At 46.2% G+C, this 57,671-nt stretch carries 61 protein-coding genes; 52 read left to right on the top strand and 9 right to left on the bottom strand.

The features are described 5' to 3' along the window. Positions 1-407: 407 nt before the first annotated feature. Positions 408-2,426: a methionine--tRNA ligase gene (metG, locus tag MKX46_RS05120; RefSeq protein WP_029517239.1), complete on the top strand. Its 2,019-nt coding sequence runs from the start codon at positions 408-410 to the stop codon at positions 2,424-2,426. A 160-nt stretch (positions 2,427-2,586) separates the two neighbouring features. Next, entirely contained in the window at positions 2,587-3,303 is a 717-nt protein-coding gene (locus MKX46_RS05115) for a cytochrome c biogenesis CcdA family protein (protein WP_029517240.1), read from the top strand. On the opposite strand, the gene splB is transcribed toward MKX46_RS05115, so the two are convergent. Next, positions 3,296-4,360 carry a spore photoproduct lyase gene (gene splB / locus MKX46_RS05110; protein WP_023989268.1) on the bottom strand — a complete coding sequence of 355 codons (1,065 nt, stop codon included), beginning with the start codon at positions 4,358-4,360 and terminating at the stop codon, positions 3,296-3,298. The genes MKX46_RS05115 and splB overlap by 8 nt on opposite strands. Before the next feature lie 252 nt (positions 4,361-4,612). Here splB and mntR point away from each other — a divergent pair, with 252 nt between their 5' ends. The 3 genes from mntR to MKX46_RS05095 all read left to right on the top strand — a co-directional run bounded on the left by mntR (position 4,613) and on the right by MKX46_RS05095 (position 8,002). Beyond that, positions 4,613-5,038, top strand: a complete 426-nt coding sequence (gene mntR / locus MKX46_RS05105; RefSeq protein WP_029517241.1) for a transcriptional regulator MntR — start codon at positions 4,613-4,615, stop codon at positions 5,036-5,038. A gap of 136 nt (positions 5,039-5,174) precedes the next feature. Beyond that, entirely contained in the window at positions 5,175-6,917 is a 1,743-nt protein-coding gene (locus tag MKX46_RS05100) for a family 10 glycosylhydrolase (protein WP_165147075.1), read from the top strand. A 95-nt stretch (positions 6,918-7,012) separates the two neighbouring features. Next, positions 7,013-8,002, top strand: a complete 990-nt coding sequence (locus tag MKX46_RS05095) for a patatin-like phospholipase family protein (protein ID WP_165147072.1) — start codon at positions 7,013-7,015, stop codon at positions 8,000-8,002. Positions 8,003-8,122: 120 nt separating this feature from the next. Here the strand turns inward: MKX46_RS05095 and MKX46_RS05090 are convergent, their stop codons facing one another. The 3 genes from MKX46_RS05090 to MKX46_RS05080 all read right to left on the bottom strand — a co-directional run bounded on the left by MKX46_RS05090 (position 8,123) and on the right by MKX46_RS05080 (position 10,610). After that, complete coding sequence (locus tag MKX46_RS05090; protein ID WP_029517244.1) at positions 8,123-8,443, bottom strand: hypothetical protein; 321 nt, start codon at positions 8,441-8,443, stop codon at positions 8,123-8,125. A gap of 7 nt (positions 8,444-8,450) precedes the next feature. Next, positions 8,451-9,443 carry a DUF1385 domain-containing protein gene (locus MKX46_RS05085; RefSeq protein WP_029517245.1) on the bottom strand — a complete coding sequence of 331 codons (993 nt, stop codon included), beginning with the start codon at positions 9,441-9,443 and terminating at the stop codon, positions 8,451-8,453. Between the two features lie 165 nt (positions 9,444-9,608). Then, a complete protein-coding gene (locus MKX46_RS05080) occupies positions 9,609-10,610 on the bottom strand; it encodes an ABC transporter substrate-binding protein (protein WP_340932527.1) in 1,002 nt (333 codons plus the stop codon). Between the two features lie 285 nt (positions 10,611-10,895). Here MKX46_RS05080 and MKX46_RS05075 point away from each other — a divergent pair, with 285 nt between their 5' ends. The 33 genes from MKX46_RS05075 to MKX46_RS04915 all read left to right on the top strand — a co-directional run bounded on the left by MKX46_RS05075 (position 10,896) and on the right by MKX46_RS04915 (position 40,888). Then, positions 10,896-11,477 (top strand): YqhR family membrane protein, encoded by a 582-nt coding sequence (locus MKX46_RS05075; RefSeq protein WP_340885767.1) that lies wholly within the window; start codon positions 10,896-10,898, stop codon positions 11,475-11,477. 81 nt (positions 11,478-11,558) lie between these two features. Further along, on the top strand, positions 11,559-12,632 hold the full coding sequence (locus tag MKX46_RS05070) for a M24 family metallopeptidase (protein WP_341070961.1): 1,074 nt from the start codon (positions 11,559-11,561) through the stop codon (positions 12,630-12,632). Between the two features lie 33 nt (positions 12,633-12,665). Further along, complete coding sequence (gene efp, locus MKX46_RS05065; protein ID WP_029517249.1) at positions 12,666-13,223, top strand: elongation factor P; 558 nt, start codon at positions 12,666-12,668, stop codon at positions 13,221-13,223. A gap of 194 nt (positions 13,224-13,417) precedes the next feature. After that, positions 13,418-14,671 (top strand): aspartate kinase, encoded by a 1,254-nt coding sequence (locus MKX46_RS05060; protein ID WP_029517250.1) that lies wholly within the window; start codon positions 13,418-13,420, stop codon positions 14,669-14,671. 413 nt (positions 14,672-15,084) lie between these two features. Beyond that, positions 15,085-16,080, top strand: coding sequence for a stage III sporulation protein AA (gene spoIIIAA / locus MKX46_RS05055; RefSeq protein ID WP_029517251.1), 996 nt, complete (start codon positions 15,085-15,087; stop codon positions 16,078-16,080). Further along, positions 16,073-16,591 (top strand): stage III sporulation protein SpoIIIAB, encoded by a 519-nt coding sequence (spoIIIAB, locus tag MKX46_RS05050; protein ID WP_029517252.1) that lies wholly within the window; start codon positions 16,073-16,075, stop codon positions 16,589-16,591. The genes spoIIIAA and spoIIIAB overlap by 8 nt, the downstream gene beginning before the upstream one ends. Before the next feature lie 12 nt (positions 16,592-16,603). After that, positions 16,604-16,807: a stage III sporulation protein AC gene (gene spoIIIAC / locus MKX46_RS05045; protein ID WP_010345636.1), complete on the top strand. Its 204-nt coding sequence runs from the start codon at positions 16,604-16,606 to the stop codon at positions 16,805-16,807. 8 nt (positions 16,808-16,815) lie between these two features. Then, entirely contained in the window at positions 16,816-17,205 is a 390-nt protein-coding gene (gene spoIIIAD / locus MKX46_RS05040; RefSeq protein WP_013310826.1) for a stage III sporulation protein AD, read from the top strand. A gap of 12 nt (positions 17,206-17,217) precedes the next feature. Then, entirely contained in the window at positions 17,218-18,408 is a 1,191-nt protein-coding gene (gene spoIIIAE / locus MKX46_RS05035; RefSeq protein WP_341070960.1) for a stage III sporulation protein AE, read from the top strand. 39 nt (positions 18,409-18,447) lie between these two features. After that, entirely contained in the window at positions 18,448-19,218 is a 771-nt protein-coding gene (spoIIIAF, locus tag MKX46_RS05030) for a stage III sporulation protein AF (protein WP_029517254.1), read from the top strand. A gap of 16 nt (positions 19,219-19,234) precedes the next feature. Then, positions 19,235-19,876 carry a stage III sporulation protein AG gene (gene spoIIIAG, locus MKX46_RS05025; protein WP_029517255.1) on the top strand — a complete coding sequence of 214 codons (642 nt, stop codon included), beginning with the start codon at positions 19,235-19,237 and terminating at the stop codon, positions 19,874-19,876. A gap of 62 nt (positions 19,877-19,938) precedes the next feature. After that, positions 19,939-20,763, top strand: coding sequence for a SpoIIIAH-like family protein (locus MKX46_RS05020; protein WP_029517256.1), 825 nt, complete (start codon positions 19,939-19,941; stop codon positions 20,761-20,763). 138 nt (positions 20,764-20,901) lie between these two features. Then, the gene (gene accB, locus MKX46_RS05015; RefSeq protein WP_029517257.1) at positions 20,902-21,393 is read left to right on the top strand and encodes an acetyl-CoA carboxylase biotin carboxyl carrier protein; all 492 of its coding nucleotides are present in this window, start codon (positions 20,902-20,904) and stop codon (positions 21,391-21,393) included. A gap of 61 nt (positions 21,394-21,454) precedes the next feature. Further along, positions 21,455-22,798, top strand: coding sequence for an acetyl-CoA carboxylase biotin carboxylase subunit (gene accC / locus MKX46_RS05010; RefSeq protein ID WP_029517258.1), 1,344 nt, complete (start codon positions 21,455-21,457; stop codon positions 22,796-22,798). A gap of 125 nt (positions 22,799-22,923) precedes the next feature. Next, entirely contained in the window at positions 22,924-23,337 is a 414-nt protein-coding gene (locus tag MKX46_RS05005) for an Asp23/Gls24 family envelope stress response protein (protein WP_029517259.1), read from the top strand. 73 nt (positions 23,338-23,410) lie between these two features. Continuing rightward, the gene (gene amaP / locus MKX46_RS05000) at positions 23,411-23,950 is read left to right on the top strand and encodes an alkaline shock response membrane anchor protein AmaP (protein WP_029517260.1); all 540 of its coding nucleotides are present in this window, start codon (positions 23,411-23,413) and stop codon (positions 23,948-23,950) included. Between the two features lie 15 nt (positions 23,951-23,965). After that, the gene (locus MKX46_RS04995; RefSeq protein WP_023989248.1) at positions 23,966-24,199 is read left to right on the top strand and encodes a DUF2273 domain-containing protein; all 234 of its coding nucleotides are present in this window, start codon (positions 23,966-23,968) and stop codon (positions 24,197-24,199) included. A 136-nt stretch (positions 24,200-24,335) separates the two neighbouring features. Next, a complete protein-coding gene (gene nusB, locus MKX46_RS04990; RefSeq protein WP_013310817.1) occupies positions 24,336-24,785 on the top strand; it encodes a transcription antitermination factor NusB in 450 nt (149 codons plus the stop codon). Positions 24,786-24,822: 37 nt separating this feature from the next. Further along, entirely contained in the window at positions 24,823-25,680 is an 858-nt protein-coding gene (gene folD / locus MKX46_RS04985) for a bifunctional methylenetetrahydrofolate dehydrogenase/methenyltetrahydrofolate cyclohydrolase FolD (protein ID WP_029517261.1), read from the top strand. Between the two features lie 12 nt (positions 25,681-25,692). Further along, on the top strand, positions 25,693-27,057 hold the full coding sequence (xseA, locus tag MKX46_RS04980; protein WP_081317622.1) for an exodeoxyribonuclease VII large subunit: 1,365 nt from the start codon (positions 25,693-25,695) through the stop codon (positions 27,055-27,057). Continuing rightward, positions 27,047-27,307, top strand: coding sequence for an exodeoxyribonuclease VII small subunit (xseB, locus tag MKX46_RS04975; protein ID WP_013310814.1), 261 nt, complete (start codon positions 27,047-27,049; stop codon positions 27,305-27,307). Before xseA ends, xseB begins: the two co-directional genes overlap by 11 nt. Beyond that, positions 27,279-28,202: a polyprenyl synthetase family protein gene (locus MKX46_RS04970; RefSeq protein WP_069012726.1), complete on the top strand. Its 924-nt coding sequence runs from the start codon at positions 27,279-27,281 to the stop codon at positions 28,200-28,202. The genes xseB and MKX46_RS04970 overlap by 29 nt, the downstream gene beginning before the upstream one ends. A 107-nt stretch (positions 28,203-28,309) precedes the next feature. Next, complete coding sequence (gene dxs, locus MKX46_RS04965) at positions 28,310-30,208, top strand: 1-deoxy-D-xylulose-5-phosphate synthase (protein WP_341070959.1); 1,899 nt, start codon at positions 28,310-28,312, stop codon at positions 30,206-30,208. Between the two features lie 76 nt (positions 30,209-30,284). Continuing rightward, on the top strand, positions 30,285-31,136 hold the full coding sequence (locus MKX46_RS04960) for a TlyA family RNA methyltransferase (RefSeq protein ID WP_029517267.1): 852 nt from the start codon (positions 30,285-30,287) through the stop codon (positions 31,134-31,136). A 155-nt stretch (positions 31,137-31,291) separates the two neighbouring features. After that, positions 31,292-31,768 carry a hypothetical protein gene (locus MKX46_RS04955; RefSeq protein WP_029517268.1) on the top strand — a complete coding sequence of 159 codons (477 nt, stop codon included), beginning with the start codon at positions 31,292-31,294 and terminating at the stop codon, positions 31,766-31,768. A gap of 16 nt (positions 31,769-31,784) precedes the next feature. Continuing rightward, positions 31,785-32,234 carry a transcriptional regulator AhrC/ArgR gene (gene ahrC, locus MKX46_RS04950; RefSeq protein WP_013310809.1) on the top strand — a complete coding sequence of 150 codons (450 nt, stop codon included), beginning with the start codon at positions 31,785-31,787 and terminating at the stop codon, positions 32,232-32,234. A 58-nt stretch (positions 32,235-32,292) separates the two neighbouring features. Continuing rightward, entirely contained in the window at positions 32,293-34,011 is a 1,719-nt protein-coding gene (gene recN, locus MKX46_RS04945; RefSeq protein ID WP_029517269.1) for a DNA repair protein RecN, read from the top strand. 123 nt (positions 34,012-34,134) lie between these two features. Beyond that, on the top strand, positions 34,135-35,295 hold the full coding sequence (gene spoIVB, locus MKX46_RS04940) for a SpoIVB peptidase (protein WP_069012724.1): 1,161 nt from the start codon (positions 34,135-34,137) through the stop codon (positions 35,293-35,295). 216 nt (positions 35,296-35,511) lie between these two features. Continuing rightward, positions 35,512-36,315, top strand: coding sequence for a sporulation transcription factor Spo0A (gene spo0A / locus MKX46_RS04935; protein WP_029517271.1), 804 nt, complete (start codon positions 35,512-35,514; stop codon positions 36,313-36,315). A 380-nt stretch (positions 36,316-36,695) separates the two neighbouring features. Then, positions 36,696-37,445, top strand: coding sequence for a class I SAM-dependent methyltransferase (locus tag MKX46_RS04930; RefSeq protein WP_341070958.1), 750 nt, complete (start codon positions 36,696-36,698; stop codon positions 37,443-37,445). Positions 37,446-37,748: 303 nt separating this feature from the next. Continuing rightward, entirely contained in the window at positions 37,749-39,449 is a 1,701-nt protein-coding gene (locus MKX46_RS04925) for a methyl-accepting chemotaxis protein (protein ID WP_341070957.1), read from the top strand. 274 nt (positions 39,450-39,723) lie between these two features. After that, complete coding sequence (locus tag MKX46_RS04920; protein ID WP_341070956.1) at positions 39,724-40,116, top strand: hypothetical protein; 393 nt, start codon at positions 39,724-39,726, stop codon at positions 40,114-40,116. A gap of 367 nt (positions 40,117-40,483) precedes the next feature. Continuing rightward, the gene (locus tag MKX46_RS04915; protein ID WP_341070955.1) at positions 40,484-40,888 is read left to right on the top strand and encodes a hypothetical protein; all 405 of its coding nucleotides are present in this window, start codon (positions 40,484-40,486) and stop codon (positions 40,886-40,888) included. 106 nt (positions 40,889-40,994) lie between these two features. Here the strand turns inward: MKX46_RS04915 and MKX46_RS04910 are convergent, their stop codons facing one another. Together MKX46_RS04910 and MKX46_RS04905 are read right to left on the bottom strand one after the other, a co-directional pair. Then, positions 40,995-41,771 (bottom strand): sporulation protein, encoded by a 777-nt coding sequence (locus MKX46_RS04910; protein WP_341070954.1) that lies wholly within the window; start codon positions 41,769-41,771, stop codon positions 40,995-40,997. 165 nt (positions 41,772-41,936) lie between these two features. After that, positions 41,937-42,533, bottom strand: a complete 597-nt coding sequence (locus MKX46_RS04905) for a thymidine kinase (RefSeq protein ID WP_341070953.1) — start codon at positions 42,531-42,533, stop codon at positions 41,937-41,939. A gap of 207 nt (positions 42,534-42,740) precedes the next feature. Here MKX46_RS04905 and MKX46_RS04900 point away from each other — a divergent pair, with 207 nt between their 5' ends. From MKX46_RS04900 to lipB, 6 genes are all read left to right on the top strand, one after another. After that, complete coding sequence (locus tag MKX46_RS04900; protein ID WP_013310799.1) at positions 42,741-42,974, top strand: hypothetical protein; 234 nt, start codon at positions 42,741-42,743, stop codon at positions 42,972-42,974. 126 nt (positions 42,975-43,100) lie between these two features. Continuing rightward, positions 43,101-44,522 carry a dihydrolipoyl dehydrogenase gene (gene lpdA / locus MKX46_RS04895; RefSeq protein WP_069012719.1) on the top strand — a complete coding sequence of 474 codons (1,422 nt, stop codon included), beginning with the start codon at positions 43,101-43,103 and terminating at the stop codon, positions 44,520-44,522. A 140-nt stretch (positions 44,523-44,662) separates the two neighbouring features. Next, positions 44,663-45,691, top strand: a complete 1,029-nt coding sequence (locus tag MKX46_RS04890) for a thiamine pyrophosphate-dependent dehydrogenase E1 component subunit alpha (protein ID WP_029517281.1) — start codon at positions 44,663-44,665, stop codon at positions 45,689-45,691. Between the two features lie 2 nt (positions 45,692-45,693). Next, the gene (locus MKX46_RS04885) at positions 45,694-46,680 is read left to right on the top strand and encodes an alpha-ketoacid dehydrogenase subunit beta (RefSeq protein WP_029517282.1); all 987 of its coding nucleotides are present in this window, start codon (positions 45,694-45,696) and stop codon (positions 46,678-46,680) included. 88 nt (positions 46,681-46,768) lie between these two features. After that, positions 46,769-48,160 (top strand): dihydrolipoamide acetyltransferase family protein, encoded by a 1,392-nt coding sequence (locus MKX46_RS04880; protein WP_340955797.1) that lies wholly within the window; start codon positions 46,769-46,771, stop codon positions 48,158-48,160. 45 nt (positions 48,161-48,205) lie between these two features. Then, positions 48,206-48,904, top strand: coding sequence for a lipoyl(octanoyl) transferase LipB (lipB, locus tag MKX46_RS04875; RefSeq protein ID WP_341070952.1), 699 nt, complete (start codon positions 48,206-48,208; stop codon positions 48,902-48,904). Positions 48,905-49,024: 120 nt separating this feature from the next. On the opposite strand, the gene prli42 is transcribed toward lipB, so the two are convergent. Beyond that, complete coding sequence (gene prli42 / locus MKX46_RS04870) at positions 49,025-49,129, bottom strand: stressosome-associated protein Prli42 (RefSeq protein WP_023989226.1); 105 nt, start codon at positions 49,127-49,129, stop codon at positions 49,025-49,027. An 85-nt stretch (positions 49,130-49,214) separates the two neighbouring features. Here prli42 and MKX46_RS04865 point away from each other — a divergent pair, with 85 nt between their 5' ends. Further along, the gene (locus tag MKX46_RS04865) at positions 49,215-50,348 is read left to right on the top strand and encodes a tripeptidase T (RefSeq protein ID WP_029517285.1); all 1,134 of its coding nucleotides are present in this window, start codon (positions 49,215-49,217) and stop codon (positions 50,346-50,348) included. A gap of 71 nt (positions 50,349-50,419) precedes the next feature. Here MKX46_RS04865 and mciZ read toward each other — a convergent pair whose 3' ends face one another. After that, positions 50,420-50,563, bottom strand: coding sequence for a Z-ring formation inhibitor MciZ (gene mciZ, locus MKX46_RS04860; protein WP_341070951.1), 144 nt, complete (start codon positions 50,561-50,563; stop codon positions 50,420-50,422). 125 nt (positions 50,564-50,688) lie between these two features. Between mciZ and MKX46_RS04855 the strand changes: the two genes are divergently transcribed. From MKX46_RS04855 to MKX46_RS04825, 7 genes are all read left to right on the top strand, one after another. After that, positions 50,689-51,300 (top strand): NUDIX domain-containing protein, encoded by a 612-nt coding sequence (locus MKX46_RS04855; protein ID WP_029517286.1) that lies wholly within the window; start codon positions 50,689-50,691, stop codon positions 51,298-51,300. A gap of 4 nt (positions 51,301-51,304) precedes the next feature. Continuing rightward, positions 51,305-52,501: an endonuclease Q family protein gene (locus tag MKX46_RS04850; RefSeq protein WP_029517287.1), complete on the top strand. Its 1,197-nt coding sequence runs from the start codon at positions 51,305-51,307 to the stop codon at positions 52,499-52,501. Between the two features lie 188 nt (positions 52,502-52,689). Continuing rightward, positions 52,690-53,343: a stage II sporulation protein M gene (spoIIM, locus tag MKX46_RS04845; RefSeq protein ID WP_029517288.1), complete on the top strand. Its 654-nt coding sequence runs from the start codon at positions 52,690-52,692 to the stop codon at positions 53,341-53,343. 99 nt (positions 53,344-53,442) lie between these two features. Further along, positions 53,443-53,940 (top strand): ferric iron uptake transcriptional regulator, encoded by a 498-nt coding sequence (fur, locus tag MKX46_RS04840; RefSeq protein WP_013310789.1) that lies wholly within the window; start codon positions 53,443-53,445, stop codon positions 53,938-53,940. 166 nt (positions 53,941-54,106) lie between these two features. After that, on the top strand, positions 54,107-54,349 hold the full coding sequence (locus tag MKX46_RS04835) for a YqzK family protein (RefSeq protein ID WP_341039548.1): 243 nt from the start codon (positions 54,107-54,109) through the stop codon (positions 54,347-54,349). A gap of 108 nt (positions 54,350-54,457) precedes the next feature. Continuing rightward, the gene (gene xerD / locus MKX46_RS04830) at positions 54,458-55,402 is read left to right on the top strand and encodes a site-specific tyrosine recombinase XerD (RefSeq protein ID WP_029517290.1); all 945 of its coding nucleotides are present in this window, start codon (positions 54,458-54,460) and stop codon (positions 55,400-55,402) included. Between the two features lie 72 nt (positions 55,403-55,474). Further along, a complete protein-coding gene (locus MKX46_RS04825) occupies positions 55,475-56,299 on the top strand; it encodes a purine-nucleoside phosphorylase (protein WP_013310786.1) in 825 nt (274 codons plus the stop codon). Positions 56,300-56,423: 124 nt separating this feature from the next. Here MKX46_RS04825 and MKX46_RS04820 read toward each other — a convergent pair whose 3' ends face one another. Next, a complete protein-coding gene (locus MKX46_RS04820; RefSeq protein ID WP_341039546.1) occupies positions 56,424-57,635 on the bottom strand; it encodes an O-antigen ligase family protein in 1,212 nt (403 codons plus the stop codon). Positions 57,636-57,671: the final 36 nt, after the last annotated feature.

Here is a 57,671-nt window from a genome sequence, read left to right as displayed (position 1 = left end):
ATGCGGATTTGGTTATATTTTGGTTAATATTGTTTTCCTGCGAAGGGATGAGTAGGGTGAATTGTCCAGTACAGAGAGCCGGGGTTAGCTGCAAACCGGTCTGGAGCGAAGCCTGAATATGGTCCTGGAGGAACCTTTTTCGAGCGTATTTGCCACAGTTATTTGTGCACGGGAGGCAAACGTAAGGGGGAGGCGTGTTCCAGCGTTAATGGGCGGTCAGATGTGACCGGTGAAGCCTGTAGTCTGCGAGGATACAGGAAAATTGGGTGGTAACGCGTGAGGTGACTCTCGTCCCATAGGGGCGGGGGTCTTTTTTGTGCCCAATTTGTTCCAAATTCATAAATTGGAGTACCATCATGTCAGCAGGTCTTATCGAGCTGCCGTGAACAAAACAGGAGGCAACATACATGTCCAATGAGAACACATTTTACATTACGACACCGATCTATTATCCGAGCGACAAGCTACATATAGGTCATGCTTACACGACAGTTGCGGGAGATGCAATGGCCCGTTACAAGCGGCTACGCGGTTATGAAGTGCGTTATTTGACAGGAACGGATGAGCATGGTCAGAAGATTGAGCAAAAGGCAAGTGCAGCTGGAAAAACGCCACAACGTTTCGTAGATGACATTGTGGCAGGCATCCAAGACCTGTGGCGGAAGCTCGACATTTCCAATGACGATTTTATCCGTACTACGGAGGAACGTCATAAGGCTGTCGTACAGGAAATTTTTGATCGTTTATTAAAACAAGGCGATATTTACAAGGGAGAATACGAAGGCTGGTACAGCATCCCTGACGAGACGTACTACACAGAAACTCAGCTGGTTGACGTGGTGAAGGACGCTAAAGGCAATGTGACTGGAGGTAAGAGCCCGGATAGTGGACACCCTGTAGAATTGGTCAAGGAAGAGAGCTACTTTTTCCGCATGAGCAAGTATGCTGATCGGTTGCTGCAATTTTATGAAGAGAACCCGCAGTTTATCCAACCGGAATCCCGGAAAAAAGAAATGATTAACAACTTCATCAAGCCGGGGCTAGAGGATCTGGCTGTTTCCCGTACAACTTTTGACTGGGGTGTTAAGGTCAAGGGGGACCCGAAGCATGTCGTATACGTTTGGATTGACGCACTTTCCAACTACATCACAGCCTTGGGATATGGTTCTTCTAATACTGAGCTGTACGATAAATTTTGGCCAGCAAATGTGCATATCGTGGGTAAAGAGATTGTACGGTTCCACACGATATATTGGCCAATCATGCTGATGGCATTGGATCTTCCGTTACCTAAAAAAGTATTTGCACATGGTTGGTTACTTATGAAAGATGGTAAAATGTCGAAATCTAAAGGCAATGTGGTAGACCCGGTAACGTTGATTGACCGTTATGGTCTGGACCAACTTCGCTACTACTTGCTGCGCGAGGTGCCTTTTGGGGCAGATGGAACATTTACACCAGAAAGTTTTGTAGATCGAGTTAATTCGGATTTGGCAAATGATCTGGGCAACTTGTTGAATCGTACCGTGGCGATGGTAGATAAATATTTTGACGGCAAGGTTCCGGCTTATGAAGCAAATGTAACAGAATTCGACGGAGCTCTGGAAGACATGGCAACATCGACTTATAGCAAAGTAGAAGAAGCCATGGAAAACATGGAGTTTTCCGTGGCATTAACGGCGATTAGCCAATTTATTAGCCGTAGCAACAAATATATTGACGAGACGCAACCATGGAATTTGGCTAAGGATGAGGCAAAACGTCGTGAATTGGCATCGGTTATGTTGCATTTGGTAGAAAGCTTGCGCATCGCTTCCATCTTACTTCAGCCATTCTTAACCCGTGCTCCTCATAAAATTTGGGAACAGCTCGGTATTAGCCAAGGTGAGCTGACTACATGGGATAGCGGCAAGCAGTTTGGTCGTATTCCGGAAGGAACACAGTTGGTCAAAGGTAATCCGATCTTCCCACGTCTGGATTCAGAGCAAGAGGTTGCTTTTATCGTGGAAGCAATGACAGGAGGTAAGAAACCAGAGGAAGCTACGACACAAGTTCAACCACAGAATGCATCTGAGACGAGCCAGGAAGCGCCGGAGGCAAAGGAAGAGATTGGCATTGAGGATTTTGCCAAGGTAGAACTGCGCGTTGCTCAGGTCGTCGCTTGCGAGCCTGTGAAGAAGGCAGATAAACTGTTAAAGCTCCAACTTGATCTTGGTTATGAGCAGCGGCAAGTAGTATCAGGGATTGCGAAGTTTTATACACCTGAAGATATCATTGGGCGCAAGGTGATCTGTGTGACCAATCTTAAGCCGGTAAAACTTCGGGGAGAGCTGTCGCAAGGTATGATTTTGGCAGCTTCACATGGAGATCAGCTTACGCTCGCCACCGTACCGGAAGGTATGCCGAATGGTGCAGTTGTAAAGTAGTACGCTAGTTAATAAAAGAACGTAATGAGCGTATGCCCGAGAATCATTCTTCTTGGGCATGCGCTTTTTGGCGTGCATCATATTTTGCTCCCGCTACACGTATGTTTAGTAGGCAGGGCTTGTTTGCTCGTGTTCACTTAAGACAGGGGAGGAAATGAGGATGACAGATATTAACGCCGGATTGGCGATCGTAGCCGGACTGGTTTCTTTTTTTTCACCGTGTTGTTTACCGCTGTATCCATCTTATTTATCGTATATGACAGGGATGTCTGCGCGTGAACTGGCTGAAGGACGGCATAAGGCCGAGGTTCGTTATCGTACGATGGGGCATACACTTGCTTTTGTACTGGGCTTTTCGGTCGTTTTCTATTCACTGGGTGCAGGTGTCGGGTTGCTTGGAGAATGGTTTGCCAATTATGGGGATACGCTAAGAGTGGTAGCAGGGTTGCTTATTTTACTAATGGGACTGGTATCTCTCGGTGTGGTAAGTCCTTTGATTCTAATGAGGGAGCATAAGCTTCGCTGGACATGGAAGCCTGCCGGGTACGCCGGCTCCTTTGTAATCGGAATTGGTTTTGCGGCAGGCTGGTCGCCCTGTATCGGTCCCATGCTAACAGCTATTATCGCTTTGGCTGCAGTAGAGCATCACATTTGGTTCAAACTGATTACAGGCTATGCGCTCGGGTTTGCGATTCCATTTTTTGTATTAGCTTTGCTGGTAGGCTCTGTTCGGCTATCCTCTCGCTATACCTCCATCCTCATCAAAACAGGTGGCATACTACTTGTTATCACTGGCATTTTACTGGTAACGGATCATATGACCGATGTAACGCTATTTTTACAACGGATTACCCCGGGTTGGATGCTAGTTATGTGAAATACTCAATACGACTTAAAGGAAAATGTTCAAAAATACGCTCTGTGATAAACTCTCGCAGTGCATTTTGCTGTTCATCGGGATAAACGTATTTGTTTTGTCCCCAGCGTCCCCATTTTTTCTTGCGTTTCTCTATGTCCATCTCCAGCTTGGTTTTCGGATAACGTTTCTCGATGACAGCTTTGGATGTTTTGGTGAAGCGATGCTGTATTAATTCGAACGTCAAATCTTTTGTAGCATGCTGGGGCAAGGTTTCTCCCAATTTGCGCAGTAACTCGCCGTAACCTTCTTCCCAGCCGTCATACCAGATGATGGGTGCAATGATGAACCCAAGCGGATAACCGGCTCGTGCGATTTTGCCCGCGGCTTCAATACGTTCCTCGAAGCGGGAAGTTGCAGGTTCAAACTGTTTAATAACATAATCGGAATTAATGCTAAAGCGGATGCGAGTATGACCATTATGTTTAATATCCAGCAATGGATCAACATGATGATATTTAGTAACAAAACGCAGACGGCCAAATTCCTCATCTGCCATGAAACGAATCAAGTCTCCAAGCGTTCCGGTGATATGCTCCAAACCAACCGGATCGGAGGTACAAGCTGCTTCAAAACGGGTAATTTCAGGCGCACGCTCCTCGATATAAGCTTTAGCTGCTGATAAGATATCGTCAGTGTTGACATATACACGAATATACGGCTTTGCTCCCAAGGTTGTTTGTAAATAACAGTAGTGACAATGCCCCATGCAACCAGTCGAAATGGGGATGGCATATTCAGCAGAAGGCTTGGATTGATCAAAAGTTAACGTTTTACGGATACCAACTACCAAAGTTTTTTTTGCCATTCGGTACTTTTCAACTTCAGTTTCACCTGGTAAATTGGTAATTCGGTTGTGAGAGGTAGTCATCCGGTACGGAATATCCTTGGCTTTAACCCAATCCATAATACGCTGGCCCTTGGGATAATTTAGTGCGTCTGGCTCAAAAAACACCAGGTCAGGCAAAAATGGCTTGGTTCCTCTGGTTTGGACAGGAGTACGCTCAAGCGTAGACATGGCTAACGCTCCTTTCAAAATAAATCCACAGTGCTCTGGTGTCCAACTTTAACATATTGCCGCAGAAGTAAACGATACAGGGACGACGATATTAGTGTACCCGGCTTAAATTGAACAAATCGTGGCAATAGATGTGAGTGAAGGGATGAGACTTGCCAATGGGCAATGATAACATGTATCATTACATAGTAGGTTTAACGCAGGAAATGAAGGCGGTAAGCGCCCGTTCAATAACAGAAAAGAGGGAAACAAGTGCCAACGCCAAGCATGGAAGATTATTTGGAACGCATTTACCAACTGATTGATGAGAAGGGATATGCTCGTGTCTCGGACATCGCAGAGGGTTTAGAGGTGCATCCTTCGTCCGTCACCAAAATGATTCAGAAGTTGGATAAGGACGATTATCTTGTATATGAGAAGTATCGGGGACTGATTTTGACACCAAAAGGGAAAAAGGTCGGCAAACGGTTGGTTGATCGCCATCAGTTATTAGAGCAATTTCTGGATATGATTGGGGTTGAGAAGGACCTGATATATAAAGATGTGGAAGGTATTGAGCATCATTTGAGCTGGGATTCCATCACCCGTATCGAAACATTGGTTGAATATTTTCGTCGGGATGAAGATCGCTTGCGCCAGCTTCATGACATACACAAGGAATTGAGTGGAGATTCCTAAAAGCATCTGTCCTTATGGACGATGCTTTTTTATTTGTTCCGACCGCAACAAATATCCGGTGATTAGCGTCTATCCATTATATAGCAGGACAATATAGGGGTTAAAATTAACAGGGTTAGCGGAGGATTGTAATAATATGAATCGAAAGAAAATAGTGGCATTGGCTGCAGGCATACTCTTAGCAGTGCAGACTGCCATCGTTCCTGGAGTCCAAGCAGCTTCAACTGGTGATATTGAAATTATATTGGACGGACAGTCCCTGCAAAGTGACGCATCACCGTATATTGTACAGGGAGCCAATGTTACGATGGTTCCTTTGCGAGTGATTAGTGAGGGATTGGGCGCTCAGGTCAACTGGTCGGAATCGTCCGGTACGGTAACGATTACAGCACAGAACAAAAATATATCTATGGAGAATGGTGCACAAAGCGCTACGGTGAATGGTAAGTCAGTTCGACTGGATGCATCTGCCCGTATGACAAGCGGAAGAGTCATGGTGCCACTGCGTTTTGTTGGGGAAGAGTTGGGATTAAAAGTGGATTGGCAAGCTTCAGAGCGAGTCATTACGTTAAGCAGTGGTAAGGAAGGTGTCTCTACGGGTGGGAGTAGCTCGGCGGGAAACAGTGCTTCCACATCAGATACGTCTGCATCTGGCAATCAGGAGAGTGTAAGTACGGATCAGGGAGCCAGCGATAATGAGCAGACGGTTGTCACTTCACCGTCAACGTCTACTAGTGAGGACGGTTCAAGTTCTTCACAGGCAAATGTTGTTCAGGTAAAGGCTTCAACTTCCATGCGTGGGGCATGGATTTCTACCATCAATGGAGATTGGCCTTCTTCCGCTGCCCGAAGCAGCTCCGAGAAGCAAAAGCAGGAGTTTACTAAAATGCTCGATGATTTGCAGGGGATGGGCATCAATGCGGTATTTGTTCAGGTTCGTGCCAGCGGTGATGCGCTCTACCCGTCAAGTCTCGTACCCTGGAGCAAGTATTTGACCAACACCCAAGGTAAAAATCCAGGCTATGATCCCTTGAAATTTATGATTAGCGAATCGCATAAGCGAGGGATGGAATTCCATGCCTGGTTTAATCCGTTCCGTGCGAATTCTACAGGAACAACCAGCGGTTTGGCTGCAAACCATGTGGCTAATCAACACCCGGACTGGATTGTTAAGAATGGTAGCCAATTGTACATCAATCCAGGAATTCCGGCTGCACGTCAGCATGTCATTGCGGCGATTATGGAGGTCGTGAACGGATATGATATTGACGGCGTCCATTTGGACGATTATTTTTATCCTTACAGCGGGACTTTTGATGATGATGCGACCTTCAAAGCATATAATGCCAACAAAATCTCTAATAAGGGCGACTGGCGGAGAGATAATGTGAACAGTTTTGTTCGCGATTTGGGCAAAAGCATTCATGCCAGCAAGTCTAAGGTTCAATTCGGAATTAGCCCTTTTGGGGTATGGCGTAACAAATCTCAGGACTTAACGGGTTCAGACACGAAGGCAGGCGTTACAGCGTATGATACGACGTTTGCGGATGTGAGAACCTGGATTAACAAAGAGTGGATTGATTATGTAGCTCCACAAGTTTACTGGAGTATCGGTTTCCCTGCGGCGGGATATGACAAGCTTGTCGCATGGTGGTCCAATGAGGTCAAAAATTCAGATGTTAAGCTGTATATCGGTCATTCTCCGTATAAAATCGGCACCCCTGAAAAGGGCTGGCAAACGGCTCAAGAGCTAATTAAGCAGCTTGAACTGAACAAAGATTATAAACAGGTCAAAGGGGATATTTACTTTAGTGCACAGCATTTGCGTAAAAATCCATATGGACTCATTCAGCTTCTTCAAAATTATTATCAAATGTGATATAAATTGGATCATATAGGTTCTATTTGGGCCTCCGTTCTCATAGATAAGCAGTAGAACTGCTTACTCCCAAGAGAACGGAGGTTTTTTGATCTATGCTGATCAATGCTGTGTTCCAGGGTGGAGGGGTTAAGGGAATTTCGCTGGCGGGTGCAGTTAAGGCTGCGGAGGAGCATGGAATTGTATTCAATCGTTTAGCAGGTACATCATCAGGTGCTATTGTAGCTGCTTTATTGGCTGCGGGATACTCTGCGGATGAAATGAAAGCCGTAATTGAGAAAACCCCCTTGGTCAAGTTGTTACGACGTTCTCCAGTGTTCAATATTAAGTGGATTGGACCAGCAGCTCGTATCTTTCTTAAAAAAGGTCTCTACTCAGGGGAGGCACTGGAGCACTGGGTACGTGAGCTGTTACGAGCTAAGGGAGTGCGTACGTTTGCGGATTTACCTCCTGGCAAACTGCGCATTATTGCATCAGATATCACGAATGGACGCATTCTGGTGCTACCTGAGGATATCAAACGTTTTGGTATCAATCCCTCTTCACTGGAGGTAGCCAAGGCCATTCGGATGAGCACAAGTATCCCTTATTTTTTTGATCCCGTTATGTTAAGGCTTGATTCTGCACTTGCCAAGGGAAAGACCTTTTCTCAGCAATTTATATTTGTAGTTGATGGGGCTTTACTAAGCAATTTGCCTTTGTGGCTTTTTGATGAGCCTGTAAATGAACGTGAGGCCAAAACGATTCCAACGGTAGGGTTTCAAATGGTGGGCAAGACGGGTACGGAGACCAAAGTTTCTTATATACGGGGTCCTTTGACCATGCTGCAGGCTATTTTCGATACCATGCTATCAGCACACGATGAACGATATATTGAGCAGGAGAATCGGTATCGGACGATTAAAATTCCAACATTGGGGATCCGCACTGCACAATTTAACATTTCTACAGTGCAAAGTGATTTGCTGTATGCTTCCGGTGTGCAGGCAGGGGATGCTTTTTTCCACAAATGGAGCATCACTTCTTACCAGCAGCAGTATAGCAAATACCAATTGATGAAGGATACCATGTACGCTATGAAATGAACACTAATTGGCAGTTAAAGTAATTTAAAAGGGTGTGAAAAAAGGAGCCTCTTCCCGGTCATATTTTAATACGCGGGTGACGGCTCCTTTGTGTTGCATTTTAAAGGATGATTATTATCGTTAATGATATTTAGGTTGTTCTTCTTCATTTTTGCCCTTGGAACCTTCAATCACATGAAAAGGATACGCTTTGCGCTTGCCCGTAGTCTGCTGCTTACGTGCGTTGGCTGTTTTGGCCATGGTGCGCACAGAGGGTTTGATTTTGGGAGTACGATTGCTTTGTCCTGGCAGGTATTTGTATAGCAGAAATATAACTGCAAAAACAAGGACGGGAATGAGTAAACTCATGAGAAAGCCCCAACTTCCTCTCCACAGCATATCCACAATCCCATATGCACCCAAAGCAAGGGTAAGCCAGAAAATAACAGCATGTCTGTTCATTATTCACTCATCCTTTCACAGGATCAAGGGCAGGACTGTTGAAGGTCTCCTTTACAGGTACATTTTCCAACTCAGCATCCAATTCAAGCATACGCTTAAATGAGGCAATGGATACCTCCACTTGATCATCAGTCGGTTCTTTGGTGGTAAGTAGTTGCAGCCACAGACCGGGGTAACCTAAATAACGAAGTACCGGAATTTCACGAAGAGCATTGGTCAGCTTGAGAAATTCAAAAGAAAGCCCCAGTACGATCGGAAGCAGTAGAAGCCGTTGCCCCATACGCTCCCACAGATTATCGTAGGTGAATAGGGAATAGACTAGTACCCCGATGATCACGGTCAGCATAATAAAGCTGCTACCGCAGCGGTAATGCAAACGGCTGTATTTTTGCACATTGGCCGGGGTTAGTTCTTCTCCAGCTTCGAATGCCGTAATTACTTTATGCTCTGCACCGTGATATTGAAACAGTCGTTTGATCAATGGAGTTTGGGAAATGCCCCATAAATAAGCCAGCAGCAGAATCAGCTTAATGGCTCCTTCGGCGAGGTTATGCAAAATTTGGCTGTGAAACAAGCCGTCGAACAGGAAGTCTTCTACAACAACCGGAACGAGGGTTAACACAATTTTGCCGAACAAAAAGGAGATAATCCCGACTGCCGCTACACCGATCATCATACTCAGACTCCAGCGAGATTCTTCTTTTTTCTTTTGCTCAGCGCGTTCTTCCGGATCTACTTCATCATCAGCATACGCATCGGCTGAATAGTTCAAATGCTTGGTACCTTTGGCGCTGGAGTCGATGATGCTTACAATCCCCCGCAATAAAGGAATTCTGCGGAATTTGGATACCCAGGATTGCTCCTTGCGTGGTACTTCCAAATATGTGATTTCGCCAGTTTTGCGGCGAACTGCCGTGACATTGACACGCTTGCCGCCGAACATGACACCTTCAATGACTGCCTGACCACCGTAGCTCACAGGCTTGGATGCTTGTGACAACCGTCTCACCTCTCTTAATACATGCTTTTTTGTATATTGTATCGAATTTGTAAGGGAATATCTAGTTAGATGAAACTGGTGTAACCACAGGCTTATAAAAAAAGCATTTATGGAGCGTCAGACTGCTCACATAAATGCTACTCATTATAAAACTTCGGAAACAACCTATTGCGTAATTGCCCCAACAACCTGGTCAACCAGTCCTTTTGATGAGAGGGGGCCGCCAAATGTCCATGTCGTACCGTTCAGTGGATAGGTGCGTTTTTCTTTAACGAAATTCAGACCGTTCCAGACCGAATTATTTTTCATAGGTGCCCCGAAAACATCATCGTCCGGCTGCACAATATAGATAAAGTTGCTGTTCTGAACAGCAGACAGAGCTTCAATACCGACGGTTGTAAAGCCATACGGTTCAACTTTGCTTGGTTTCCAATCATTAATCATACCGATCTTCGCCAGTGTTGCCACGACGACTGAGTTATCCGAAAACATACGGAGGCTGGCCGCATTTTGCGAAGTGAAAGCTTGTGTCAGTACATAATGATAATCCGACTTGCCAGCAGCGGCGAGCTTTTCTTTGGCTTCAGCATAATGCTGATCCAGTTCGGCAAGCACCTGCTTAGCTTTTTCTTCTTTTCCCAGAGCAACTGCGATGCTATTAAAAATTTCTACCATTTTATCATGATCGTAGCCATTACCATTGTTCAGATTATATTCGATCGTAGGAGCGATGGCCTTAAGTTGCTCATAGATAGCTTCATTCCCATCAACATTGGAAATGATCAGATCCGGTTTCAATGCAGCAATTGCTTCCAGATTCGGCTCGTTACGCGTGCCGACATCGACCACGCTACTATCCAGAGCCGCCTCCGGTGTCACGTATACCTTGTAGTTGGCATTGTCAGCATTACCCACCGGCTGAACGCCCAACGCAACCAAATCCTCTGTAAATGTCCATTCCAGCACTACGACACGCTGTGCGGGCTTGTCGAGCGTGATCTCACCACGATTATGCTTTACCGTCACAGGACCGGTCGCTGTGTCAGTCGGTTTACTACCCGATGTGGCTACCTGATCTTTGTCCGATGCATTGTCGGCTGCTCCGCAACCTGCCAGAGTGAGCGTAAAAACCATTAACAATAAAATCCCGATGAATCCCTTTTTCATAGAAGCGTTCTCCCGTATATATGTTTTTATAAAATGATAATGATTATCATTTTCACCATTATATTATGATAGAGGATTGAAATTTTGTCAATGTAAAAAACGGGTCCGTGCACTCAAGTCGAAAGCTGCCATTATTCAGCATTCCTGTTCATTGTTAAACTCTCCCCCCTTGGAGCATACTACCAGCAAAATGGAATGCAGAATCCGATGGAAGTACATGCATATCCGATTGCGATAGTCTTTACGATGGGAAAAAGTTTTCATATTGAAAGGGGATTAAACAACATGAGCGAAACCTTCTCTATACCCAAGATAGGACATGAACAGGAGCAACCTCGTGGATCTCAGGATCAACGTAATCATAACGACAGTGGTAGAGGCAGGCAGCAGTCAGGCAAAATACATACGCCTCTCATTCCTTTTGCGCTTGAGTTGGGTTTTTTTTCGGGTTTGCTCTGGGGATTGCTGCGCTGGCTGTTTTATAAGTTGCACTTTACCGTAGTAGCGCCTGGCTTTCTCGCAGAGCCTTTTTTCAAGCATTCATTTATGAACACCATGGCGGGACATCTGGTAGGGCTACTGTTTTTTATTGGATTATCCGTCGTAGCTTCACTGGTGTACACTCTGTTGCTGCGCAGATTTAAGGGTCCTTTACCCGGCATTGTGTATGGCCTGATTTGGTGGGTTGTTTTATTTGTATTAACAGGTCCTAAGCTAGGGATGATGAATGCTCCTGATCGGTTAACATGGAATTCCTTATATACGGAAATTTGTGTGTTTTTACTGTGGGGACTATTTATCGGATATACCGTTGCTGTCGAGTATACGGATGAAAGAAAGCGCGAGCCTGAGAAAGCTGAGGGCTGAACGTAACAAAAACTTCTCAAGCGCCTATTCCCTGTGTTAAAATAGCATTTGGTTATTTGACAGAGGGGAGCGGAATGAAAGATGAAGAATGACCGGGTGTTAAAGCTGCGGCAGGCGCTGGGCGAGCATAATCTGCGGGCTATGCTGATTACTAGCCCTGTCAATCGTCGATATTTGACAGGCTTCACAGGTTCGGCAGGTTATGTGCTGATTACGGAATCCCATAGCTATTTGCTGACTGACTTTCGCTATATGACGCAAGCGACCGAACAAGCCGAAGGCTTCACGGTAGTGCAGCACGCTGCACAGGTCATGGAAACGGTGAAAGAATTGCTGTCTTCCCATCAGATCAGCGAAACAGGCTTTGAGCAAGACGCTGTAACTGTTGCGACGCATAAAGCTTATAGCGAAGATTTGTCACCTATTTCACTGGTTCCGGTGTCGGGCATTGTAGAGAAATTACGGGTGTACAAGGATGCGGAAGAGCTGGAAGTGATGCAGCGGGCAGCGGATTTGGCAGATGCTACTTTTGCACACATTTTACCTTACATCAAGCCAGGTGTCAGCGAGCGTGAGCTGGATCTGGAAATGGAATTCTTCATGCGCAAGCAGGGAGCTACATCCTCTTCATTTGACACAATTGTGGCTTCTGGAGTTCGTTCGGCATTGCCTCATGGCGTAGCCAGTGCTAAGTTAGTACAAGCAGGCGAGCTGATTACGTTTGATTTTGGTGCGTTGCTGGATGGCTATTGCTCCGATTTGACACGTACAGTGGCCACACAAGGGGATTTAGCGCCCCAGTTGCGTGAGATCTACGATATTGTACTTAAGGCGCAACTTCACGCACTTGAACATATTAAGCCGGGCATGACAGGCCGTGAAGCGGATGCTCTGACCCGGGATATTATTGCAAGCCATGGCTATGGAGACAATTTCGGGCACAGTACAGGTCATGGTCTGGGTCTTGAAGTACATGAATCTACACGCCTGTCGAAGGCGAGTGATGATATTCTGGAGCCGGGCATGGTGGTAACGATCGAGCCAGGTATCTATGTGCCTGGATTGGGCGGTGTACGGATCGAGGATGATATCGTTATTACAGATAGCGGCATCAAATTATTAACACATTCGAGCAAAGAATTTACAGTCGTTTAATAACGATAACAGTCCTGTAGGAGGGGTATTTTAGTGATTAACGTTAATGATTTTAAAACAGGTTTGACCGTCGAGGTAGACGGAGATATTTTTACGGTGCTGGATTTCCAACACGTAAAACCGGGTAAAGGTGCAGCATTCGTACGCTCCAAGTTGAAAAACTTGCGTAACGGTAACACCGTTGAACGTACATTCCGTGCGGGTGAAACGATCGGTCGGGCGCAAATCGAAAACCGCGGTGTATCTTATCTGTATGCTAGTGCAGACGATCATACATTCATGGATAATGAAACATATGATCAATTCACATTGTCCAGCGATCAACTGAAATGGGAACTTAACTTCCTGAAAGAAAACATGAATGTAAATATCGTTAGCTATAACGGCGAAATCCTGGGTATTAACCTGCCTACCAGCGTTGAACTCAAAGTAATCGAAACAGAACCAGGTATTAAAGGTAATACAGCTACAGGTGCTACCAAAAATGCCAAATTGGAAACGGGTTTGAATGTTCAAGTTCCTTTGTTCATTAACCAAGATGACGTATTGTTAATTGATACACGTGATGGCAAATACATGTCTCGCGCATAAAATTTGCTGCTTTTAGATTTCCTCTGTCCTTGTGAAGGGCAGGGGATATTTTTATAAGCACTAATATTAAAAAACAATGGCTCCGCACAGCACTTTCGTATTATACTGTACTAAAGTTATTCCGCAGGATGTCACGTTCAAGTCGTTGGGTGCCATCTCAAGGTTACATACTGAGTCTGAGGGAGTGAATATCGTTGTCTTTGTATGTCATGAAATTCGGAGGCAGTTCCGTCGGTGACACGGAGCGCATGAAACGCGTGGCAAAACGCGTTGTGGAGAAACAGAGTGAAGGGCATCAATGTGTAGTGGTCGTTTCCGCAATGGGAGACACGACAGACGAACTGATTGACCAGGCCAAATTGTTGAATGAGCAGTTGCCTGCACGTGAGTTGGATATGTTGATGACGACAGGTGAGCAAATTTCAATCGCCTTGTTGTCGATGGCTATTCAGCAGTTGGGTCATGAAGCGGTATCGTTTACGGGATGGCAGGCTGGTTTCCGTACTGAATCTGACTTTGGTCGAGCACGGATTACGGATATTCAACCTCAGCGTGTGCTGGATGCACTGAGCAGCAACAAGATCGTTGTTGTAGCTGGTTTCCAAGGGATGTCTGTAGAGGGAGACATTACGACGTTGGGACGTGGTGGATCTGATACGACGGCGGTTGCGCTGGCGGCGGCGATTCAAGCGGATGCCTGTGAAATTTACACGGATGTGGACGGCATTTATTCAACAGATCCACGGATCGTGAAGGTTGCTCGTAAGCTAAAAGAAATTTCTTATGATGAAATGCTGGAATTAGCTAATCTGGGTGCAGCTGTATTGCATCCTCGTGCGGTAGAATATGCCAAACATAACCGGGTACCGCTGATCGTGCGGTCCAGTTTTAACCATAATGAAGGAACGGTCGTAAAGGAGGATGCAGTAATGGAACAAGGCGTTGTAGTCAGTGGGATTGCATATGATAAAAATGTAGCGAGAATCAGTATTTTGGGCGTCGCCGATATTCCCGGCGTACTGGCGAAAGTATTTGGAACACTGGCGGCAGCCAAAATTGATGTAGACATTATTGTACAGAGCGGGGTTGAAGCTGGTAAAGCGGATTTCTCCTTTACAGTAGCTCTGACGGATCGTGAAGCGGCACTGAAGACGCTGGAAGGTATTCGTGGAGAGCTTCCGTACCGTGAAGTAACGTCTGAGGAAAACTTGGTGAAGGTTTCCATTGTAGGTGCAGGAATGGTTAGCCATCCGGGTGTTGCTGCGCAAATGTTTGCCGTACTGGCAGAGCAAGGCGTTAGCATTAAAATGGTAAGCACATCTGAAATCAAAGTATCGTGTGTAATTGAAGCGGGTAAGCTTCATGAGGTTATTCAGGCGTTGCATACAGCTTATAACCTGGACACCGAGGAGCAAGCGTTTGTGGGTGGACCGCAAGACCGTCGTTAATAACTGCAACGTGATCTAGACACTGAATATGGCTAATGTGAACGATGCTTATGACAGATAAAGGTTGATACATTATATGCCCTCTATTTATAGTTTGATAAATCATAGAATACAGCAGTAGGTTAAGAGGTTGTTCCATCAGTGAGAGTTAAACTGAGGGGAAGCCTCTTTTTTTCTGAATCTATCTTTTCTACCCAAGGGTTTCCCTTAGCCGACAAGGCTTTGAGAGGCCCTTTTTTATTTGTGCAAATTAGAGAATGGTGCTTAAACAAGCGGGAGAAAGGTCTGTTGAGTGTTGATAGGAGTTAGCAAAAGTTTGCCTAGGTTTTCAATATATTTTCGGCATAAAAAGCGAGAGTCAACCATAGACTTGTCTTAAAGAAAAAGGACAACTGTGAGGGGGCTGCATCGGTATGGAATGGCTGGAGTTATTTCCCGAACCGTTGCACGGTATACTCGGAAGGCTTCCAGAAACGGTATTTGAGCAACTGGAAGAAATCCGGGTCAGGGAAGGAAGGCCGTTGGAAATTAATGCAAACGGTGAACATCATTTTGTAACGTCTGCTGGTCAGCTGACTTTGAACCATGTGGAAGCCTATAAGCCTGACCGTGAGGATGCCCACCGACTGCTGGATTTTATCAGCAATCATTCCCTCTATACGATGGAAGAGGAGCTTCGTAAAGGGTTTATTACGATCCCTGGCGGTCATCGTATTGGCTTGGCAGGGAGAACCGTGCTCAACCGAGGACGAGTGGAGCATTTGAGGGATATAAGCAGCTTTAATGTAAGAATTGCGCGTGCAATTCCCGGCATAGCTGATCGGATATTGCCTTATGTAGCAGATCGAATGTCCGGGAAAATCCGGCATACCCTCATTTTGTCCCCTCCTCAGCATGGCAAAACGACACTGCTTAGGGACTTGGCTCGGCAACTCAGTTACGGAGGGATGGAAAGCCATGGGGGGCGACGGAATGGACTCAAGGTAGGCATTATAGACGAACGCTCTGAGATCGCTGGTAGTCACAAAGGTATCCCGGGTTTTGATGTCGGGCCTCGCACCGATGTATTGGACGGATGTCCGAAAGCAGAAGGCATGATGATGATGATCCGCTCGATGTCACCGGATGTCCTCATTGTTGATGAAATCGGACGACCGGAAGATGCGGAGGCGGTGCGCGAAGCGCTCCATGCAGGCATTGCAGTCATTGCTTCCGCACATGGTCGCGATGTGGCTGAAATGGCGACCCGGTCTGCTTTTGCTGGATTAACTACAGGACAAGAGCTATTTCAACTCTACGTCATGCTGGAGCGGACGAGCCGGGGCGTCTCATTCCGACTGGCAGATGCCAAGCAACGCAGGCTTACACTGTCTGGAGAAGGGCAGAATGGGGGTATCTCCTATGCTTAAGCTGCTGGGTGCAGCCTTGGTTATACTGGCCGCTACGCTGGCAGGTTGGCAACGGGCAAGGCAGTTTGCAATGAGGCCGCGGCAAATCAGGGAGTTGATTCTTGCGCTGCAAAGATTGACCACCGAGGTTTCCTACGGGGTGTCTCCGCTACCAGATGCTTTCGCCAAGACAGGAGAGCCCTTGCGAGAGCCCTTACGCACTCTGTTTCAGCAAGCCTCACGCTGGATGCACCCCTCTTTTGGCCTGACTGCCAGAGAAAGCTTGCATAAAGCCATTGAAGACTCGTGGAGCCGTTCCTCTATGAAGCAAGCCGAGAAGGAAGCGATGCGGCAGCTTGCTTACAGTCTTGGAACCAGCGACCGTGAAGACCAGATCAAGCACATTGCGTTGACCATCCAGCAGTTATCCCATGAGGAAGCGCAGGCGCAGGCAGATCAGGTGAGGTACGAGCGTATGAGCAGGAGCCTGGGACTGCTGATCGGAGCATTGATCGTCATTTTGATCTATTAGCGGGGTGCTCGAATGAATTTAGAAGTGAACGCAATTTTCCAAATTGCCGGAATTGGCATTATTATCGCTATGATTCATACCGTATTAAAGCAAATGGGCAAAGAAGACATGGCGCACTGGGTAACGGTCATCGGCTTCGTCGTGGTCCTGTTCATGGTGGTGCGAATGCTGGATAACCTTCTGCAAGAGATCAAATCTATCTTTCTTTTTCAGTAGGTGGACACATGGAAATTATTCAGGTGGTGGGCTTCGCCCTCATTGCCACAGTCCTTATTTTAGTCATTAAGGAACAGAAGCCGATGTTTGCCTTTTTGATTGCAACAGCTGCGGGAATCGTCATTTTTTTGCTGCTGATTGGCAAGATCGGATCTGTGGTTGCTGTACTGGAGCGACTGGCCCGGTCTTCAGGCATGGACATGATCTATTTTAAAACCGTCTTGAAAATAATCGGTATCGCTTATATTGCTGAATTTGGAGCGCAAATCGTTCGGGATGCAGGACAAGACGGGATTGCTTCCAAAATTGAGCTTACCGGAAAGGTACTCATTATGGTGCTCGCAATCCCAATTATCAGCATTATTATTGATACCATTCTGAAGCTGATGCCCGCCTGAGGGGGTGATGCCATGAAAAGGCTGGAGGGCATGCCGAATCTCAAAGTAATTGCAATGTTGCTGCTATGTCTATGGTGTGCCTCGGCTGCGTTCCTCTTTGCAGATACACCGACAAACGAATGGATCAGACAGCAGGCGGAGCAAATGCCCAAAGATGAAGTAGAACATTATTGGGACGGGCTCATGCAGCAATATGGCGGATTTTTCCCTGATCAGAAAACGCCTTCCTTCATGGACATGCTGCTTCCAGGCGGTGAAGGGTTCAGCATAAAGGGTGTATTGAGCGCTATAGCTGATTTTTTCATCCATGAAATCCGAGTAAATGCCAAGTTGCTCGTCACCATCGTCATGCTCAGCATTATGAGTATGGTGCTGGAAACGCTACAAAGCGCTTTTGAAAGCAAACAGGTCAGCAAAGTGGCCTACGCTATCGTATACATGGTCATTATCATTTTGGCGATTAATAGCTTTAGTGTAGCGATTGGTTATGCCAAAGAAGCGATTGATAGCATGATTCACTTCATGATGGCAATGTTGCCTTTGCTGTTTACTATGCTAGCCTCGATGGGGAACGTCGTAACAGTTTCGGTGACCCACCCGCTGATTGTATTTATGATCAACACAGTCGGAACAGTCATTCATACGCTGGTTTTCCCGCTGCTGTTCTTCTCGGCTGTGCTGTACTTGGTCAACTCGCTGACGGGCAAATACAAGCTGACCCAGCTAGCCGATCTGTTGCGGAACGCTGGAGTAGCAGTGCTGGGAGTGCTGCTGACCATTTTTCTAGGAGTCATTTCGGTACAAGGCTTGACATCGTCCGTTACTGACGGATTAACGATCCGTACAGCCAAATATATTACAGGTAGCTTTGTTCCGGTGGTCGGCAAGGCGTTGGCAGATGCGACAGATACAGTTATTTCGGCTTCGCTGCTCGTTAAAAATGCCATTGGTCTGGTAGGAGTCATTATTATTTTGTTCCTGTGCGCCTTTCCCGCCCTCAAGATTCTGACGCTGGCGCTCATTTATAAAGTGACAGCAGCGATCATGCAGCCTTTGGGTGATACGCCTATCGTGGCATGTCTGGATGCGATCGGCAAGAGCATGATTTATGTTTTCGCGGCGCTGGCAGCAGTGGGATTGATGTCCTTCCTTGCAATTACAGTCATGCTCGCAGCAGGCAATATGACAGTCATGATGAGGTGAACCAATGCACGTAAACCAACAAGGGGGGAGGAGAGTGACGTGACCTGGCTGGCAGGCTGGCTCAAGGAACTGGTGCTAATCGTGTTGCTGGCTTCTTTTGTCGATATGATCTTACCGAGCCGATCTATGGAGAGGTATGTCAAACTCGTTCTCAGCCTGCTTATTCTGCTGACGTTGCTGTCTCCGGTCGTGCGCTTACTGAGTACCAGTCCTTCCGAGGTTCTAGGGCGAGCATTGGATCTTCAACGTCAGGCTGAGACAGGCAAGAGGGAACCGACATTGGAGGAGATTCTAGCAAAAGGCAGCCAGTTAAAGCTACAGCAAGAACAAAGCTCCATGCAATGGGCTGGCAAAGAGGTAGCTAAGGAAATGAAAGGACAGTTGGAACAGTATACTGGGTTAGCAATTCAGTCGGTCCAGGTTACCCTTGCAAAGATTCAACAGGAGGAATCAGGGCTGGAGGCAGGAACGGGTGTCCAGTCGGTAGTGGTCCAATTGGCAGAACAGCAGCCAGAAAAAGAAAAGAAAAACACAGACGTCTCGCCTGGTGCAGATGTCAAGCCGATTATGGTGGAGCCTGTAACCGAAAAGACAGTGAATATTCGTGTAGAGCCAACACATGCAAAAACTTCAGATTTTAATGAAGGAACGCGAGAGAATGATCGTAATCCTGACAAAACTGTTGAGGACGGAAAGCCAACAGATACGAAAGCATTTGGCTTAATTACAGGACTTTTACGTGAAAAATGGGGGATAGATAGCAAAAATGTTCAGGTGCTTTCTTCGCAGGATGGAACACATGAATGGTAACAGGAGGTGAGCAGAAATGAGCAAATGGCTGAAAAAGCTGGAGCAATGGCTGGGTGGAGGGGCGGATGGGGCGAAAAGGTTCAATTCATTTCGTTGGTTGCTTATTCTTGGCCTTATCGGTGTAGCGATTATGCTCTTTAATTCATTCGTTAATGTAAAAAAGGTTGATCCAGAAAACGTAGGGCGTGAGCCGCCTGGCGTGATGAAAAATGAGCCTACGTTAGAGACAACAACAGGTGAAGAAAGTTCTTTTGCCGGGATTGAGAAGGTTTTTGAGGACAATATGAAACAGATGCTGGAGCAGATTGTTGGCGTAGGAACCGTTGATGTCATGGTTACGGTAGACTCCACCGAAGAAGTTATCGTTCAACGCAATGTAAAGGACATGCAGGAAGAGAACAATGAGACGGACGCCAATGGTGGACAACGGCACACTACTCAATATACACGTGATGGCGAAATTGTCACCTATGAATCATCTGGTGGTCAGCACACCCCGATTGTGACAAAAAAAGTAAAACCGCAGGTGAGGGGAGTGCTTGTTGTGGCTATGGGGGCAGAAAACCCTACAGTGAAGCAGCTAATTGTCGATGCTGTACAGAAGGGGCTAAATGTACCTTCCTACAAAATTTCAGTCGTACCGCGCAAGCAGGGATAATTTGGAATTCAGGAACAAAGAAGTTTATATTTTAAACCATTAATGAATATGGAGGACGGAACATGAATAATAAAAGACAAACCGTTTGGCTGGTGTCCATGCTGAGTTTAATGGTCGTGCTGTCTGCGTATTATTTGTTTACGGAGGACTCAAGCCCTGCAAATCCACCAGTAGCCGATAGTGAACAAGTGAGCAAGGTTAAGCAGGATGCCGCACAGGAAGCAACGACGAAGGCAGAGGAACAATTGAACGAACTGAAGGTAAACGAAGTAGTGACGAATGGAGAAGTAACTGATGGAGCATCAGCAAATTCCACAAAGTCGGATACGGCTTCTACAACTGACCCAGCAACAGAAAACTCAAAAGGCGACAAAGGTACGGCAGCTACCCCTACTACTGAACCGGCGACATCCAATCAAAACACAACAGCGACTAAGACGGACGCGACAGCACAAAATGACGACAAAGCAGCCTCTACAGCCAAAACCGACCAGCAGGTACTGGATCAAGTGGCAACTGATCAAGCTGCCCAACCTACAGCAGCAGCTGTGATTGACAACTATTTGCTGGAACGGGACGTGGAAAATCAGAAGAAAAATGATGAACTGACTACCGCAATGAACGACAGCACACCAAAGAAAGCTGCGGAGGCTCAAAAGGAATTACATGTACTTGAAGATAAGCAGGCTAAAATTACTGGAATTGAAGAAGAGCTTCAGCAACAGTTCGCCAATGCGGTCGTCCGTGAGGAAGACGCTGATAAATACAAAGTAGTGGTTCTGAGTGAAAAATTGGATGCTAAGCAAGCGGTAACAATTGTCGACAAAGTCATGAAGGAACTGAATGTAACGCAGGATAAGATCAGTGTCCAATATGTTACACAATAAGACAAAAAACGCGAAAAAGCCCGGATTTCTGCATTATTCCGGGCTCTTTCTATTTTTAATGATTGTGATATAATACATAAAGCTGTTTCAACAATGTTATCAGCAACCGGCAAAATGCTGAAGGAGTGATTAATAGAGATGTTTAAATTAAGCGAGATTAAGGAATTGATCAAGCTGGTGGATGAAACGTCTGTGCATGAGCTTGAAATTGAAAATGAAGGAACTCGCTTGTTGATCCGGAAACCGGGCAAAAGCGAAATCGTTACAGTACAGGCTCCTGTGGCAACACCTGCTTATGCAGTGGCACCACAAGCTGTTATTCCAAATCCACAAGTACAGTCCGATGTTGGATCTACAACTGCTGGAGAACCGAGGGAATATGCAAGCAATCTACATAAAATCGTATCTCCGATGGTAGGCACTTTCTATAGTTCTTCATCACCGGATACGGCTCCGTATGTGAGTATCGGCAGCAAAGTGGGCGAAAAAACAACGGTATGTATCATTGAAGCGATGAAGCTGATGAACGAGCTGGAAGCTGAAGTGAAGGGCGAAATTGTGGAAATTTTGGCCGAAAACGGACAGTTGGTCGAGTATGGCCAGCCATTGTTCCTTGTGAAACCGGAGTAAAAAGCTTGTTTGCACCCTCTTTTGAGGGTTCGGCAAGACTGCTCCCAGGGAGGATAAAGTCATGACATTTCAAAAAGTATTGATTGCGAATCGTGGAGAAATTGCGGTTCGTATCATTCGCGCTTGCCGCGAAATGAATATTTCGACAGTTGCTGTATATTCGGAAGCTGACAAGGATTCGTTACATGTGCGTCTCGCAGATGAGGCTTACTGTATCGGACCGACGCTATCTAAGGACAGCTACCTTAATTTTACGAATCTGATGAGCGTTGCTACATTGACTGAATGTGATGCCATTCATCCAGGTTACGGATTTTTGGCGGAAAACGCAGACTTCGCTGAAATTTGCGAATCGTGTAATATTACGTTTATTGGTCCTTCTCCTGAAGCCATTAACAAAATGGGAGATAAGGCCGTAGCTAAGCAGACCATGAAGGATGCCGGAGTTCCAGTTATTCCGGGTTCAGACGGGCTGGTTGAGGATTTGCAGGATGCGATCGGCATCGCACGTGATATCGGATATCCGGTAATTATCAAGGCCACAGCAGGAGGCGGAGGTAAAGGTATTCGTATCGCCGAAGATGAGGATAACCTCATTCAGCAAATCACTACCGCTCAGCAGGAGGCGCAAAAAGCATTTGGCAATGCGGGTGTGTACCTAGAAAAATATTTGACCGGTATGAAACATGTGGAAATACAGATCATAGCGGACAAGCATGGTAATGTTGCCCATTTGGGCGAACGGGACTGCTCTGTGCAGCGTCGTCGTCAGAAGTTGTTGGAGGAAGCACCATGTCCTGTACTTTCGCAGGATGTCCGTGAAGAAATGGGTCAGGCAGCTGTTCGTGCAGCTTTGGCCGTTCAATACTCTGGTGCAGGTACTCTCGAATTTTTGCTCGGCCCGGACAACAATTTCTATTTCATGGAAATGAATACACGTATTCAGGTAGAACATCCCGTAACAGAAATGATTACTGGTGTAGACCTGATTAAGGAAATGATTTCTGTCGCTGAAGGGCATCCGCTTTCCTTTACGCAGGAAGAAGTCACCATCAATGGTTGGGCGATAGAGTGCCGTATTAACGCTGAGGATCCGGATCGTAATTTTATGCCTGCACCGGGTAAAATCGGATTTTATCTGCCTCCAGGCGGTCCTGGGGTACGGGTAGACAGTGCAGTATATCCAGGTTATAGCATTCCTCCTTATTATGACTCTATGATCGCCAAGCTGATTGTGTGGGCACCTACACGGCAGGATGCAATTGCCAAAATGAAGCGGGCTTTGACTGAGTTTGCTATTGAGGGCATACCCACAACGATTTCTTTTCATCAGCGCTTGCTAGAGCATCCGACCTTTATTAAAGGCGATTTTGATATTAAATTTTTGGAGGAAAACGAAGTTTAATCGGTATATTTCCTCCGTTTGTCATAATGAACGCCAAATGATATAGTATGGATAATAAGTGAGCATGTCTGCTTTGAAATCTAAAGCTGGAATGAAACTTATTTTGACCGAAAGGTGTTGAAGGTATGAGCACAGTGCCAACCGAATTCGAACGTACAGAAATTGGGGAGATTCAAATTGCCCCAGAAGTTATTGAAGTCATTGCCGGACTGGCTACCGTTGAGGTACCGGGCGTGGCGGGAATGAGTGGCGGATTTGCTGGTGGGTTTGCCGAACTGCTAGGCCGCAAAAATTTATCTAAAGGTGTAAAAGTGGAAGTCGGACAGCGTGAAGCTGCTGTAGACGTCTCCGTCATTATTGAGTACGGTAACCGTCTGCCTGAGGTGGCTGCTGCTATTCAGCATAATGTTAAGCGTTCGATTGAGAACATGACAGGTCTTAACGTTGTTGAAGTGAACGTGCAAATTCATGATGTTCAATTCAAAAATGCCGATAAAGTAGAAGAGCCGGAAGTGCTGGGCGCCGGACGGGTTAAATAGAGCGATACTTTGTACAAACCCCCGACCCTTATGGGTCGAGGGTTTACTCTAATTTAAGGAGGCTGTGCGTTTCGTGGCTAAAGTTATGGACAGACTTCTGCTGTTCTTGTACAGCTTAAGTATCGGAATTATTTCCATTCTCGCCATCCTCCTCCTGAGCGGGGCCATTCCGTATGTTTTAAGTATTGAGGATGAGCGAGTAGTGTGGTTTACCAGCCTGATTATTGCAGGGGTTCTGTTGTTATTGAGTCTTCGTTTTTTTTATATCTCTATTCGACGGAACCAAACCGTACAGCATTCTATTGATCAACGAACGGAATACGGTGACATTCAGATTTCAGTGGATACCATTGAAAATCTGTGCCTCAAAGCAGCTTCCCGATTTCGCGGGATGCAGGATTTGAAAGCACGCGTTCGTGTGTTGGATTCGGGACTTGATATTACGATTCGGGCGGTTGTAGACGGGGAAAGCTCCATTCCGGTGTTAACCTCCGAGGTACAAAAGGGGGTACACGATCATGTGGAAGAAATTACAGGAATTCCTGTGTCCAATGTATCGGTGTACATCGCTAATGTTTCTCAGTCACCCAGCTTTAAGAGTCGTGTGGAATAGAGGTGATTTTCCCTGATGCCCTGGAAAGAAATATGGGGAAGTTACAAGGGCCGGATCATGGGGATCACGGCTGGTATTTTTTTCGGTTTTATTTATTTGTGGGCAGGCTTTTGGAATATGTTGTTCTTTGCATTGATGGTGTTCATCGGATATACGCTAGGAAGACGTAGCGATTCAGCGCTCGGTTCATTCCTCCCTTGGAAGGAATGGGGCGATTGGTTGTCGCAACGTTGGCGTCCTTTTAAATGAACCCTGTGATACGTGTTCTCCAAAAATAGAGCTGTAGATTCTTTGCGCCCAACGTTTTGGAGGATGCGTTCACAGGTTTTTTTGTGGAAATTGGTTAGAATGAAAAATAGATATAGGCAAGCGTAGGAGGCAGGGCATGAAAAGACGTCTGGCGAGGGAATTAGCGGTACAGAGTATGTACCATATGGAAATGAATGAAGTGGATGCGGCAGCAGCCGTGGACATGTTGCTTCAGGAAGCCGCTGAGGAAAACGAAGCGGAAGTTGTCGTTAAAAATGCAGCAGTGTTAAGAGCGTATGTCTTGGAGCATGTGCGGGGTACGTGGGAGCACAAGGAAGCCATTGATGGGCTGCTGGTGGATTATCTTAAAGGCTGGCAGATCAGCAGGCTTTCACGTGTAGATCGTCAAATTTTAAGGCTTGCGGCATATGAGATGATTTTCCGTGAGGATGTTCCAGCCAAGGTAGCTGTTAATGAAGCGATTGAGTTGTCGAAGCACTTTGGTACCGAGGAATCCGGTAAATTTGTTAATGGCGTACTGGGGCGAGTGATACAAGAACTGGAGCAATTGAAAGCACGTTTTTAAGTAGAGACTACTGAATCAGGTTGGAGAGTGGTAAAACATGTCAGCACCGATCATTGATGGTAAACAAATCTCTCAGGATATTCGCGCAAGCATTCAGCAAGAGGTCATTCGTTTGAAAGAGCACAGCTTTCAACCCGGACTGGCTGTTGTATTGGTAGGCGAAGATCCCGCTTCGCAAGTGTATGTTAAAAACAAGGAAAAGGCATGCCATGATCTCGGCTATTACTCCGAGGTTCACCGGTTGGCAGCAGATACTTCGCAGGAAGCATTACTGGAACTGGTAAACAAGCTGAACCATCAAAGTACCATCCATGGAATTTTGGTGCAACTGCCGTTGCCAAAGCATATTCATGAAAAAGCTGTCATTGACGCGATTGCAGTGGAGAAGGATGTGGATGGATTCCATCCGGTGAACGTAGGGAATTTGGTCATCGGTGACGATAGTCTATTGCCTTGTACTCCTGCTGGAGTCATTGAGTTAATTAAGCGTGCTGGAGTGGAGATAGCCGGTAAACATGCGGTAGTTATTGGTCGCAGTAATATCGTGGGCAAGCCAGTGTCTTTATTGTTGCAGCGTGAAAATGCTACGGTTACGATGTGCCACTCCCGTACAGCGAATATTGCGGACCTAAGTCGACAAGCAGATATCTTAGTCGTTGCGATCGGCAAAGCCAACTTTATTGATGCTTCGTTCGTGAAGCCCGGAGCGGTAGTAATAGATGTAGGGATGAACCGTCTGGAAAACGGAAAGCTGGCGGGGGACGTTGATTTTGAGAGCGTGAAGCAAGTGTCTGGTCCGATTACGCCTGTTCCCGGCGGAGTAGGGCCGATGACAATTACGATGCTGATGCAAAATACGCTCGTAGCGGCCAAGCGGTCGCACGGTTTGGCATAAGGACAGCTGCCTGTGGCTGAACAACGTATTTACTCTATAAAGGACCTGAATCGTTATATCCGGATGAAATTGGAGTCGGATCAGGTGCTGTCTGATGTATGGATACGCGGGGAAATTTCTAATTTTACGCATCATTCAAGTGGTCACATGTACTTTACGCTCAAGGATGAGGGGAGCCGCATACGTTCGATTATGTTTGCAACCCATAATCAGCGGCTCCCTTTCGTACCGAAAGAAGGTACGCGTGTTATTGCCCGGGGAAACGTATCCGTGTACGAACGAGATGGACAATATCAGTTTTATGCGACTCAAATGCAGCCTGATGGTATAGGAAGCCTTTATTTAGCTTACGAGCAGCTCAAGCAAAAGCTGGATGCAGAGGGACTGTTTGATACTGCTCGTAAGCGTAGCCTCCCTGCCCATCCAGTAACCATTGGCGTGATTACGTCACCGACTGGAGCGGCTGTGCGTGATATTATTACGACACTTCAACGGCGATACCCGCAGGCTGGAATTGTGTTGTATCCTGTGCTTGTACAAGGAAAAGGTGCCGCCCCCTCGATCGTCAAGGCAATTGAAACTATGAATCGTATGCAAGAGGTTCAGGTGATGATTGTCGGACGGGGAGGTGGCTCGTTGGAAGAACTGTGGGCGTTTAATGAGGAAGCGGTTGCGCGCGCCATTTACGCATCGGTCATTCCGGTTATTTCGGCAGTTGGACACGAAACGGATTTTACCATTGCCGATTTTGTGGCTGACTTACGTGCGGCAACGCCAACCGCAGCAGCCGAGTTGGCCGTGCCTAATCAGGCAGAGCTACGGGATCAGCTGCTCCAGCGGGAGCAACGGTTGCGTAACGCCCTCCGGCAGCGGCTGGAAACCAGCCGTGTACGCTTGGCGAGGCTTCAGCGTTCACCAGTCCTGCTGCACCCACGCCGCTATATGCTACAGCATGCAGAGCGAATGGACATGCTGCATCAGCGTCTAATCCGCGCAGCGCGTAACCGTTCTCGTTTGAACGCAGAAAAGAACGCACGTATGCGTCAGGTACTAGAACGGTTTAATCCGCGTGAACAAATTCGTTCAGCACGCAAGCAGACGGATATGGCGCAACGTCAGCTGGAGTCTGCGATGCGTGCTATTACGAAAACGGGACGGCAGCAGTTGCACACGGGAATTCGTCAACTGGATGCGCTGAGCCCACTCAAAGTCATGGCCCGAGGCTATAGCTTGGTATACGATGAGCAGGAAAAACGGCTGATTAAGTCGCTCAAAGACGTACAGCCGGGAGATTCCATCAAGATTAAAGTGAGTGATGGGCAGTTGGACTGCCAAGTATGGGGAATGAAGGAGGACGCGAAGCACGGTGGCGAATGAAACGGAATTGAATTTTGAAGCGGCTATGGCTGCTCTTGAAGAAATTGTCGGACAACTGGAGCATGGAGACGTTCCTCTGGAGCAAGCCATTGATTTGTTCCAGCGGGGGATGAAGTTGTCTCAACTTTGCAGTCAGAAGCTGGAGCAGGTTGAACGTAAAATTGAAATGATCGTGGAAGAGGATGGAGATTTGCGCAAGAAGCCTTTTGGTGGGGGACTGGATGAAAACGGCGGTGAAGGACTTGAATAGACCGTCGTTCAAGGAATATTTGACCGGGACGACGGATGCGGTTTCGTCCGCACTGACCGAGCAATTCCCGGCCGATTGGGACATTCCCGATGTTCTTCGAGAATCCATGAATTATTCACTCACCGCAGGCGGAAAACGGCTGCGGCCTCTGCTTGTGATCGCTGCTGCTGAAGCATTCGGTGGAAGCAGGGAAGCTGCGCTGCCAGTGGCATGTGCGGTAGAAATGGTACATACGTACTCCCTCATTCATGACGACTTGCCAGCCATGGATGATGATGACTATCGGCGAGGTAAGCTGACGAATCATAAGGTATACGGCGAGGCGGTTGCCGTCCTTGCGGGTGATGCTTTGTTGACCCATGCCTTTTACAGTATTGTGCAAGCAGGACGGCGTCACGGTGTTTCGTCTGATTCGCTATTGTCCATAGTTGAGGATTTGTCCGAAATGAGTGGCGCGCGGGGCATGGTAGGCGGACAGGTCGCCGATATGTCAGGCGAGCAAGGAATGACGGGGATCGAGGAACTGGAATATATCCATCTTCATAAAACGGCTGATTTGATTATTTTCTCGCTCTTGGCAGGTGGACGGATTGGTGGGGCGGACAAGGGTCAATTAGAGGCGCTTCGACGCTTTGGACGAGATTTGGGGCTGGCTTTTCAGATACAGGACGATATACTGGACCTCATAGGCGATGAGAGTAAAATGGGTAAGAAAACGCAAAGTGATGTTGAACAAGAGAAGGTCACCTATCCGTATTTCATTGGTATGGACGCATCTTTGCAGCAGGTAGAGGAACTCACCGCATCTGCTAAAAGAGTGATAATAGAGAGTGGTATCCCCGATTCTTCTCGTTTGCTGGAGATAGCCGATTACCTGATGAAGCGTGATCATTAGTTGCGTTAGAGCTGTTTTGACTTGTCTGCGTTTAAGCACAGTCAAAAAGTGTGATATAATACTTGTTAACTTTACTCACAAACTTGAAGGAAAGCGGGGAGATATGCGTGCTGCTTCCACACATAAAGCAACCAGGCGATCTGAAATCACTGTCGGTTGAGGAGTTGGCTTCTCTAGCCGAGGAAATCAGGAGCTTTTTGATTGAGAAGCTGTCCGTGACTGGGGGGCATCTGGCATCGAATCTGGGAGTGGTTGAGCTCACGATCGCCCTGCATTATTGCTATAACAGTCCGAAGGACAAGATGATTTATGACGTTGGGCACCAAGCCTACGTACACAAAATATTGACAGGGCGAATGGACCGTTTTGATACACTTCGTCAGCGTGATGGACTTTGTGGTTTTGTAAAAAGAAGTGAGAGCGAGCATGATGTTTGGGAAGCCGGTCATAGCAGCACTTCTCTGTCGGCCGCAATGGGAATGGCTTTGGCTCGAGATTTGAAGGGCGAGGACAATAAAGTCATTGCAATGATCGGAGACGGCGCGCTGACTGGGGGGATGGCCTTCGAAGCGTTGAATCATATCGGACATGAGCGCAAAAATTTAATGGTCATTCTGAATGACAACGAAATGTCCATAGCACCTAATGTAGGGGCCATGCATAATTATTTGAGTAAAATCCGCTCGGACCGCCATTATTTGCGGGCAAAAGATGAGCTGGAAGTTTTGCTGAAAAAAATACCCGCGATCGGCGGTAAACTTGCCAAATCGGCTGGCCGTGTCAAGGACAGTCTTAAATATATGATGGTGCCTGGTGTACTGTTTGAAGAGCTGGGACTTACGTATCTCGGTCCAGTGGACGGACATGATTTGCCGAAGCTAATCGAAACCTTCCAGCAGGCTGATAATGTCACTGGCCCTGTATTGGTGCATGTCGTAACCACCAAGGGCAAGGGCTATAAACCTGCGGAAGCAGATTCACACAAATGGCATGGAATCAGTCCCTACAAAATTGAATCGGGTCAGGTACTCAAAGCTGTAGGTAATCCGATGTATACGGAAATTTTCGGTCGAACGTTGATTGAGCTGGCTGAGCAGGATGAGCGCATCGTTGCGGTCACACCCGCTATGCCTGGCGGATCAGGTTTGGTACCGTTTAGTAAAGAGTTTCCTAGCCGTATGATTGACGTCGGCATTGCTGAACAGCATGCAGCTACCATGTGTGCTGCGTTGGCAATGGAAGGGATGAAGCCGGTGTTTGCGGTGTACTCCACTTTTATGCAGCGTGCTTATGACCAGATTGTGCATGATATCTGTCGTCATAATGCGAACGTAATGTTCGCGATTGACCGTGCAGGTTTTGTTGGGGCTGACGGGGAAACTCATCATGGCGTGTTTGATGTGGCATTCTTACGTCATATCCCCAATCTTGTGCTTATGATGCCAAAGGATGAGAACGAGCTACGTCATATGATGAAAACAGCGCTCGACTATGATGATGGTCCAATTGCTTATCGTTACCCACGTGTTAATGTGGTTGGCGTGCCGTTGGATAAAGAATTACAGGCTATTCCCATCGGCAGTTGGGAGCTCCTGCGTAAGGGTGAGGGCTTTGCTGTAATTGCATCAGGACCGATGCTCCAGGTGGCGACAGAGGCTGCGGAGGCGATGAAACGGGAAGGTTTGCAAGTGGGCGTCGTGAATGCTCGTTTCCTGAAACCTTTGGACGAGGATATGTTGCGTGAGCTGGCTCGTCAGCATACGAAGCTGATCGTATTGGAAGAAGCTTCTGAAGCAGGAAGCTTGGGTAGCGCTGTACTGGAATTTTACGCTAAAGCCGAAATACAAGAGGCACAGGTGCGCCTAATGGGGATTCCCGATCTGTTCGTGGAGCATGGCTCCATCAAAGAGCAGCGTGCTGAAGTAGGTCTCACCATTGAAGATGTATGCTTAAAGTTGCGTAAATGGGCTGCTGAGCCAGCATATGGCATGGGACAATCTGTATAGGGTAACTTGAAGTGAAGACCATGACGTTTATAAAAAGTATGACAAGAGCAGCCTGGCTGCCTAAAGGGAGATTAACATGTCTGTTCCGAAGGAACGCATTGATGTATTACTTGTAGAACAAGGCTTTTTTGAAAGCCGTGAAAAAGCTAAAGCTGCGATTATGGCTGGGCTAGTGCTGGCGGACAGCGAACGGATCGAGAAGGCGGGGATGAAGGTACCACGCGCCAGCGAGCTTAAAGTTAAGGGTTCGGTGCATCCGTATGTAAGCCGTGGAGGATTGAAGCTGGAGAAGGCCATCCGTCAATTTGAGCTGGATATGAAGGGCAGGACAATGCTGGATATTGGCTCGTCCACTGGAGGTTTTACGGATTGTGCGCTTCAGCATGGAGCTGAATACGTATACGCCATTGATGTGGGTTATAACCAGCTGGATTGGTCGCTTCGTAATGATGAACGAGTATGCGTAATGGAGAAAACGAATTTCAGATATATGACACCCGCGGATTTGAATGGTTCCGTGCCGAATTTTGCTAGTATTGACGTTTCCTTTATTTCATTACGTATTATTTTGCCCCCGTTGCTTGCCTTGTTGCATCAACCTGCTGATATTGTAGCTCTAATCAAGCCGCAATTCGAAGCTGGACGCGAAAAGGTCGGAAAATCCGGTGTGGTCCGTGATCCTGCTACGCATAAAGAAGTGTTGCAGACCATTCTGATGTTTGCACATGAGCTTGGACTTACGCTGCAAGGTTTGGCTTATTCACCTATTACAGGTGGAGAAGGCAATATTGAATTTTTAGCGCATTGGCGTTTGGATGGGTTTCCTGCTGCAGAATCGCAGTTGGAGAAGATGGATTTCAGACCACTGATTGAACGTACCGTTCAGGAAGCAGGTCAGACTTTTAATAATGGTCCATCGCGTAAGTAACATTCAGGGGTTCTCCATGAGTTCTGTGAACTTAAGGGAACCTCTTTTTGGTGTGAGGGATTGATTATAGAACTCACGTTCGCCTATAATGAGATGTACAAAGGAAAAGGGATTTTACATCTTGTCCTAGAATATGTCCATGAGGTGATCGGTCCATGGACACAAGATATGATACGGTTATCATCGCTGTGATCGGGGTGATATTAGGAATATGGGCTTTGTATAGCCTACGTGCCTGGTTGAAGGAGCCAGAGCCGCTTGTGCTAAAGACGATACCGATTAACGAGGACTTGGACGAAGGACCTGCCACACACCTACTCGAAGAAGCAGGATATGAAGTAGTGGGCGGGAAGATGAAAATACCGCTTGCTTTTAAAGTGAACGGACATACCGTGTATAGCCGTTTGTTTATAGACTACGTGGCTGTACGAAACGGTTCGACATATATGGTCAAAACGTCACGCCGCAAGAAACCAATGGAGTGGAGTGGTCCTGATTTAAGGGACAGGCTCATGCCGTATTTATTGCTCTATCCGGGTTGCGCGGGTGTATTGTACGTTGATACGGACGAGCGAAGTATTCGCCTTATTACATTAGTGGAAGACCTCGAAGAAGAGGAATATGAAGGTTAATCCATAGGAGGATTATATGAAGGGTCAACGACATATTAAAATTAGGGAAATTATTTCACAACATGAGATTGAGACGCAGGATGATCTGGTTGAAGCATTGCGTAAGGCTGGTTTTCAGGTCACACAGGCGACCGTATCGCGTGATATCAAGGAGCTACTGCTCATCAAGGTCCCAATGGACGATGGCAGATATAAATATTCGATGCCTTCAGATCAGCGCTACAATCCAGCCCAGAAACTGAAACGTACGTTGGTTGATAACTTTTTGCATATTGACTACACAACCAATCTGATTGTGATGAAGTGTCTGCCGGGAACAGCCAACTCGATTGCTGCTTTATTGGACAATATTGAATGGTCCGAAATTATGGGTACGATTAGTGGAGATGACACCATTTTGATTATTTGCCGATCGGAAGAAAACAGCGAAGCTATCGTGAATCGTCTTATGGGCTACATTTCCTAATTATAATGGCTACGCATATTAGGCGTTTTAATTTGTACATCATAGAGGTGAAAGAACGATGCTGGTCACTTTGTCTATACGGAATTTGGCGGTCGTAGAGGCCGTCGATGTTCATTTTTATAAAGGGTTTCATGTGTTGAGCGGGGAAACAGGTGCTGGTAAATCCATTATTATCGATGCGCTTGGGCTAATTGCAGGCGGTAGGGGCTCTGCTGATTTAGTACGTTACGGTTGTGATAAAGCAGAGATGGAAGCCTTGTTTGAACTGCCAGTAAAACATCCCGTTTGGAATACACTTGAGGAACAAGGGATTAAGGCTAATGCGGAGGAGCATTTGCTAATTCGTCGTGAACTTACGGTTCAGGGAAAAAGCTCTTCTCGAATTAACGGCCAGATGGTTAATTTAACGATGCTGCGTGAGGTAGGTGAACAACTCGTCAATATACACGGGCAGCATGAGCATCAAAGCCTGCTACGTGCAGATCGCCATCTGGCGCTGCTGGATACGTTCGGTGATTCGGTGATCGGTCCGGTCAAAACGCTTTATCGGGAGCGTTACAATGCTTTTGTCAAAGCGGAAAAAGAAGTAAGAGAACTGCAAAGCTCCAGTCAAAAGGCTTATCAGCTTTTGGATATGTACCGATTTCAACTAGAAGAGATCGCTGCGGCGGAGTTGAAATTGGGAGAAGATGAATTATTGGCAGAAGAACGGGTCAAGCTATCCCATAGTGAGAAAATGATGGATGGGATATCAGGAGCATACGAACTCTTAAGCGGCAGAGGTGGACTGGATACGATCAATAACGTGTTGTCCAGATTGAACGATGTCCAAAACTATGACAGCAAAAGCCTTCAGCCCATTGCAGAGCAGATTCAGTCTGCTTTTTACCAGTTGGAGGACGCAGCATTCCAATTACGTTCTTATCGTGAGGATATTGAATTTAATCCAGGCAAGCTGCATGAAGTGGAACAACGTTTGAATCAAATTACCGGATTACAGCGAAAATATGGTGATAGTATAGAGCAGATTTTGGAATACTATAGCCGTATTGAGCAGGAAACCGATCTGCTGGAAAATAAAGATGAGCGGCTGGAGCAGCTCATTGCAAAACGGGACGAGTTGCTGTCCGATTTGCTTGAGATTTCGGAAGAGCTTACAGAAGCACGTGAAATTTGCGCTGAAGAGCTTGCAGAGCAAGTGGAGCAGGAGTTAAAAGACCTACAGATGGAAAGAACGTCACTCAAGGTGCGCATTGATCCAATTGAAGATCCACGCGGATATGAGTACAAAGGTCTGAAGGTAAGACCTACCAAGCAGGGCATTGATAATGCTGAATTTCTTATTTCCCCTAATCCAGGTGAGCCATTACGTCCACTTGGTAAGATCGCTTCAGGCGGTGAGCTATCACGTATCATGTTGGCGATGAAAAGTATTTTTGCGCGTCATGATCAAATTCCAGTACTCATTTTTGACGAGGTGGATACTGGGGTGAGTGGTCGTGCAGCTCAATCCATTGCCGAGAAGCTATATCGTTTATCTTCCGTTTGTCAGGTGTTCTCCATTACTCATTTGCCACAGGTGGCATGTATGGCAGATCATCAGTACCTTATTGAGAAAAATGTTCATGACGGACGGACCATGACTCAAATTGAGGGACTTACGGAGGACGGGCGTGTTAAAGAATTGGCACGGATGCTGGGCGGTGTGGAAATTACCGAAAAAACATTGCATCACGCACAGGAAATGCTGAATTTGGCGGAAGGAAAGAAAGCCTGAAAAGAGCGGCCGGCGTAATGTTTAACAGTTATAAAAGCCTGGGGGCAAGGTTACCTTATAGGTACGCAATTGGCGACCACCTTTACTCGTCAAGCGAAAGAAGCAAAGGGAGCGTGACAGCCATTGAATTTTTACTCCAGGATCAAATTGCTCGGTCTTTTGCTTGTTTTTCTTATGTGTTCTATCGGTAACGCTCAGCATGTGCAAGCAGCGCTGCCTCCACAAGCTTCTTTGGATTTGTTCGGTTCTAAAAGCGTGAGGACAACCCAAGAAAGTGTAATTCCCGATTTAAAAGTATACCCGGGAGGGCAGACGATTGGGGTTAAAGTAAAATCTTCAGGAGTGCTTGTCGTCGGTCACCATATCATTCAGGAAAGTAATGATCGTAAGGTATCACCTGGTGAAACAGCGGGGATTCGCCTAGGGGATCGGATTACACACATGAACGGCAAACCACTCAATAGCCTGGCAAGGGTTGCTGAAGTAGTAGACGAAGCAGGTAAGAATAAAAAGGCGCTCGACATTACGCTTTGTCGAGGTGAGCAGACCATTTCCACCAAGTTAACACCAGCATATGATCAGGATGATAAAGCATGGCGGCTTGGGTTGTATATTAGGGACTCGGCTGCAGGTGTAGGTACATTAACGTTTTACGCACCAGACCAAGGTGTATACGGGGCCTTGGGCCACGTAATTACCGATATGAATACCCAAACCCCTATTGTCGTGGGAAGCGGAGAGATTGTGCAGTCCAATGTGACATCAATTGCGAAAAGCCAAAGTGGGGAACCAGGAGAAAAACGCGCTCATTTTCTCAAAGATCATCGGGTATTAGGAAATATTGAACGAAATACGAATTTCGGAATCTTTGGGAAAATGTCAGATGAGCCGCAATATGGATTGTATTCGACTCCTATTCCGGTGGCTCTTGCGAATGAAGTAAAGGAAGGACCTGCAGAAATTTTGACTGTACTGGAAGGTCAACAAATTCAGCGGTTTCAGGCGGAAATTGTACACATTTCTCAGCAGGACAAACCGGCAACCAAAGGACTTGTGATTCGTATTGTAGATCCAAAGCTGTTGGATAAGACCGGGGGAATCGTGCAAGGAATGAGCGGTAGTCCGATCATCCAAAATGGTAAGCTTATCGGGGCTGTAACACATGTATTTGTGAATGATCCTAAATCAGGTTACGGTTGTTTTATCGAATGGATGCTGCGCGATGCAGGAATCATGCAGAATAACGTAAGCTTAAAATCATCTTCTAATCTTAAGGCGAGCTAGTGGCCTTAAGATTTTTTTGTCGAAAAGCAGGGGAATAGCTCATAATTGCAAGATAAAGAATCAATTATAATAGAAACTATAAAAAAAATAAATAAAAATAATTTTCGACAGAAGGAATTCATAATTCGATGTCGAAATCATATACTCCGACAAGAAATATTTATATACTGTAAACAGATATCACAATGGAATATCACTCAATGAGGAGGAAGTACATTGCAAAAAATTGAGGTATTGTTGGCTGATGACAACCGGGAATTTACGAATTTGCTTGCTGAATATATTTCCGATCAGGAGGATATGGAAGTTACAGGAATCGCCTATAACGGCGAAGAAGTGCTCCAACGCATCGCAGAATCCCGCAACATACCTGATGTACTTATTTTGGATATTATTATGCCTCATCTGGATGGTCTGGGTGTATTGGAGCGTTTGAGAGAAATGAACCTGACTCCACAGCCGAAAATCATTATGCTGACTGCATTCGGTCAAGAAAATATTACACAGAGGGCCGTACAGCTCGGGGCATCTTATTATATTTTGAAGCCGTTTGACATGGAAGTGCTGGCTAACCGTGTTCGCCAATTGGTGGGACCTCAGTTAGTTAACAGCAGTCCGGTGACCATTTCATCCATGCGGTCCAACGTTGTACCTATGGGTAAGACGAAAAACCTGGATGCCAGTATCACGGCCATCATACATGAAATTGGTGTACCAGCTCACATCAAGGGCTATCAATATTTACGTGAAGCCATTACGATGGTGTACAATAATATCGAAATTTTAGGAGCCATCACCAAAACATTATATCCGGCAATTGCCGAAAAGTTCAAAACGACGGCATCTCGCGTAGAACGCGCCATTCGTCATGCTATCGAGGTAGCATGGACCCGCGGAAATATCGACAGTATTTCACACCTGTTCGGTTACACCATTAATATCAGTAAGTCCAAACCAACCAATAGTGAGTTCATAGCGATGGTGGCAGATAAGCTGAGAATTGAGAACAAGGTGTCCTGAAAGGATCAGAATGATTGATAAAGCAAGGAATTCTTGGGTTTTGACATTTATGAATGATAATTGTAGGGACGGCTACGAATCTCCATAACAGTCGTCCCGATACCGATTAACTTCTGAATAGTAGACAACTAATACCGCCTTTTTATTGGTTCTTCCAGACACCAGTAAAGGAGCGGTATTTTTTATAATTAAAACAATCTTTCAAATGAGGTGAATCGGATGTCTTTCCGTACTGTTCGAAGTATTTAGTTTCCGGGTTGGAAAAAAACGCGTACCAGCCGTCAAGGGGGGAGTCTATCCTTTTGACTAAACAAACTAAAATTTTGAATATCGGTCTGCTAGCCCGTAGCTTTTATCCTTATTTGGAAGGTGAAAAGTAAATGAATTCAATAGAGTATAAAGAGTTTTATGATAAGATTGGAAAAATCAACGGATGGGATTTCAGTAAGGTGAAATGTATCTCCAAAGGCGTAAAATGGGACTTCTACAATGAAGTAGCGAAGACATGCAAGAAGTCGGACATATTGCTTGACATCGGTACTGGCGGCGGGGAAGCCATTTTATCAATAGCAGATTCTGCATTACTTCTAGTTGGGATTGACCATTCCACCGGAATGATTGAAACAGCAACCAAGAATTCTGCTGAATCAGACATAGCAAATGTTCGTTTTCTCCAGATGGGTGCTGAAAATCTAAATTTTCCTGAGAACTTCTTTAATGTAATCTCTTCTCGACACTCATGTTTTTATGCAAAAGAAATAGAAAAGGTGTTAGTAAAGGGTGGTATGTTCCTGACACAGCAAGTAAGCGAAAACGACAAATTAAATATTAAAGAAGCGTTTGGAAGAGGACAGGCATGGGGTGCTAAGAAAGACTCGTTAAAAGCTAAATATATTACGGAATTAAGTGATGCGGGCTTTAACGACATACAGTCATTTGAATTCAATGCAACCGAATATTATCAGACTCCTGCAGACTTAATATTTCTCTTGAAATACACTCCAATTATTCCTAACTTCGGAGAAGAAGAAATTGATTTTCAAATACTCCAACAATTTATTTTGGAGAACCAAACCGAAATAGGAATAAGGACAAATTCAGAACGATTTATGGTAATTGCTAGGAAGTAAAATATAAAGGGATACCTGTTTTTGGGTATTCTTTTTTTAAACCTTATAAGTTTGATGGTATAAGTGAATAAAGATATTCAGCATCTCTCTTGCTATATATGACGGTACAATTGTTGGGAATTATAAAACATAATGCTCTACAAGAGGTATATAATATAAACCTGAATCAGTTGCACTAACCATCACAAAGAAAAATTTTCCTTTTGTAGACAGTTCTGAAATTCTCTTTAATTTTGATATAAACTATGTGTCGTTTCTTGTCGATATAGTATCTAATTATAAAGAGAACTGAGGAGCGAATATATGAAATTTAACATTCGAACAAAATTGATATTGGGTTTTCTTGCGGTAATAATATTATTGATTGTCATTAGTACAACATCTATCTCCAGAATGAAAAAATTAGGTGACACTTCGATGGCAATCGATAGCCATTGGATGCCAAGTGTGACTATCCTGGGAACACTAAATGGTGATATATCTGATGTAGAGCGGATCTCATTAAACATTATTGTAGAACGCGACGCGGAGGAAATGGAGAAGGTTCAGGCCGAATTTGATAAGGTTCTAAAAAAGGTTGAGGACGGCCGAAAAACATACGAAAAATTAATTGCTACCCCTAAAGAACGCGAAATGTATGAAGAATTCTCCAAAAATTATACGGAGTATTTGGCTAAGTTGCCAGAAGTGATTGAAGCGGGTAAAGCTAATGATTACACTCAATCAAGCATCCTTCATCAAGAGTCCTATAAGTTATGGTATAGTTCAAACGATATGATCAGTCAGCTCATTAAATTGAATGCAGATGGATCTAAACAAACTACGAAAGAAGCGGTTGACAACTTTATTTCAGGTAGACAACTGGTCATCGTTTTGAGCGTTGCAGCCGTTATATTAGCATTGATCATGGCAATCATCATAGCCCAAATTATTTCTAAACCTATCTTGCGAATCAGTCGTGCTGCTGAAAGTATCGCATCGGGTGATCTTACAAGTGAAGATATCATTGTGAAGGGCAAGGACGAAATCAGTACGTTGGCACATTCTTTCAATGTCATGGTTGAGAACCTTCGTGAACTGATTCAATCTGTGAGTAAGACGACTGAGCTGGTAACCACTTCCTCAGAAGAATTGACGGCCAGCGCAGAGCAAAATAGCCAAGCTTCTGCACAAATAACCGAAACGGTGCAAGAAGTAGCTACTGGAACAGGAGACCAGGTAGATATGGTGACGAAATCGTCCCAAGCTATTGAGGAAATGTCTATCGGTGTTGAGCAAATCGCCATCCGCGCGCAAAATGTATTCGCATCTGCGCAAGATGCGGCCCATAAATCGGCTGAAGGTAACCAGATGATTCAACAGGCAGTTACGCAGATGAACGCCGTGAATGATTCGATGAATGGATTGGCAGATCTCATGGCCGGATTGGGAGAGCGCTCAGACGAAATTGGCAAGATCATTGATGTTATCACCAATATTTCTAGTCAGACCAACCTTCTTGCCTTGAACGCTGCGATTGAAGCGGCCCGTGCAGGAGAACATGGTCGTGGATTTGCTGTAGTTGCAGGCGAAGTTCGCAAGTTGGCTGAACAATCGGCTCATTCTGCTCAACAAATTACGGAGCTTGTGGGATTGATTCAAAAGGATACTACCCATGCTATTGAGGCGGTAGCGTCCAACGGGAAGGATGTCATGACAGGTCGTGAAGTTGTACAAAATGCAGGCGCATCCTTTGAACTCATTCAGGAAACCGTAAATAAAGTGGCCAGTGAAATTGAAGAGGTTTCTGCCGGATCAGAACAAATGTCTGCAAGTACTGATGAGATTGTTGGTTTTGTCAGACAAATTTCAGCAATTGCTGAAGAGGCTGCAGCCGGGACACAGCACGTGTCTGCTGCGACTCAAGAACAACTGGCATCGATGGAGGAAATTGCTTCCTCTGCAAGAAACCTGTCCAAAATGGCAGAAGATCTGCAAGGGCAAATTGGTAAATTCAAAGTATAATTCATATACTGCTTTTTATGTCTCAGAGGAATAGCTGCTCTATTGTGAGCGGCTTTTTTCTGTTTTTTATTAATACATTGCAATTAAAGAGTGGAGATAAGAAGAGCCTGTAATTGGAACGATATGATATAATGGTGGGAAATTCTTTGGGTTGGAGTGACATCATGGACAATAAGACTGAACTTAAAGCAAGTGACCTACGTCAGTTAGCGATAGATAAAATCATAGCACACCATTTTTGAATGATTTTAAGTATCTGAAAAGCAGAAAAGTTTTGAAAAAAGACACCAAGGAATTTATATTTGAAATTTATTTTGGTGCGACTAAATATGGTGCATTAAAAGTTTATATTATCGTGGAATCCAAAAAAATAAAAAAGAAGTATAGTACGGGGGCTTGTTTTCAGAGTGAGTTGATTGCTCTGACTAAGAAATATACGGGAAACAGGGATTACCTTGTGTCCACAGAAGCAGAAAGAGAGCGCGTGATCCAAGAGATTATTGAAGATATCTACACTTTCGCGTTGCCTTTTTTCAAGCGATTTGAACATGTAGAAACACTAGCAGAACAAGTACATAAGTCAGGTTTTTTACCGCATCGCAAACGCTTTGATAAGTTTAATCCGTTGACGAAAAGATTCATTGATTTTTATTATCAAGGGGAGTAATGTAGCCATCTGAGGCATTTTTGTTCTTGTTCTCACCATTGAGCAGTAGATAAGCATTTTGATAAGGAGAACGATTTCCCTAGAGTAGATATTATCGTTTTTTAAAAGGATGATGTACAATTTGTAAAACGGTCAATGTACTCCTCAGGAGAAGATGATTTACCTAACATGCTCAATTTCTTGCTAAGAGGCGAGTCAATGTTGCATTAGAGGGTACGGTTTTTATGTGGGTAGGCATTGGATGAACAGCACAGAGGCTGTACACACGGGTATATTTTAATGAATAAAACTATAGGCTAAGTCATCGCATTGAACGGGCTAGTGGTATTAACCCAATTGATTCTAAAGCAAAGGCGGGGATGAGAGCATGTGGAATAGTCTGACTTGGGTGTTCTTCGGCGTGTTGTTGGTGGCATTGGGTTGGATTGTTAAAGCAAGGCGTAATCGCAGCAGCAACAAACAAGTGAATGAACAGCGGGGCAGTAATGTCGTTGAATTTCGTCCTCGTAAGTCTGCTCGACGATCCCGAACTGGAAATGAATCTAAGTCTAAAGGGTCTTCCGGTTCACGCGTGAATACAAAAGCAGCAGGTATTCAGGCCCAAACTGGATTTGGACTGTCTGACTCAATCCAGGGCACTGGCAAGCAAAAATGTTCCTTTTGTAAAAAAGAAGAGAAATTAACCTTCTATGCGGATGACAATGGATCGCTGTATGGGGTCTGCAAAGAGTGTAAGCATAAGGCGGAAAGACAAGATATGTTGCCACTTTAGTCTATACAGACTGTTGAGGACCATCATTAAGAGAATTCTTAAACTAATAAAAACTCCCAACCCATGTAGTAATTGGTTAGGAGTTTTTTGCCTATGTTCTACATTGTTATCTAAGTTGCCTGTCAATTAATTCCTCAAGCGCATCTGCTATGTGATCTGGTCCATAGGATAGCTCTTCCCGGCTTAAGCTCAACCAGGCATGACGCTCATCCATATCAAAGGCACTCTCCAGCCAACCAGACAACCCTCTGCCCCTGCGGTCTACTTCTACAAGCACATGCACACCCTCGGGTTCCAACTGCATAACCAACTCTAGTTCCTCGATATCCCGTGCATATTCCGAGCCGGGCGTAAATTCAAACTCCTGCACGAATGGAACACTGCGTCCAAGCTTGGGGTGACGTTCGCATGAGGAGGAGCGGAATCGGAAACCCAACAGGTGAACCGCCTCAAACACTGTATTCATATAGGGATGTGGCTCAATTTTGAGTGAATCACGATCGGTCGGGTCCAAAGCCATGCCAATATCTAATGCTGTTTCCAGCCAGACGGGCTGTTTGGCGTGAGTAACAGGAGTTTCCAACGGCAACCTGAAGGAAAAAGGAATTTCAAGCTCTTGTCCTTGCTCTAGATGAAAGCCGTCAGATACCTTAATTCGTGCAATGCAGCAGGTGGTGACGGTTTTTTTATCATCGTGCTCTACGATATATTCAGTCTTGAGTTCAATATCAATTTTGCCGATTTCCTGATCAATTTTACCGCCTTTGATACGTATGATGCCACTAAGTTCTTCTCCAGGCACATATACAGTCTGATCCACCAACGTATCGACTTTGGCTGAACCGATTCCTGCACTTGCTAAGATCTTGTTAAAGAAACTCATCATTCCGTCCCCCCGATAATCTTATGGTTATTATGCACAAAAAAATAAAAACTTGTACAGCTTAACGGATATACGGGGAAATAGCTTGAACCGTTCCAAAAAAATGCAAGAAAAAAGTAATGGAAAACAAGTGGGCGTATGGAGTTTGCCGACCCATGTAGCTTACTATTCGCAGTTCACTTTATGAGGAGGTATAAAGCAATTTCGACAACGAGGCTCATAAGCCTCAGAGTCGCCGATCATCACAATAGGTCCCACAGTGGAAGGTTTACCATTTACCATACGTTGCGTAAATACTGCTTCCGAGCTGCCACATACAGCGCAAAAGGAAGTTAGCTTCTCGATGTCATCCGCCATGGCGAGCAGACCACCGACATAGCCGAATTCCTTGCCTCGGTAATCCAGATTCAGCCCATCAGCAATGACATGCTTGCCGCAATAAGCTAGCTCTTGTACGAGCGACATAATATGACGACTGAAAAACTGGACTTCGTCAAAGGCAACCACGTCGGCATCTTGTGTTTCTTGCAAAATACGCTGAACGAGCTCATCTGTGAGTTTTCTTGGGATAGAGATAGCGGGCAGCCGATATCCGATCCGGCTTACTATTTCGTCCTCGGCATAACGGTTATCTTCAGCGGGTTTGTAAGCGACCACTTTACGATGCCCGTATTGGATTAGTTTTTGACAGCGGCGAATCAATTCGCCGGATTTTTCACTGAACATGGGGCCTGTAATAATCGTAATTCGTCCTGTAGGCAAAGCGAATTCCCCTCTCTCTAACATGTACATAACACTGTTAATCTTCTTCTCCGAAAGAAAACGCCATTATAGATTACCATAACAGCCGTATACAGACTAGAGAAAATATATTGATTTTCGACATGTTTTTGTATGTCCATTCCTAAAACGTAAATGTGGTCGTCATTGCTCTGCCGCCGCGGGCATGATATGGTGAAGCGTAGTGGAATGAAGGGAAGAGTGAAAGGCATGGACGAAAAAAATACGGATTATAGTGCCAAAAAAGGAGCATTACTGGAGCAAGGGCTTATCAGCCCGCAAGCTCTAGAACTCATCACTGAGCTGGAGACAGAGCTGAACTTTCTGCGCAAGCAAAATGAATCATTTCGCAAGGCGCTGCGAGCCAAATCAGCACAAAGTCCAAGGATGTCTACCAAATTACGAGATGCGCTGTATGAATGATATGGAAAGAGATCTGGATTAAATGGTTAACTTTTTTGTAGCCTATGCCTAAACGCTATATTTTGTACAGTGAAATAAAGAGAGTACAATAAGCTGTATATAATCAATTGTTAATGGAGGAGAAACATGACTATACATTGTGATGTCGCTATTTTGGGTGGAGGAACCGGGGGGTATGTAGCAGCCATTCGTGCCGCCCAGCTTGGTAAAGAAGTGGTTATCATCGAAAAGGACAAGCTTGGCGGAACCTGTCTGCACCGTGGTTGCATTCCGAGTAAGGCCTTGCTGCGCAGTGCGGAAGTATATGCGACAATTAAGGAAAGTGCACAATACGGTATTGAGACATCGGGAGCACAGCTTGTATTTCCCAAGGTTCAGGAGCGTAAGGAAGCCGTTGTGGAGCAGTTGCATCAGGGCGTTCAATTTTTGATGCGTAAAAATAAAATTACGGTGCTGAGCGGTAAGGGACGCGTGATTGGGCCGTCTATATTTTCTCCAAAAAGCGGGGCAGTTGCTGTGGAATTAGAAGATGGCGAGATGGAGACGATTGTTCCTGCACATCTCATTATTGCAACGGGATCACGCCCGCGTGTGCTGTCCGGGCTAGAGCCAGATGGCGAATTTATTCTGAGCAGTGACGAAGCGTTAACGATGGAGGAGCTACCCGCATCCCTGATTATCGTGGGCGGTGGTGTGATTGGCGTGGAGTGGGCTTCCATGCTAAATGATTTTGGCGTAGAGGTTACGGTGGTTGAAGCCGCGAATCGCCTCATCCCCACGGAAGACGAAGACGTTTCGCGTGAAATGCAGCGCTTGTTAACCAAGCGTGGTGTCAAGGTGCTGACGGGTTCACAAGTGCTGGCTAAAACATACGGCAAAGATGAGGAAGGCGTACAGATTGACGTGCAAAAAGGGGAAGAAACCGAAACCCTCAGCGCTTCCAAATTGCTCATTTCTGTAGGGCGTCAGGCCAATGTGGAAAATATCGGGCTGGAAAATACGGATATCCGCGTAGAGCATGGCTTTATCTCGGTTAATGAGCATTTGCAGACGAATGAGCCACATATTTACGCCATTGGAGATTGTATCGGCGGCTTACAACTGGCGCATGCGGCAAGCCATGAAGGTTTGCAGGCGGTTCATCATCTGGCGGGCGAAGAGTTTCACAGTGTACCTAACCATCTGATTCCGCGGTGTATTTATACACGGCCTGAAGCCGCGAGCGTCGGCTTAACGGAGCAAGAAGCCCGTGAGCGTGGACATCAGGTGAAGACAGGGAAATTTCCTTTTCAAGCTATCGGAAAATCGCTAGTATACGGCAGTCGGGACGGCTTCGTCAAAGTAGTGGCCGACGAGAAGACCCATGATATTCTCGGTGTACATATGATCGGTACGCATGTGACGGATCTGATCAGCGAGGCCGCTCTTGCGCAACTGCTGGATGCTACGCCGTGGGAAGTCGGACAGCTTATTCACCCGCATCCGACGTTGTCGGAGATTTTGGGAGAAGCGATGTTGGCCGTTGATGGACAGGCGATTGGCATATAGACCTTTCAAATAAATCGGTGCTTTTCTTTTTGGGCAGAAAAGGATTATAATGGGGTTAGCCAGAGTTTAGTACCAGGTTTTAAGACAAGATGGTACTAGGTACTGGAAGTAGGATGTTTGACACTTAAGGAGGTGCCTCAATGAGTTCTAAAGGCGCTGTAGACGCTGGCTTCAGACATGAGCAGCTGGGACTTACTCACGGACAAGTTATTGATATGTACAGATATATGTTGCTCGCAAGAAGATTTGACGAGCGCAACATGCTCCTGCAACGGGCAGGGAAAATTAATTTCCACGTTTCTGGCATTGGACAGGAGGCGGCACAAGTAGGTGCAGCTTTCGGCCTTGACCGGGAAAAGGACTATTTTCTTCCCTATTATCGGGATTATGGATTCGTGCTTGCGGTAGGAATGACGCCGCGCGAACTGATGCTGTCGGCATTTGCTAAGGCAGATGATCCCAATAGCGGTGGTCGCCAGATGCCAGGTCATTTTGGTAGTAAACGGCTACGTATTGTGACAGGCTCCAGCCCAGTAACGACACAGGTTCCGCATGCAGTGGGTGTAGCTTTGGCTGCCAAAATGCAGAAAAAGGATTTTGTATCATTTGTTACGTTTGGGGAAGGCTCCAGCAATCAGGGAGATTTTCACGAGGGCTGTAACTTTGCTGGTGTACAGAAGCTGCCAGTCATCATTATGTGCGAGAACAATCAATATGCGATATCGGTTCCGATTCATAAACAGTTGGCAGGCAAGGTAAGCGACCGTGCATTGGGATATGGATTCCCAGGGATTCGAGTCGATGGTAATGATGCGTTGGCCGTATATGCGGCGGTGAAAGAAGCACGGGAACGTGCTGTCCGTGGTGAAGGTCCTACGTTGATCGAAGCCATGATGTACCGTCTGTCTCCTCACTCCACCTCGGATAATGATCTGGCTTACCGAACCAAGGAGGAAGTGGATGAGAATTGGGCCAAGGATGGCGTAGCCCGTATGAAAAGCTACTTGATTGAATGCGGCATTTGGGATGAGGCCAAGGATGCGGATCTGTCGGCTGAGCTGCTGCTCGAAATCAAGGAAGCGATTGAATATGCAGATAATGCGCCTTTTCCAAAGCCCGAAGATACGCTGCTGCATGTGTATGCAGATAGCGATGGGGAGGGCCTGTAACGATGGCGATTATGGAATATATTGATGCGATTCGTCTTGCGATGAAAGAAGAGATGGAGCAGGATGAAACAGTTTTTGTATTAGGTGAGGATGTCGGGGTGAAGGGCGGTGTCTTTACAACGACAAAGGGGCTGATGGACCAATTCGGTGAGCAACGTGTCATGGATACGCCATTGGCTGAGTCGGCTATTGCCGGGGTAGCGATTGGTGCAGCCATGTACGGAATGAAGCCGATTGCTGAAATGCAATATTCGGACTTCATGCTTCCGGCGACGAATCAGATTATTAGTGAAGCAGCTAAAATCCGCTACCGCTCTAACAACGATTGGAACTGTCCTGTTGTAATTCGCGCACCAATCGGTGGAGGGATCTTTGGCGGTTTGTATCACTCTCAGTGTCCAGAATCTATCTTTTTTGGTACGCCGGGTTTGAAAATTGTTGCTCCATTTACACCTTATGACGCAAAAGGATTGCTGAAAGCAGCCATTCGTGACCCTGATCCAGTGCTATTTTTTGAAAATAAAAAATCCTACAAGCTGATCAAGGGTGAAGTGCCTGAGGATGATTATATCGTTCCGATTGGCAAGGCTAATCTATTACGTGAGGGTGACGATATTACGGTCATCGGTTATAGCCAGCCTTTGCATTTTGTCATGCAGGCTGCTGAGGAATTGGAGAAGGAAGAGGGAATTACTGCACAGGTTGTGGATTTACGCACACTCCAACCGCTGGACCGCGAAGCCATTGTTGAGGCTGCACGACATACGGGTAAAGTATTAATCGTGCATGAGGACAACAAAACGGGCGGCATCGGTGCCGAGGTATCGGCTATTATTAATGAGGAATGTCTGTTCGAGCTGGATGCACCGATTGAGCGCCTATGTGCTCCTGATGTACCAGCTATGCCGATCAGTCCACCGATGGAGAAGTTTTATATGTTAAACAAGGATAAAGTGAAGGAAGCCATGCGCCGTCTTGCAATGTATTAATATAGGGCAGATTGGACGAAAGCATTCCAAAAGTGTAGCGGGGGTAGCGGTAAAACGCGCCCTCCTATGATGTTAAGGAGTTGAAAAAATGTCAGACCAAACACAATGGAACGACGTGACCATGCCACAACTGGCAGAATCGCTCGTATCGGCGACAATTGCCAAATGGCTCAAACAACCTGGGGAAACGGTAGAGCAATTCGAGCCGATTTGCGAGGTTATTACAGATAAAGTGAATGCAGAAATCCCATCCACATTGGACGGCATTATGGGTGATCTGTTGGCAGAGGAAGGTCAGACAGTAGCGGTAGGCGAGTTAATTTGCCGTATTCAGACGAAGTCGGCTGCACCTGCAGTGGCATCAGGGGCGACACCTGTTGCACCAGCATCTCAAAGCACCGTACAAACACAAACTCAGCAGAGTGCTGGATCGGATCAGTCCATGAGAGGACGGTTTTCCCCAGCGGTGCAAACCCTGGCTGCTGAGCATAATGTGGACTTAAGCCAAGTACCAGGCACGGGCATGGGGGGACGAATTACCCGCAAAGACGTGCTGAATTATGTGCAGCAGGGCAGTTCCGCTGCCACTGGAGCATCTGGACAGCCGACTGTGACGGCAACAGGACAAGGCTCTCCTTTTGCAGGAAGACAGCAGTCTGCCCCTCAGTACAGTACACCGATTCAAAATATGGACCCTGCTATTCCGGTTCGTAACAGTGGGATTCATTTGACGGAGGCTCCAAAAGCTCCTGTGATCGAAGTTGAGGGTGGCAACAATAACAGATCCGAGTATTTTATTGATGTTACACCCATCCGCAGTGCAATTGCTCGCAATATGCGACAAAGTGTTTCCGAAATTCCACATGCATGGACGACGATTGAGGTGGATGTGACCAACCTGGTGATGCTCCGCAACAAGATCAAAAACGAATTTAAACAAAAAGAAGGCATCAATATTACGTATCTTGCTTTTCTCATGAAAGCAGTTGTGAATGCAATCAAGGAATATCCGATCATGAATTCGGTCTGGGCAGTGGATAAAATTATCATCAAAAGAGACATCAATATTTCGTTGGCCGTGGGTACAGAGGACTCCGTTCTTACCCCTGTTATTAAAAAAGCGGATCAGAAAAATATTGCTGGTTTAGCTCGTGAAATTGACGATTTGGCACGTAAAACCCGGGAAGGCACGCTCAAATTGGACGACATGCAAGGCGGAACGTTCACTGTAAACAACACAGGCTCCTTTGGTTCCATTTTATCTTATCCGGTGATTAACTATCCGCAGGCTGCAATTCTTACCTTTGAATCCATTGTCAAAAGACCCGTGGTTATCGATGATATGATTGCAGTTCGCTCAATGGCTAATCTGTGCTTGTCGCTGGATCATCGTATTTTGGATGGAGTGATCTGTGGACGATTCTTGCAACGGGTTAAAGAAAATCTTGAAGGCTACACTTTGGATACGAAGCTGTACTAATCATCCGAACAGTTGAGGAAATGTACGGAGAGGAAGTGACAGGCCGTGAACAGACGACCGCTTGATGTAACCTATACGAATAGGATGGAATATGCCCATGCATGGGATGTCCAGAAGGAGATTGTGGGAAAGCTGGATGCGGGAGAGGCAAGAGAAACGCTTATGCTTCTCCAGCATCCACCGACCTACACGATTGGCTCTCAGCGGCATCCTGAGCATTTGCTCCTCACACCAGAGCAACTGAAGGAGCAGGGAATCAGCGTCTTTCAGATTGACCGTGGGGGAGACATTACATATCATGGGCCGGGGCAGCTTGTCGGATATCCTCTACTTATGCTCGGCAACCGGGAGGCGCTGAATCTGCATGGATACCTTCGAAGTCTGGAGGAAGTGATCATTCGGTTGTTGGCATCTTATGGGGTTGAGGGAAGTCGTAAGCCTGAATATACGGGGGTATGGATCGGGAATCTTAAAATTGCGGCCATTGGTGTCAAATTCAACAAGTGTAAGCACCGCCGGGGCTTCGTAACCAGCCATGGCTTTGCCTTTAACATCAAATCAGAGATACAGCATGAGGGCTTTGAGGGCATTGTCCCGTGCGGAATTCAGGAATACGGTGTGACATCATTGGAGGACTGCATACAGAAGCCTACGTCGGTGGAGCAGATTGCGAAGGAAATTGTACCGTACTTTGAACAGCAATTTTCATTTGCTGCGCAATGGCAAACGCATTCTTTCCAATAAAGGTAAGGCGGGCTATTGTGTATTTACACGGGAGCCCGCCTGTTTGCTTTACGTAACAGCTCGTCCACTCAAGGCTTCATAATGCCTTAGAGCAGCCGGATACCTTGAGCGGTATAGTTATTATAGTGGCATAATAAACGGCTCAATTACCATGAACAGTGTAGAACCAATCATAGCTGCGAGCATAATGTAGACGAAAAAACGAACCCATTTTTTGTTCGACATGTGTAACTCCTTTAGGATAGGTTTAAGTCATAGATAAGAACATCTATCCGTATTGTAGCGTAATCGGGAAAGAGAGGAAAGTTTAATGACAGTAAAAGTAGTAAAAGACCGAATCGTACAGGAATTTATGGAACTCGTACAGGTGGATAGCGAAACGAGAAATGAGCAGGAAATATCACGCGTCCTAAAAGAAAAGTTTAATGCTCTCGGGCTGGAAGTAATGGAAGACGATTCTCGTGAAAGAACTGGACATGGTTCAGGCAATCTGATCGTCACCTGGAAAGCGGAAGGTGTAGAGCAAGCACCCAAATTATTTTTTACCTGCCACATGGATACCGTTACTCCGGGTAAAGGCATTAAGCCGCAGTTGGGTGAGGATGGCTGGATTCGTAGTGACGGTTCAACGATTCTGGGGTCTGACGACAAGGCGGGAATTGCTGCTTTGTTCGAGGCGATTCGTGTCGTGCGTGAACAGAATATTCCCCATGGTCAAATCCAGTTCGTGATTACGGCTGGCGAGGAATCTGGTTTGATGGGGGCACGTGCGATGAAGCCAGACGTGCTAGATTCTGATTTCGGATATGCTTTGGATTCGAATGGTGAGGTCGGCTCTATTTGTATAGCTGCCCCCACGCAGGCACGTATTGAAATGAAGATTACTGGGAAGTCCGCTCATGCGGGGGTAAATCCCGAAGATGGCATTAGTGCCATTCAGGTCGCTTCTAAAGCAATTTCTAAAATGAAACTAGGACGGATTGATAAGGAAACGACCGCTAACATCGGCAGTTTTGAGGGCGGCGGCGCGACGAATGTGGTATGCGATTTTGTGTTGATCCGTGCAGAGGCACGTAGTATTGTGCAGGAAAAGGTTAATCATCAAATTCAGCATATGCGTGAAGCGCTGGAAACCACCGCACGCGAATTTGGTGCACAGGGAGAGTTCCGCAGTGAAGTCATCTATCCGGCATTCAGCTTTACGGAGCATGATGAAGTTGTACAGGTTGCACAACGTGCAATTCAAGGACTGGGACTGGCAACGCCAACCTTTCATTCCGGTGGTGGCTCAGATGCAAATGTGTTCAACGGGCTTGGAATTCCGACGGTGAATTTGGCTGTGGGCTATCAGAACATCCATACAACAGAGGAAAAGATCAAGGCCGATGACCTGGTGAAGGTTGCTGAAGTTGTCGTAGCTCTGATTCAAGAAACCACAAAATAAACTTGTATCATACACTTGCAATATATTGAAAAAAGGTTCAGGTTAAAGACAGGAACAGTGTTCCTTCGTCTTTAGACCTGAACCTTTTTTGGAACAACTAGCGAAGCGATAGTGGCTTTAGGTCCGTGTTCCTTTTGCCATTGGCGCAAGAGTGCTTGAATCTGCCAAGCTTTACCAACGATATGGAGGGTGCTTTCAGTACGGTAGCTTTTCATTTCTGCATCTCCTCATGACAGGAAGTTTGTTATTCTACCACCAGCTTATGTACAAAGTGGACAAGTTAGACTAACTTTGGTGATAATTAATAAAGAAAGATAGATATGAAGGAGGAAACTTACTGATGAACGAGCAAACGAATGGACAATTGAACAATTCAACAAACGATGCACCTCGCAAGCCTTATTCGAATCCTGCGCTAGACGAAAAGACCGTGTCCACACAGCCTATCTTTGAGGGAAAGGTTATTACATTACAGGTGGACACGGTAGAGCTTCCCGACGGCTCCACTGGAAAGCGTGAGATCGTAAAGCATCCAGGTGCGGTGGCTGTTTTGGCTCTACATGAAGGGAAAATGCTGGTCGTGGACCAGTACAGACAGGCGATGGGGCGCTGTGAGGTGGAAATTCCTGCAGGTAAGCTGGAGCGGGGTGAAGACCCGATGGAAGCAGCGGGACGTGAGCTGAGAGAAGAGACAGGTTATACTGCCAAGTCGTTGAAGCTGCTGCATTCCTTTTATACCTCTCCTGGGTTTGCGGATGAAATCATTCATCTGTATGTGGCCGAAGAGCTGGAGTTAGGTGAGATGGAACCGGATGAGGATGAATTTCTGGAGCTGTTTGAGGTGACGCTGGAAGAAGCACAGACGCTCATTCGTGAAGGACGGATTAGTGATGCCAAAACGATTCTGGCCGTCTATGCATGGCAACTCCGCCAACTTACAGGGAGCTTCTAAGCGTATGGATGAAAATATAGTAGAACTTAACGACTACTTTGCAGACTTGCATATTCATATTGGCAGGACAGAGAAGGGAAATCCGGTCAAAATTAGTGGCAGTCGCGATCTGACCTTTGCCAACATAGCTAAGGAAGCCTCCGGTCGCAAAGGAATTGGGCTGATCGGTATCATTGACTGCCATGCACCTAATGTACAGGAGGATATTCGTACCTATTTACATACGGGTGAAATGAAGGAAATCAGCGGCGGCGGTATCGCATACCAGGATACGGTTATTCTCCTTGGCACGGAGCTGGAAATACGTGCTGAAGGTCGCCCTGAGGCGCACGTACTGGCCTACTTTCCAGATCTGGCGGCGATGGAGGATTTTACCCAATGGCTGGCCCGGCATATGAAAAATGTTAATCTCAGCTCACAACGAATCTATGCACCGCCACGCGAGTTGCAGCAGCAAATTTACGGACGTGGAGGCATTATGGTGCCAGCGCACGTGTTTACTCCTCATAAGGGCATATACGGCAGTTCAGCGGCCCGTATGGAGGAACTGCTGGATATGGAGCTCATTAGTGGGGTGGAGCTGGGACTGAGCGCAGATTCGTCTATGGCCGGTTTAATTTCGGAACTGGATCGCTTCAGCTTTCTCACGAATTCAGATGCCCATTCACTCGGGAAAATCGGAAGAGAATACAATAAATTATCACTGGCGAAGCCGTGTTTTGATGAATTCAGAATGGCTTTGGAGCGGCGGGAAGGACGACGGGTGCGTGCCAACTACGGATTAAATCCAAAACTGGGCAAATACCATCGCTCTTACTGTCAAAGCTGCGGTACGATTATTGACGAGCAACAGATGGCGGATGAACGCTGTCCTGACTGTGGTCATACCAAGCTGGTGCGAGGAGTGCTGGATCGAATATGGAGCATTGCCGACCGTGAGCAACCCATGATTCCCTCCCATCGTCCGCCGTACATTTACCAGATTCCACTGGAATTTATTCCAGGTCTGGGCAAAGCCAAGCTGAACCAGCTATTGGCTGCATTTGGAACAGAAATGAATATTTTACATGAGGTTACACAGGAGGAGTTAGCAGCAGTCGTCGGAAAAGTGCTGGCAGAGCAAATTGTGCTTTCACGCGAGGGGCGACTGTCGCTTGTATCCGGTGGTGGTGGAACATACGGCAAAATAGCTAAGTCCTAGTAAAGTCTTGTCCCTCTAAAGGCATATCAGCGTCTGCTTGTTCATAACCATAAATTATCTATGCCGCTGGCTTGGCACATCATTCGTGATGTTTGATCCGCAGCGAAAGCTGCCCCATTTCTAGCCATCAGCCGTCGGATTACGGTTGTTTTTTGGACAAACAAGCAGATGAAAGGGGCAGGACGCCGATGCAATGGTTTCGTCATACGTTAAAGGATCAGACGCCATATTATGTGTTCTTGGCTGTGCTGTTTCTGGTGGGAGTCGTCTTTGGCGCACTTATGGTAAACGCACTCTCGCTGGAGCAGTTACAGGATTTGTCCCGTTACCTGAAGGATTTTTTTGTAACGGTCAATCAAAACGAACAGGGCTTCGCTGATTCGCAGGCGGCTTCGACCTTTTGGGATAGCGTATCTTTACATCTGAAATGGGTCGGCCTAATTTGGGTGTGTGGCCTTTCGGTTATTGGTCTACCGGGTATTCTTGTATTGAATTTCCTCAAGGGTGTGCTAATCGGATTTTCAGTAGGTTATCTGGTGGGGCAATATTCGTGGAAAGGACTGCTATTTTCTTTGGTTTCAGTTGCTCCCCATAACCTGCTCGTGATTCCGGTACTGCTCGTCTGCAGCGTGGCTGCGATGACTTTTTCCATCCATATGATCAAAACCAAAATACTCGCTACCCGGCCGTCAGACGGAATGCTGCGTCCGTTGCTGTCTTACGCAGGGTTGACTGCTGTGATGATCGTGCTTCTTATTGGTAGCGCGTCCTTTGAAACTTGGATCACCCCGGTTATGATGCAATGGGTCACTCCTATGCTGACAGCTTCCGTGTCATCTTGATCCGTTTCAAAATGTTTGACTTTATTTGTATAGACCCCCTATAATAATAGGAGTGAAAAAAGTGCAGTAGGCAGTAGCTTTGCAGGGGGAGGGAGACACATGGAAGCACGGATCGAAAAAATTAAGCAGCAGCTGCAATCCCAGGGCTACAAACTAACGCCTCAGCGGGAAGCCACCGTCAGAGTTTTACTTGAGAACGAAGATGATCATCTGAGTGCGGAAGATGTATTTATGCTCGTCAAAGAGAAAGCTCCCGAAATCGGTCTGGCAACCGTATACCGTACCCTAGAACTGCTAAGTGAACTGCATGTCGTGGAGAAAATTAATTTTGGTGATGGCGTTGCGCGTTATGATTTGCGCGGCGATACAACCAAACATCACCATCACCATTTGATATGTGTGCAGTGTGGCAGTGTAGATGAAATACTGGAAGATTGGCTTGGACCATTGGAGGAGCGCTTGGAACGGGAATATAACTTTACCGTAGTGGACCATCGTTTGGACTTCCACGGTATTTGTTATCGTTGTAAGGCGAAGAACGATACGACCGCTCAGAAATCTTTGGGCAAATCCAGAAAAAACAAATCTCAGGACTAAAAGCTGACTACCCAAGCTCTCACCGACGAAGATGCGTTCGGGAGAGCTTTTTTGGTTCGGAGCCTGTTGTTCGGGATTAAGCGGTATAAAAAGGAATAGCTTGTCATACCCTTCCATAGAGAGTCCTAATTAGGACCATATTCTGGGGAAAAGGCGGCTGATCCACATGGTACTATCGTTGCGGAGCGGACTAAAATGGCTACGTTTGGTAATCTTGTTCGGGGCGCTGGCATGTATGTTCTTTTTTAGCCTCAGGCTGTTTACAGATTGGATAACACCTGTAGATCATTACCGAATACCGGAAGGACATGCAGTGAAGGTATTTGGCGGACAAAAAGTAAATGAAGGGTCCGAGCATCGAATAGCAGTGTTGGAACGTTTACGTTTCTTTTACTGGTATGGTGAATAGTCTAAGTAATCGGTCTTGATGAGCTTATGAAATGATGAAGGTAGCACACGAAGAAGCAGGCGCTGAGACTGAACCGCTGTATGCAGAACAAGGAGACTTTTGGAACTCATGAAAATGTACATTCAACCTTTCGTTCAATTTATGGAAGAGGAAAAGGGTTTGTCGCGCAGCACTTTGGAAGCGTATCAACGAGACGTACAGCAGTTTGTCGAGTTCGCAGAAAGCTGTGGTATTGAGCAGCCGGATAATGTCCAACGGTCACATCTGGTACTGTATTTGGGCCATTTGAAGGAACAGGGAAAGGCTGCGGCGACAATATCACGTAGCGTCGCCTCCATTCGCTCCTTTTTTCATTTTCTTATTCGGGAGGGAATTACGATCCATGATCCGTCTGTTCTGCTGGAGCTGCCCAAAGCGACTAAAAAGAAGCCCTCGGTGCTAACGCAGGATGAGATAGAGCGTTTGCTGGCCGCGCCAGATGTGACTGCCCCGCAAGGGGTGCGAGACAAGGCGATGCTGGAGTTGCTGTATGCGACGGGCATTCGCGTATCAGAGCTGATTGCCTTAAACGTGCGTGACGTGCGCACCGATTTGCGCTTTGTGCATTGTGGCGGCGAGGCAGGCAAGGAGCGTGTTGTACCGATCAGCCGTGAGGCATCACAGTGGGCACAAGCCTATATGGACGAGCAGCGTCTATTATTGCTGAGATCCGGGCAGGGTGAAGAAGCTCAGGTAGAGCAGGATGCCATGTTCCTGAACGTATCTGGACAGCGTCTCAGTAGACAGGGCTTCTGGAAAATGATTAAGAAGTACGGCCAGGAAGCAGGCATAAGCGAGGATATCACGCCCCACACGCTGCGGCATTCCTTTGCGGTACATATGCTGGAGGGCGGAGCGGACTTACGCTCTGTACAGGAAATGCTGGGTCATGCTGATCTGTCAACGACGCAGGTATATGCGCAGACGGCCAGACGGAATATGAAGGAAGTATATGAAAAGCATCACCCGCACGGCGGCAACCGCACTTCTCATGAAAGCAAAGATCGAACATAACGATACTTTGGTTTCATAGAAAATGTGATAATGACTATAACTTTACGATTGTACAAGTCAGGAGAGATATTAATGTCAACAGCCAACCAAGCTACAATTCAGGAAGCAGCAGATTATATCCGCGCCAAGAGCGGAATACGTCCAGAGATTGGCCTTATTCTGGGATCGGGTCTCGGTATTCTGGCCGATTTAATTCAGGATGGAATTAGTATTCCTTATCAGGATATTCCCCATTTTCCTGTATCGACGGTAGAAGGTCATGAGGGTGAACTACTGTTAGGCACGATTGAGGGTCGCGCTGTCGTCATGATGAAAGGGCGCTTCCATATGTATGAGGGCTATGGCCCGCAGCTGACGGCTTTCCCAGTTCGGGTGATGAAGCAATTGGGGATTCAAAGTCTGCTGGTGACGAATGCAGCAGGTGGTGTAAATACTTCCTACGAAGCAGGCGATCTGATGGTCATCTCGGATCATCTTAATCTGACAGGACAAAATCCGCTGATTGGACCAAACGATGCCGGTCTGGGCGTTCGTTTTCCAGATATGTCGGAGGCGTACAGCCGCCGTTTGCGTGAAATTGCCAAGCAAACGGCTAACCAACAGGGCTTCAGCCTGCAGGAAGGTGTATATGCTGGATTGCTGGGACCTAACTATGAAACGCCTGCTGAAATCGTCATGCTGCGTACACTGGGTGCAGATGCAGTGGGTATGTCGACCGTATCTGAGGTTATTGTAGCCCGTCATGCAGGAATTGAGGTACTGGGCTTCTCTTGTATCACAAATATGGCCGCAGGCATTCTGGATCAGCCTTTGTCCCATGGTGAAGTGATGGAGACGGCAGAGAAGGTACGTGAGCAATTTTTAAAACTTGTGCTAGCGATTATTCCACAAATGTAGATTGGGGATCATGTTCAACCGAAGTGGTGGACATATATCCCAAGAGCCCCATATCCAAACGCCTTTTGATGGCGTGGGTATGGGGTTCTTTTTTACATACAGCGGTTGATTTGAGTAACATCTCCTAATGGAGAGGCTGTGTGCTCAATGCAGTTGAATTCGCTTTTTCTGCTACAGCCAGTTTATGTCGTTCTTGCACCTTGATCACAATAACCATAAAAATAATCCAGTAAATGGATAGCGAGTTCAGGAAACGGCTGTCCGTTATATTGTTCAATATGATAAACAGGAAAAAAACAGCTGCCGTCAGCCATGTATACATATCTGCTTTGCCAATTCTAAATTTAAATAAAGTGGTTATGGCGAGTGTAATGGTTGCCAGTAGTCCTGTAAGGCCCACATCGATCCACAGATCTCGGAAACCGCTATGGCTGCTTGTCAGATCAAAACGAATTCCATTCGCATAGATACTGGGCCGGGCTGCCCAGTAGGAGCCATAACCATGTCCGAACCAGTAATGGCTCTGAATCGCACCAGCAATCCCCTGCCAGATTTCCGTTCTTCCAGTTAAGGTCGTTGTCTTTCCGAATTCCGACGCAATCGCATCTCCATAAGTAAAAGTGAACACCAAACCCAAAAGAACGAGCAAGCAGGAACAGCTAATGAAGAAACCACGCAACGCAATGCTTCGGATTCTCTTGAATAGCAATATAAACAATATAAATACGAAGAACGAAGATGTCAGCATCAAAGAGGTGGTAGATTGGCACTTGATGAGCAATAAGGCATTGAGTAAGATGAAGCCAATATGCAAAACTTTATGTTTACCCCTGAAAAAGTAAATGACATGTGAAACAAAACCTAACAGAGAGAGAGTTCCGAGTGTATTTTTATGACCAGAGATGCCCTTCCATAGCCCAGTATGTTCCACGCCACCATGAATAGCAAAGGAGGGAACGAGCAAAACGGCGAGTAAATTGAGTATGCTCAAAATACTTAACGTAACGACTAAGAGACGAATGCAGCCCTGTATTGTATAATGGGTGGCCAAATAGAGCCCAAAGGTAGAGAAGGCAAGAAATTTGAGAACCATCAGCAAGGAAGAGGTCTGCTCTTGTTCAGCCCACAAACAGGAGGCAGCGATGTACAGCATGAGTAAAGTCAGCAACGGATTGTCGGCTAAGGTTGCGATCAATGATCTGAGTGAAGGTAGTAGCATGATATAGCTGAACAACAAGATGAGCAGGGAAATCGTGATAACTCTGGGAGACAAACCCTGACAAGCATAGGGAATCGAAAAAGCCAGTAAACCAGCTACTGTAAGTATATGTTTCACGGTTCCACCGCCTAGATACGTTATGTATCTATAATA

Origin of the sequence: Paenibacillus sp. FSL P4-0113, assembly GCF_038009305.1 — a bacterium.
GTDB classification, from domain to species: Bacteria; Bacillota; Bacilli; order Paenibacillales; family Paenibacillaceae; genus Paenibacillus; species Paenibacillus polymyxa_D.
This window is presented reverse-complemented; position numbering and strand designations above follow the sequence as displayed.

Excerpts from the sequence above, each read along its gene's own strand:
- MKX46_RS05075 (WP_340885767.1), top strand. The coding sequence starts at position 10,896 with ATGAGCGAAACCTTCTCTATACCCAAGATAGGACATGAACAGGAGCAA.
- MKX46_RS04930 (WP_341070958.1), top strand. The coding sequence starts at position 36,696 with ATGAATTCAATAGAGTATAAAGAGTTTTATGATAAGATTGGAAAAATC.
- MKX46_RS04825 (WP_013310786.1), top strand. The coding sequence starts at position 55,475 with ATGTCAACAGCCAACCAAGCTACAATTCAGGAAGCAGCAGATTATATC.
- MKX46_RS05100 (WP_165147075.1), top strand. The coding sequence starts at position 5,175 with ATGAATCGAAAGAAAATAGTGGCATTGGCTGCAGGCATACTCTTAGCA.
- MKX46_RS04865 (WP_029517285.1), top strand. The coding sequence starts at position 49,215 with ATGACAGTAAAAGTAGTAAAAGACCGAATCGTACAGGAATTTATGGAA.
- MKX46_RS05020 (WP_029517256.1), top strand. The coding sequence starts at position 19,939 with ATGAATAATAAAAGACAAACCGTTTGGCTGGTGTCCATGCTGAGTTTA.
- nusB (WP_013310817.1), top strand. The coding sequence starts at position 24,336 with ATGAAAAGACGTCTGGCGAGGGAATTAGCGGTACAGAGTATGTACCAT.
- MKX46_RS04960 (WP_029517267.1), top strand. The coding sequence starts at position 30,285 with ATGTCTGTTCCGAAGGAACGCATTGATGTATTACTTGTAGAACAAGGC.
- MKX46_RS04850 (WP_029517287.1), top strand. The coding sequence starts at position 51,305 with ATGGATGAAAATATAGTAGAACTTAACGACTACTTTGCAGACTTGCAT.
- accC (WP_029517258.1), top strand. The coding sequence starts at position 21,455 with ATGACATTTCAAAAAGTATTGATTGCGAATCGTGGAGAAATTGCGGTT.
- MKX46_RS05005 (WP_029517259.1), top strand. The coding sequence starts at position 22,924 with ATGAGCACAGTGCCAACCGAATTCGAACGTACAGAAATTGGGGAGATT.
- spoIIIAB (WP_029517252.1), top strand. The coding sequence starts at position 16,073 with ATGCTTAAGCTGCTGGGTGCAGCCTTGGTTATACTGGCCGCTACGCTG.
- fur (WP_013310789.1), top strand. The coding sequence starts at position 53,443 with ATGGAAGCACGGATCGAAAAAATTAAGCAGCAGCTGCAATCCCAGGGC.
- splB (WP_023989268.1), bottom strand. The coding sequence starts at position 4,360 with ATGTCTACGCTTGAGCGTACTCCTGTCCAAACCAGAGGAACCAAGCCA.
- MKX46_RS04995 (WP_023989248.1), top strand. The coding sequence starts at position 23,966 with ATGCCCTGGAAAGAAATATGGGGAAGTTACAAGGGCCGGATCATGGGG.
- spoIIIAD (WP_013310826.1), top strand. The coding sequence starts at position 16,816 with ATGGAAATTATTCAGGTGGTGGGCTTCGCCCTCATTGCCACAGTCCTT.
- spoIIIAE (WP_341070960.1), top strand. The coding sequence starts at position 17,218 with ATGAAAAGGCTGGAGGGCATGCCGAATCTCAAAGTAATTGCAATGTTG.
- MKX46_RS04890 (WP_029517281.1), top strand. The coding sequence starts at position 44,663 with ATGAGTTCTAAAGGCGCTGTAGACGCTGGCTTCAGACATGAGCAGCTG.
- ahrC (WP_013310809.1), top strand. The coding sequence starts at position 31,785 with ATGAAGGGTCAACGACATATTAAAATTAGGGAAATTATTTCACAACAT.
- MKX46_RS04885 (WP_029517282.1), top strand. The coding sequence starts at position 45,694 with ATGGCGATTATGGAATATATTGATGCGATTCGTCTTGCGATGAAAGAA.
- metG (WP_029517239.1), top strand. The coding sequence starts at position 408 with ATGTCCAATGAGAACACATTTTACATTACGACACCGATCTATTATCCG.
- xerD (WP_029517290.1), top strand. The coding sequence starts at position 54,458 with ATGAAAATGTACATTCAACCTTTCGTTCAATTTATGGAAGAGGAAAAG.
- spoIIIAG (WP_029517255.1), top strand. The coding sequence starts at position 19,235 with ATGAGCAAATGGCTGAAAAAGCTGGAGCAATGGCTGGGTGGAGGGGCG.
- spoIIIAA (WP_029517251.1), top strand. The coding sequence starts at position 15,085 with ATGGAATGGCTGGAGTTATTTCCCGAACCGTTGCACGGTATACTCGGA.
- folD (WP_029517261.1), top strand. The coding sequence starts at position 24,823 with ATGTCAGCACCGATCATTGATGGTAAACAAATCTCTCAGGATATTCGC.
- prli42 (WP_023989226.1), bottom strand. The coding sequence starts at position 49,129 with ATGTCGAACAAAAAATGGGTTCGTTTTTTCGTCTACATTATGCTCGCA.
- MKX46_RS05115 (WP_029517240.1), top strand. The coding sequence starts at position 2,587 with ATGACAGATATTAACGCCGGATTGGCGATCGTAGCCGGACTGGTTTCT.
- MKX46_RS04910 (WP_341070954.1), bottom strand. The coding sequence starts at position 41,771 with ATGAGTTTCTTTAACAAGATCTTAGCAAGTGCAGGAATCGGTTCAGCC.
- MKX46_RS05090 (WP_029517244.1), bottom strand. The coding sequence starts at position 8,443 with ATGAACAGACATGCTGTTATTTTCTGGCTTACCCTTGCTTTGGGTGCA.
- MKX46_RS04855 (WP_029517286.1), top strand. The coding sequence starts at position 50,689 with ATGAACGAGCAAACGAATGGACAATTGAACAATTCAACAAACGATGCA.
- MKX46_RS04915 (WP_341070955.1), top strand. The coding sequence starts at position 40,484 with ATGTGGAATAGTCTGACTTGGGTGTTCTTCGGCGTGTTGTTGGTGGCA.
- accB (WP_029517257.1), top strand. The coding sequence starts at position 20,902 with ATGTTTAAATTAAGCGAGATTAAGGAATTGATCAAGCTGGTGGATGAA.
- MKX46_RS04925 (WP_341070957.1), top strand. The coding sequence starts at position 37,749 with ATGAAATTTAACATTCGAACAAAATTGATATTGGGTTTTCTTGCGGTA.
- MKX46_RS05095 (WP_165147072.1), top strand. The coding sequence starts at position 7,013 with ATGCTGATCAATGCTGTGTTCCAGGGTGGAGGGGTTAAGGGAATTTCG.
- MKX46_RS04835 (WP_341039548.1), top strand. The coding sequence starts at position 54,107 with ATGGTACTATCGTTGCGGAGCGGACTAAAATGGCTACGTTTGGTAATC.
- MKX46_RS04970 (WP_069012726.1), top strand. The coding sequence starts at position 27,279 with ATGAAAACGGCGGTGAAGGACTTGAATAGACCGTCGTTCAAGGAATAT.
- spoIIM (WP_029517288.1), top strand. The coding sequence starts at position 52,690 with ATGCAATGGTTTCGTCATACGTTAAAGGATCAGACGCCATATTATGTG.
- MKX46_RS05070 (WP_341070961.1), top strand. The coding sequence starts at position 11,559 with ATGAAGAATGACCGGGTGTTAAAGCTGCGGCAGGCGCTGGGCGAGCAT.
- lpdA (WP_069012719.1), top strand. The coding sequence starts at position 43,101 with ATGACTATACATTGTGATGTCGCTATTTTGGGTGGAGGAACCGGGGGG.
- spoIIIAC (WP_010345636.1), top strand. The coding sequence starts at position 16,604 with ATGAATTTAGAAGTGAACGCAATTTTCCAAATTGCCGGAATTGGCATT.
- recN (WP_029517269.1), top strand. The coding sequence starts at position 32,293 with ATGCTGGTCACTTTGTCTATACGGAATTTGGCGGTCGTAGAGGCCGTC.
- MKX46_RS05080 (WP_340932527.1), bottom strand. The coding sequence starts at position 10,610 with ATGAAAAAGGGATTCATCGGGATTTTATTGTTAATGGTTTTTACGCTC.
- MKX46_RS04955 (WP_029517268.1), top strand. The coding sequence starts at position 31,292 with ATGGACACAAGATATGATACGGTTATCATCGCTGTGATCGGGGTGATA.
- mciZ (WP_341070951.1), bottom strand. The coding sequence starts at position 50,563 with ATGAAAAGCTACCGTACTGAAAGCACCCTCCATATCGTTGGTAAAGCT.
- MKX46_RS04880 (WP_340955797.1), top strand. The coding sequence starts at position 46,769 with ATGTCAGACCAAACACAATGGAACGACGTGACCATGCCACAACTGGCA.
- MKX46_RS04900 (WP_013310799.1), top strand. The coding sequence starts at position 42,741 with ATGAAGGGAAGAGTGAAAGGCATGGACGAAAAAAATACGGATTATAGT.